Below are 57671 nucleotides of genomic sequence, written 5' to 3' on the forward strand. Positions count from 1 at the left end.
ACGGAGCTTGCCCCCCACCAGGGCCACCCGCACCACCCGGCGACGAAACCCGCACGGGTGCGGGTGGGAAACCGGAGTCGGTCGAAGGCCGGTCCCCGGACCCCCCGGCCAGGCCGACCCGGACGCACCCCTCCCCGTCCGGCACCCCCCGCACCCGCGCCCCCGGCCCCCCGGCCGGCGTCACCCGCAGCGCGGACTCACCGATCCGCAGCAGGCCCCCGGCAGGGACCCGCACCGGCCGCTCCCCGACCCGCACCCCGTCGAGCGTCGTACCGTTCGTGGAGCCCAGGTCGACGACCGAGACGCGGCCGTCGGTGCCGACCGTGACCGCGCAGTGCAGCCGGGAGACGTCGGGGTCGTCCAGCGGTACGTCCGCGTCGGCTGAGCGGCCCACGCTGATCCGGCCGCCGTGCAGCAGATGGACCCCGCCCGCGTCCGGCCCCGCGACGACGTGCAGCTGGGTCGGCGCGTCGTCCAGCTCGGGATGCGTCTCGGGGGCCGCGGGGGCGCCCAGGGAGAGCACGGCGCCGTCGATCAGCGGGGGCTCGCCGAGGGTGCAGCGGCGCGGGTCCAGACGGTCGGCGCCGGCGTAGAGGACGACGGCCGCGCCACCGGTGTCGCGGCCCTCTCCGGTGACCGCCCCGGCCAGCGCGGACGCGACCGCGGCCAGGTCCGTGCCCGTGGGCGCCGTGACCAGCACGTCGCGGCTCGCGGCGCGGCCCCGCTGCGGGGACGGGCCCAGCGGGTCTACGACGGTCAGCCGGATCTGCATCCCCACCCCAACACGAGCACGTCGGCCAGTACTGGAGGCATCCTCGCACCTGCCACTGACACAGCGCCCGGCACCCGGTAACAAGTGATCTTGATTGGTCGGCTCTGCCCCCAAAAGTGCCTGACCACTGGTCCCTCGACGATCAGTTGAGATCGGTCACGTCCGCTCTCCGGCAACCGACGAACCGACGCGAGCGTCTTTCTGTCGAACATGTGGTGCCCAGGAGGGCGGCACTACAGTGGGTCGGACAACCGGAACGACAACCGGAATGCAGGCAAGCAAGCATCAGCAAGCAGCAGGGAGCGCGTGACGTGCGGCCAGTCGGCAGCAAGTACCTGCTTGAGGAGCCGCTCGGACGCGGCGCCACAGGCACCGTCTGGCGTGCCCGCCAGCGTGAGACCGCGGGCGCCGAGGCGGCCGTGGCCGGCCAGCCCGGAGAGACGCTCGCGATCAAGGTCCTCAAGGAGGAACTGGCGAGCGACCCGGACATCGTGATGCGCTTCCTGCGCGAGCGCTCCGTACTGCTCCGGCTCACCCACCCCAACATCGTCCGGGTCCGCGACCTGGTCGTCGAGGGCGATCTGCTGGCGCTGGTCATGGACCTCGTCGACGGCCCCGACCTGCACCGCTATCTGCGCGAGTACGGGCCGCTCACCCCGGTCGCCGCCGCCCTGATGACGGCCCAGATCGCCGACGCGCTCGCCGCGAGCCACGCCGACGGGGTCGTCCACCGCGATCTGAAGCCCGCCAACGTGCTGCTCGCGCAGTACAACGGCCAGATGCACCCGATGCTGACCGACTTCGGCATCGCCCGCCTCGCCGACTCCCCGGGCCTGACCCGCACCAGCGAGTTCGTCGGCACGCCCGCGTACGTGGCGCCGGAGTCCGCCGAGGGTCGCCCGCAGACCTCCGCGGTCGACATCTACGGCGCCGGCATCCTGCTGTACGAGCTGGTGACCGGCCGCCCGCCGTTCTCCGGCAGCACCGCCCTGGAAGTCCTGCACCAGCACCTGAGCGCCGAGCCGCGCCGCCCCTCCACCGTGCCGGACCCGCTGTGGACGGTCATAGAGCGCTGCCTGCGCAAGAACCCCGACGAGCGGCCGAGCGCCGAGAGCCTCGCGCGCGGGCTGCGCGTCGTCGCCGAGGGTATCGGCGTGCACGCGAACGCCGCGCAGATCGCCGCCGCCGAGGGCGTGGGCGCGCTGCTCGCCCCCGACCCGGCCCCGACGGCCGTACCGGGCGTGCCCGGCGCCGCCGACCCCACCCAGGTGCTGCCGACGAACGCGCCGCAGCCGTCGTACGACCCGAGCGCGGCGACGAGTGTGCTGCCGCACACCGGCGGCCCGGCCGGCGCCGCCGACCCCACCGCCGTACTGCCGAACACGGGCGCCGCCGACCCGACGGCGCTCCTGCCCAACACCGGCCCGCAGGGGCAGCAGCCCGAGCAGCCGCACCCCTGGCAGACCCAGCTGCGCGCGGCCCGCGACCGCAACGAGCAGACCCAGGTCCAGTACCTGGCCCCGGAGGACGACCCGCTGCGCCATCGCCCGCAGCGCCAGGTCGCCCGCCCCCAGCAGCAGCCGCGCCCGGCCCCGCAGCCCCGCACCCAGCAGCCGCGCGGCCGGCAGCAGGGCTACCAGCAGGGGTACGGCTACGCGCCGCAGCAGCAGCCCCAGCAGTACGCCCCGCCGCAACAGCCCCAGCAGCCGCAGCGTCCCGCGCGGGAGCCGCGCGAGCCGCGTGCGCCCCGGCAGCGCAGTGCCAACCCGATGAAGATCCCGGGGCTCGGCTGCCTGAAGGGCTGTCTGTTCACGCTCGTCATCCTGGTCGTGGCGAGCTGGCTGATCTACGAGCTGACCCCGCTGCACACCTGGATCGGCCAGGGCCGCAGCTACTGGCACGAGGTGAGCCACTGGGTCGGCCAGGTCAGCAGCTGGGTCAAGGATCTGGGCGGCTCCTCGGGCAAGTGATCCCGGAACGCCCGTAACCAGACCGCGAGTTTGCGGATTTGTCGACATCTGACGGGTGATTTCCGTCTCCGCGGTGAAGGTTGGCTCGTCAGGCGCGTAGTTTTGTCGGCACCACGCGACAACGCGCGCCTGTAGGAGCAGTCTTGGCACGGAAGATCGGCAGCCGGTACACCGCGAACCAGATCCTGGGTCGGGGCAGCGCCGGCACGGTGTGGCTGGGCGAGGGGCCGGACGGGCCCGTCGCCATCAAGATGCTGCGCGAGGACCTCGCCTCCGACCAGGAGCTCGTCGGACGCTTCGTCCAGGAGCGCACCGCGCTGCTCGGCCTGGAGCATCCGCACATCGTCACCGTGCGCGACCTCGTGGTCGACGGCAACGACCTGGCCCTGGTCATGGACCTGGTGCGCGGCACCGATCTGCGCACCCGGCTGGACCGCGAGCGCCGGCTCGCCCCGGAGGCGGCCGTGGCGATCGTCGCCGACGTCGCCGACGCGCTCGCGGCGGCCCACGCGGCCGGTGTCGTCCACCGGGACGTCAAGCCCGAGAACGTGCTCCTCGACATGCAGGGCCCGCTCGGCCCCGGCGGCTCCCACCCGGCGCTGCTCACCGACTTCGGCGTCGCCAAGCTGATCGATTCGCCGAAACGGACGAAGGCCACGAAGATCATCGGCACCCCGGACTATCTGGCCCCGGAGATCGTCGAGGGCCTGCCTCCGCGCGCGTCCGTCGACATCTACGCCCTCGCGACGGTCCTGTACGAGCTGCTGGCGGGCTTCACCCCGTTCGGCGGAGGCCACCCCGGCGCGGTCCTGCGCCGCCACGTCACGGAGACGGTCGTTCCCCTCCCCGGCATTCCCGAGGAGCTGTGGCAGCTGCTGGTGCAGTGCCTGGCCAAGGCGCCCGCCTCCCGGCTGCGCGCCTCGGAGCTGGCGGCGCGGCTGCGCGAGCAGCTGCCGTCGCTCACCGGGATGCCGCCGCTGGACGTGGACGAGCCGGACCAGTCCGAGGAGCCTGCCCAGGAGTCGGCGGCCGAGCCCGCCGAGCCGGTACGGCGCCGGGGCGCGGTGTCGCTGGTGCCGGGCGCCAAGCCGGACTCCAACCGGGACACGCACACCTCGATGCGCGTGCCGGGGCCGGACGAGCTGGCGGGCGGCGCGCACGGCACCGCGCGCGCTCCCCGGGCCGCCGGTGCGCCCCGGCCGGGCTCGGCGAGGCACCGGGCGGTGGTCCGGCGGCGCAGGGTGACTCTGGGAGTGGCCGGGGTGGTGCTGGCGGCTGTCGTGGGCGTCGGCGCGTACGTGGCGTCTTCCGGCGGCGGCGACGACCAGCCGGCCCAGGACACCCACAGCACGTCGGCACCCTGACCGCAGTGCCGGGTGCTGCACGGGCCAGGTCGCTTGCAACAGCCGTTACGCTGGAACCGTGGCAGTCGTCGATGTATCCGAAGAGCTGAAGTCCCTCTCCTCGACCATGGAGTCGATCGAGGCCGTCCTGGACCTCGACAAGCTGAGGGCAGATATCGCCGTGCTTGAGGAGCAGGCGGCCGCGCCGTCCCTGTGGGACAACCCGGACGAGGCGCAGAAGATCACCAGCAGGCTCTCCCACCTCCAGGCCGAGGTCAGGAAGGCGGAGGCACTGCGCGGTCGGATCGATGATCTCGCCGTCCTCTTCGAGATGGCCGAGGAGGAGGACGACCCGGACACCCGCGCCGAGGCCGAGTCCGAGCTGGCCTCCGTCAAGAAGGCGCTGGACGAGATGGAGGTGCGCACCCTCCTGTCCGGCGAGTACGACTCCCGTGAGGCGCTCGTCAACATCCGCGCCGAGGCCGGCGGTGTCGACGCCGCCGACTTCGCCGAGAAGCTCCAGCGCATGTACCTGCGCTGGGCCGAGCAGCACGGCTACAAGACAGAGCTGATCGAGACGTCGTACGCCGAAGAGGCCGGGATCAAGTCGACCACCTTCGCCGTCCAGGCGCCGTACGCCTACGGCACCCTCTCCGTCGAGCAGGGCACGCACCGGCTCGTCCGCATTTCCCCCTACGACAACCAGGGCCGCCGCCAGACCTCCTTCGCGGGTGTCGAGGTGCTGCCGGTCGTCGAGCAGTCCGACCACGTCGAGATCGACGAGAGCGAGCTGCGGATCGACGTCTACCGGTCCTCCGGGCCCGGCGGCCAGGGCGTCAACACGACCGACTCCGCGGTCCGCATCACGCACCTCCCGACCGGCATCGTGGTCTCCTGCCAGAACGAGCGCTCGCAGATCCAGAACAAGGCCACGGCGATGAACGTCCTCCAGGCCAAGCTGCTGGAGCGGCGCCGCCAGGAGGAGCAGGCCAAGATGGACGCCCTCAAGGGCGACGGCGGCAACTCCTGGGGCAACCAGATGCGTTCGTACGTCCTGCACCCCTACCAGATGGTCAAGGACCTGCGCACCGAGTACGAGGTCGGCAACCCGGAGGCCGTGTTCAACGGTGAGATCGAAGGGTTCCTGGAGGCCGGAATTCGCTGGCGCAAGCAGCAGGAGAAGTAACTTTGTCGACATGACAACTGCCGCCCATGAGGCGGCAGTTGTCGTTATGTCTGGGTTTTACATCACAATTACAGCTGCCAAGCGCCCGCAAAAACACCCCCAAAGGACAATGCGCCCGCAACGGCCTTGACGTTGCTTTGAAAAATGGGAAGGGTTGCACGCGGCATGCGTACTTGCGGGGCGCATGTGAACCGGGGGAATGAGTTGACGCGGACTTCGTCACCGGCTGCCTCCCGTCGATCACGGCAACGCCCCACGCGCCGCCTCATTGACGAACAGCTACTGGGGGTAGCAACCATATGACGAAGAAGACGCGGATCCGGGTCGCGCGGATAGCCGCGGGCGCCGTGATCGCGGCCGGTGCGTCCCTGACCGCCGCCGGCGCGGCCTCCGCCCTGGACCTCAACGTCCAGGCGGGTCCGATCAGCCTGGGCGCGCACACGCACACCGACGGCGGCACCGACGGCGGCTGCCCGGTCGCCGTCTGCACCGACGGCGGCACCACGACCGGCGGGGACTCCTCCACCGGCGGTGACTCCAGCACGGGCGGTGACGCCTCGACCGGCGGCACCAGCACCACCGGCGGCGACTCCACCACGGGCGGTGACGCCTCGACCGGTGGTACCAGCACCACGGGCGGTACCAGCACCACCGGCGGCAGCTCCTCGACCAGCGGTGACGTCACCATCGGCGGTGTCGTCACGGGCGGCAGCAGCTCCACCGGCGGCGACAGCTCGACCGGCGGCACCGGCACCACCGGTGGCAGCAGCACCGGTGGCGACAGCAGCACCGGCGGTTCCTCCACGACCGGCGGTTCCTCCACGACCGGCGGTACCTCCACGACTGGCGGCTCCAGCACCTCCGGCGGTTCCACCTCCGGCGGTTCCACCACCGGCGGCTCCAGCACCTCCGGCGGTTCGAGCACCGGTGGCAGCTCCACCGGCGGCTCCGGCTCCACCGGCGGTTCGACCACCGGCGGCTCGGGCAGCACGGGTGGCAGCAGCACCGGTGGCTCCACCACCGGCGGCAACAACGACAACCCGCAGGGCGGCAGCGGCAAGACCACCCAGGATGCCGGCTCCTCGACCCTGACCGACACGGGCTCCTCCGACAACAACAAGGCCCAGGGCGGCGACAAGCAGCTCGCCGAGACCGGTGCCGGCCAGACCGCGTTCCTGGTCATCGGCGCCGCGACGATGATCGCCGGCGGCATCGGCTTCCGCGTGCTGCCGCGCCTGGTGAACGGCCGGGGCGGCGCCGCCGCCTGACCGTGATCCCACGGTCACGCAGCGCACGTACGCCGTAACACCGAGGGCCCGGAGCTTGGCGCTCCGGGCCCTCAGCCGTCCTCCACGGCGTTCTCGCGGCCTGTCCGCCGCCGCGCGCTATGCGGTCTGGTGCGCCAGCAGCGCCACCGCGGCGATCAGCACCGCCAGCAGCGCGATCAGCGCCATCGGGTTCACCCCGCCGAGGAAACCCTCCTGCTGCAGTCGCTCGCGGTTGGCCCGGCACACCGGGCACCGGCCCTCGCTCACGGGCGCCGCACAGTTCGCGCACACCAACCGGTCGTACGTCATGCGCTCGCCCTCCTTGCACCGGCCATCACTACGAGAACGCTCACGGGAACGAGAACGTTCCCCCCACCACTGTGCCAGGTTCACGCAAGCCGTGCGCGGGGCCCCGGAAGAGCGGGGACGGAGGCGGAACGGACGCGGGACGGACGCGGGACGTAAACAGGGGCCGGTACAAAAACGTACAAGTCTTGCCCAAGCTCTACCTGCGCCTGCACTTGCGCACCCGGTTCGCGTATGGTCACGCTCATCTACCCCCGGCGACCCGTGGTGCATCCGTGATCCGATTCGACAACGTCTCCAAGGTCTACCCCAAGCAGACCCGCCCCGCGCTCAGGGATGTCTCCCTGGAGGTGGAGAAGGGCGAGTTCGTCTTCCTCGTGGGGTCCTCCGGCTCCGGAAAGTCCACCTTCCTGCGGCTCATCCTCCGCGAGGAGCGATGCAGCCACGGACAGGTGCACGTGCTGGGCAAGGACCTCGCGCGCCTCTCCAACTGGAAGGTGCCGCAGATGCGCCGCCAGCTGGGGACCGTCTTCCAGGACTTCCGGCTGCTGCCGAACAAGACCGTCGCGGAGAACGTGGCCTTCGCCCAGGAGGTCATCGGCAAGTCCCGCGGCGAGACCCGCAAGTCCGTGCCGCAGGTGCTCGACCTCGTCGGGCTCGGCGGCAAGGAAGACCGTATGCCCGGCGAGCTGTCGGGTGGTGAGCAGCAGCGCGTGGCCATCGCACGGGCCTTCGTCAACCGGCCCAAGCTGCTCATCGCCGACGAGCCCACCGGCAACCTCGACCCGCAGACCTCCGTCGGCATCATGAAGCTGCTCGACCGCATCAACCGGACGGGCACCACGGTCATCATGGCGACGCACGACCAGAACATCGTGGACCAGATGCGCAAGCGCGTCATCGAGCTGGAGAAGGGCCGCCTCGTCCGCGACCAGGCCCGTGGCGTCTACGGCTACCAGCACTGACCACGTCCACGACCGAAAGGCTTGACCAGACGCCATGCGCGCCCAGTTCGTCCTGTCGGAGATCGGTGTCGGTCTCCGCCGCAATCTGACGATGACCTTCGCCGTCATCGTCTCCGTCGCCCTCTCCCTGGCCCTCTTCGGCGGCTCGCTGCTGATGAGCGATCAGGTGTCCACCATGAAGGGCTACTGGTACGACAAGGTCAACGTCTCGATCTTCCTGTGCAACAAGCACGACGCCGAGTCGGACGCCAACTGCGCCAAGGGCGCGGTCACCGATGACCAGAAGAAGCAGATCCTCGCCGACCTGCAGAAGATGCCGGTCGTCGAGAAGGTGTCGTACGAATCGCAGGACGAGGCCTACAAGCACTACAAGGAGCAGTTCGGCAACTCCCCGCTGGCCAGTTCGCTGACGCCGGACCAGATGCAGGAGTCGTACCGGATCAAGCTGAAGGACCCGCAGAAGTACCAGGTCATCGCGAGCGCCTTCAACGGGCGTGACGGCGTGCAGTCGGTGCAGGACCAGAAGGGCATCCTGGACAACCTGTTCCAGCTGCTGAACCTGATGAACCGCGGCGCGCTCGGTGTGATGGCGATGATGCTGATCGTCGCGCTGCTGCTGATCGTCAACACGGTGCGCGTCTCGGCGTTCAGCCGCCGGCGTGAGACCGGCATCATGCGCCTGGTCGGTGCATCGGGCTTCTACATCCAGGCGCCGTTCATCGCGGAGGCCGCGGTAGCCGGACTCATCGGCGGCGGTCTCGCCTGTGTGGCCCTGGTGGTCGGCCGGTACTTCACCATCGACCACGGCATGGACCTCGCCCACAAGCTGCAGCTCATCAACTTCGTCGGCTGGGACGCGGTGCTCACCAAGCTGCCGCTGATCCTCGCGACGAGCGTGCTGATGCCGGCGCTGGCGGCGTTTTTCGCCCTGCGCAAGTATCTGAAGGTGTGACGCATGCCAAGAGGGGCCGTACGGGCAACCGCCCGTGCGGCCCTTCGCGTTGTCCTAGACTCACCGCCATGTCAGGCCGAGAACTGTGCCGAGACCTGCTCTGTCCGCCCCGCCGCATCCGCCGCGGGGCCGCCCTGACATTGGTCTTCGCCGGCGTCCTGGTCGCCGGCGCCGCCACCGGCTCCTTCCCGGAGACCGGCCAGACCGGCCAGACCGGCCAGCCCACCCGGAAGGCCGCGTTCCGCCCGGCGGGCGAGGCCACCACCCCGCACGAGGACGTCCAGAAGGCCGCCGCCGACGCGATGGCCGACGGCACGTCCCCGATGGAGGCCGCCGAGCGGGCCGTCAGCCGCAGCGGCGACCGCTGGGGCGCGGTCTACTCCGAGGGCGCGTACCAGGAGTTCCAGGACGCCCTCGACGGCAGGTACACCGGTGTCGGCCTGTGGGCGAGACGCGAGCAGGACGGCCGGATCGAGGTGACCAGGGTCCAGCCCGACTCGCCCGCCGCCCAGGCCGGCATCCGCGAGGGCGACCGGCTGACCAGCGTCGACGGCAGCAAGGTCGACGGCCGCCCGGTCACCGACGTCGTCTCCTTACTGCGCGGCGACGCCGACGACGCGGCCGCCGGTACGACCGTCACGCTGGGCCTTCAGCGCGGCACGCGCGCGTGGACGCAGAAACTGCGCCGGGCCAGCCTGTCCACCGACTCGGTGACCGTGCGCAAGCTGCCCGGCGGGGTCACCGTCATCAAGATCGCCGCGTTCACCAAGGGCTCCGGCGACGCCGTCCGCGCGGCGGTGCGTGAGGTCCCGGCCGACGGCGGGATCATCCTCGACCTGCGGGGCAACTCCGGCGGCCTGGTCACCGAGGCCGTGGAGACCTCCTCCGCCTTCCTCGACGGCGGCCTGGTCGCCACGTACGACGTCGACGGCGCCCCGCGCTCCCTGCACGCCGACCCCGGCGGCGACACCGCCCGGCCCCTGGTCGCCCTGGTCGACGGCGGCACGATGAGCGCGGCCGAGATGCTCACCGGCGCCCTCCAGGACCGGGGCCGCGCGGTGGTGATCGGCTCCCGCACCTTCGGCAAGGGCTCCATCCAGATGCCGACCAGGCTGCCCGACGGCTCGGTGGCCGAGCTGACCGTCGGCCACTACCGCACCCCCTCCGGCCACGCGGTCGACGGCCAGGGCATCACCCCGGACCTGGAGGCAGGCCCGGGGGACGACGCCCTCCAGCGGGCCGGGACGGTCCTCACCGGCCTCGGTGCTTCCTCTTAGCCCCACTGGTGGCCTCACGTTAATCGGCTGTACGCACACCCCCTCCGTGGTGCGAAAATGGTCGGCACTATGGCTAAGGAAAAAGGGCGCAAGCTGATCGCGCAGAACAAGAAGGCGCGGCACGACTACCACATCCTCGACACCTACGAGGCCGGTCTGGTCCTCATGGGCACCGAGGTGAAGTCGCTGCGCCAGGGGCGGGCCTCGCTGGTCGACGGGTTCGTGCAGCTCGACGGCCACGAGGCGTGGCTGCACAACGTGCACGTCCCCGAGTACAGCCAGGGCACCTGGACCAACCACAGCGCCCGCCGCAAGCGCAAGCTGCTGCTGCACCGCGCGGAGATCGAGAAGCTGGAGTCCAAGTCCCAGGAGACGGGTCACACGATCGTGCCCCTCGCCCTGTACTTCAAGGACGGCCGCGCCAAGATCGAGATCGCGCTGGCGAAGGGCAAGAAGGAGTACGACAAGCGGCAGACCCTGCGGGAGAAGCAGGACCGGCGCGAGGCGGAGCGCGCGATGTCGGCGGTCCGGCGCAAGCAGCGCGCCTAGTCCCCCTGGGGCGGGAATACGCTGGCATCGACCTGCGTTGTTCACGTACGATGGCACCGCACCTCACAGAGGGTGCGCACCCTCTGCGGAGGGGTTTGAAAAATCAACATGGGGATGATCGGTTTCGACAGCGGCTGTCGAAGCAGGGGAAGCGTGTCGAGGAAGCGGCCATGATCTCGTAAACCACAGGCCGAAAAAAATAATCGCCAACACCAAGCGCGATTCCTTCGCCCTCGCTGCCTAAGTAGCGACTTGCGAAGTGTCAGCCCGGGGCTGTTCCCGACCCGGATCCTGGCATCAGCTAGGGAACTAAACCTTGATCCCGGTCACGGGGTGAAAAGGGAAACCAAACAGTGACTGAGCCTGTCGGCGACTTGTTCGCGTGATCGCCGGGGCTGAGAAAAGCGCAGCGAACTGCACACGGAGAAGCCCTGATTCCGCACCGTTGGACGCGGGTTCGATTCCCGCCATCTCCACCAGCCCCCCTCCGGGGGGGTACCCCATGTGGGCACAGGCCCCGCCGCTTCGCGCGGCGGGGCCTGTGTCATGCGGCCTCTTGTGCGGCGGGCAGGGGCTGACCCCAGATCGCGCTGCTCGCCGTACAAGCCAGGACGCTACTTCACCGCCCCCGCCGCGATCCCCCGGGTGAGCGTCCGCTGGAAGAGCAGGAAGAACGTGACCGCGGGGAGCACGCCCAGCAGGGCGGCCGCGTTGGTCATGGTGGCGTCCATCAGGCGCTGGCCCTGGAGGACGCCGAGGGCGACGGAGACGGTCTGGTTGTCGTTGGAGACGAGCATGACCAGCGGCAGCAGGAACTCGTTCCAGGTCCAGATGAAGAAGAAGACCAGCAGCACCCCGAGGGTCGGGCGGCTGACCGGCACGACGATCCGCCACAGCACCTGCCATGGGCCGGCCCCGTCGATCCGGGCCGCCTCGATGATCTCCCGGGGGAACTGGCCGAGGACCGAGGAGAGCAGATACGTGCCGAACGCGGAGTGGAGCACCGTGAACACGATGATCACGCTGAGCCGGGTGTCGTACAGGCCGGCCTGCTTGCTGAGGTAGTACAGCGGGTAGACCAGCGCCTCCTGCGGCAGCATGTTCGCGAGGACGAAGAAGGCCAGCACCCAGGTGCGGCCCCGGACCCGGCCGATGCCGATCGCGTAGGCGTTCAGTACCGACAGGACAGTGGCCAGGACCGCCACAGAGCCGCTGATCAGCACGGAGTTGAGCAGCTTCTGCCCGTAGTCGACGCGCTGCCAGAAGTCCGTCAGCCCCTTGGTGTACAGGCCGTGGGGCAGGCTGAGCGGGCCGTTCTGGGAGTACTCGGCCGGGGACTTGACCGCGTTGACCACGACGATGGCGAACGGCACGATCATGAACAGGGCGGCGAGGCAGAGGGCGATCAGCACCGGGTAGCGGCGCAGGGCGGTCATGTCTCCTCCGCACGGCTCTGCAGCTTCAGGCCGATGAGGGCCAGGGCCAGGATGATCACGGTCAGCACGGTGGAGATCGCGGCGCCGTAGCCGACCTGGGTCTTCTCGAAGAACGTGGTGAAGGAGAAGTACGACGGAACGTCCGTCGCGCCGCCCGGACCGCCCTTGGTGAGCACGTACACCGCGCCGAACACCTTCAGCGCGGCGATCGTGCACCAGGTCAGCACGACGTAGATCTCCGGCCGGATCCCCGGCAGCGTGATGTGCGCGAAGCGCCGCCACCAGCCGGCGCCGTCCAGCTCGGCCGCCTCGTACAGCTGCGGGTCGATCCGGCCGAGGCCCGCCATGAACACCACCAGCGGAAAGCCGAGCTGCACCCAGACCAGCACGCCCATGACGGTGTACAGCGCGAGGTCCGGGTCGCCCAGCCAGTCCTGCTGCCAGGAACCCAGCCCGACGGCCTTCAGCAGTGCGTTCAGGGTGCCGTCGTCGGGGGCCAGGATCCAGCTCCAGACGATGCCGGCGACCGCGACCGGCAGCACCTGCGGAAGGTAGAAGCAGGCGCGAAGGATCGACGCCGTGCGGGTACCGAAGTGCTTGCCGACGTAGTCGGTCAGGGCGGCGGCCAGCACGAGTCCGAGGGCGGTCGGTACGACGGCCATGGCGACGACCATGAACAGGCTGTGCCGGAACGACGCCCAGAACTCGGAATCGTGCGCGAGCTGACGGTAGTTGGCGAGCCCGGACCAGTGCGGGCTGCCCACGCCCTGCCAGTCGGTGAAGCCGAGCCCGGTGTTCATCAGGAACGGCACCAGGACGACGGCCAGGAAGGCGAGGGCGCCGGGGAGGAGGAACAGGGTGTAGGAGTCGCGGGGGGCCTTCATCGCTTGGGTACGCCCTGGTCGTACGCCTTCTGGAGATGGTCCAGGTAGGCGTCCGGTTTCTCGCTGCCGGTCAGCAGCCTCTGGGTCTCGGAGACGAGGGTGTCGTAGAAGCCGGGCACCGGCCAGTCGGGGTAGAAGGCGAGGCCGTCGCGGGTGGTGAGGGTGTTGAAGTTCGCGATCAGGGCCTTGGACTTGGGGTCGGTGATGGTGTTCGGGGCGGCGGCCACGGGGATGCCGCCCTTGTTGCCGAGCAGGGTCTGGATCTCCTTCGACAGGGTGATGTCGATGAAGTCGTAGGCCAGTTGCTTGTTTTTGGCTCCCTTGGGGACGACCCACAGATTGCCGCCGGAGCCGAGGGTGAGGTTCGAGCCGGGCCACAGGGTGGTGTCCCAGTCGAACTTCGCCTCGGTCTGGAAGCGGCCGTACCACCAGCTGCCGGAGAACAGGATCGGTGCCTTGCCCTGGATCCAGGACACGCCCGCGTCCTCAGCCTTGGCGCTGGTGGCGGTCCTGGCGAGGTAGCCCTTCTTCACCCAGTCGGCGAAGGTGGTCGCGGCGTAGGTCCAGGCGGCGTCGTGGAAGTCGGTCCTGCCCTTGTAGAGCTCGTAGGAGTCGACCCATGCGCGGTCGGCCTTGGACAGGGCGAGCTGGTAGAGGTACTGCTGGGCCATGTACTCGGCGCCCGAGTCGGCGAGCGGGGTCACGCCCTTGGCCACGAACTGGTCCATGGCGGCGGTGAGTTGGTCGAAGGTCTTCGGTTCGGCGATGCCGTACTTCTTGAAGAGGTCCTTGTTGTAGAAGACCATCGTGTACTCGCCGTAGTCGGGCACGCCGTACCACGTGCCGGAGCCCATCACGCCGTTCGTGTCGTACATGCTGGTCGTACGGACGCCCGCCGGGATCTTCTTGTCCCAGCCGCGCTTGGCGGCCTCCGCCGTCAGGTCGGTCAGCAGGCCCTGCTTGGAGAGCAGGCCGGCGGTCGCGTTGCCCTTGTTGTACTCCATGACGTCGGGGGCGTCGGAGGAGTTGAGGACCATCGGCGCGGTCTTCTGGATCTGCTCGAAGCCCTTCTCCTCGAACTTCACCTTCACGCCCGGGTGCTGGGCCTCGAACACCCTGATGGCCTCGTTCCAGGCCACGCCCATCGCGCTGTCGGGGCCCTCGTAGTGCCAGAGCCGGAGGGTCTTGCCGTCGCCGGAACCGCTGCCCGAGCCGCCGCAGGAGGCCAGCAGCAGGGACCCGGCCACCACCACCGCGGCCGCCGTCGCCGCCCGTCGCCTTCGTGCCGTCAACATCCAGTGCCTCCAGAGGAGTCGAATCCGAGTGATTCGCGATGTCGAAGCGCTTCGACGAAGGACCGTATGCGGGCGCTGTGCGGTGGTCAACAGATCTGTCAGGAATCGGTGCAAGCGGTTCGACTGAGCCGTGTCGACGAGGCGTGGATGAGCAGCGCGAGCGTGGCCGCGGCGGCCGGGACGGCGAGGGCGGTGGCGGGGGAGAGGTGCTGGGCGGCCCAGCCGCCCGTGGCCGAGCCGCAGGCGATGCCGGTGAGCAGCCCGGTCACCACCAGGCTCATGCCCTCGTTGAGCCGGTCGGCCGGGGTGCGCCGCTGCACCAGGGTCATCGCCGTCACCATCGTCGGCGCGGTCGCCATGCCCGCGACCAGCAGCGCGCCGGCGAGCGCCGGCAGCGAACCGGCCACCCCGGCGGCCGCCCACGGCAGCGTCATCAGGACAGCCATGACGGCCAGACAGTGACCCAGCCGCACCCCGGCCGGTTTCCGTGCGCCGAACACCAGGCCCGCCGCGCAGGAGCCCGCAGCCTGGAGTGCGAGCACGGCGCCGGCCACCGCGCGATGCCCGTGCGCGTCGGCGTAGGCGATCGTGCCGACCTCCATCGAGCCGAACACCGCGCCGGTGGCGACGAAGCAGGCCAGCAGCGGCGGGATCCCCGGGCTGCGCAGCGGTGCCCTGGTGGAGCGGACGGCCCGCACCGGCGGCTCGGTGGCGCGCTGCGCGGTGAACAGCAGCATCCCGGCGAGCAGCAGCGCCGCCCCGGTGAGGGTGCCCGCCTCCGGGAAGAACGTGCCGGTCAGGAAGGACGCGAGCACCGGGCCGAGCATGAAGCACAGCTCGTCGGCGGCCTGTTCGAAGGAGTTGGCGGTGTGCAGCGCGCCCGGGTCGTCGCGCAGCAGATGGGCCCAGCGGGCGCGGGACAGCCCGCCGATGTTGGGGGTGGTCGCGGTCGCGGCGTAGGCGGTGAACAGGGTCCAGTCGGGGGCGTCGTAGCGCACGCACAGCAGCAGCGCGAGGCTGCCGAGCACGGCGACGAGCGTGGCGGGCACGGCGATCCGGGCCTGCCCGTACCGGTCGATCAGGCGGGCGATCCACGGCCCGGCGAGTCCGGTCACCGCGAGCCCGGTCGCGGTGACGGCGCCGGCGAGGGCGTACGAGCCCCGGGACCCGGCGATCATCACGACGGCGCTCACGCTGAACATGCCCATGGGCAGCCGGGCGAGCAGATTGCCGCTGGTGAAGGCACGGGTGCCGGGGAGGGAGAAGAGCCGGCGGTAGGCGCTCTGCCGCGCCGGTGCGGATATGAGAGGGGGCATGGATCCACCCTCGCCCGGAGGGGATCAAGGGGTCCAACACCTGCTCGGCGCCGATTCACGCACCCGTGTTGTAAATTCCCCGTCATGCCCGCCCTGCCCGCCGACATAGAGCCGAGACTCCTGCGCGCCTTCGTCGCCGTCGCCGAGGAACTGCACTTCACCCGGGCCGCCGCCCGGCTGTACGTCGCCCAGCAGGCGCTCAGCCGTCATGTACGGCGGCTGGAGCGGGAGTTGGGCGCCGAGCTGTTCCTGCGCAGCACCCGGCGGGTGACGCTGACGGCCGACGGCGAGCGCCTGCTGCCGTACGCCCGCCGGGTCCTCGCGGCGCAGGACGAGCTGCTGGCCGTTTTCGGGCAGGCCCGCCCGCTGCTGGTGGACCTCAACTCGCCGGGCCTGGTCACCGGCCGCCGGGTGCTGCACCGGGCCCGGGAACTCGCCCCCGACTGCGAGCTGATGGCCCGCTACGAGAGCGGTCTGACCGGGGCGGCCGAGCTCATCCTCGCCGGCCGGCTGGACGTCTCCTTCGGCCGGTTCGCCGGCCTGGACCCGGCGCTGCGGTCGGGGCTCTCCCCACAGCCGCTGCGCTATGAGCCGATGGCCGTGATCCTCCCCGAGGACCACCTCCTGGCCGCGCTGCCCGAGGCGCCGCTGCCGGTGTCCGCGCTGGCCGGGGAGACGGTGTACGCCGGCGCCGGCAACCCGCGCACCCCGGAGTGGACCGACCTGGCGTCCCGCCTCTTCGCGGAGCACGGCATCCGGCTCGCCCCGCCCCTGCCGCTGGCCGTCGGGGACGAGGAGTTCGAGCGGATCATGGGCAAGAACGGCCATCCGATCCTGGCCGTGGTCGACTTCCCGCCCCTGCCCCGCACGGTGCTACGGCCCCTGATCGACCCCGTTCCGCTGTCGCCGGTGTCGCTGGTGTGGCGCAGGGGGCTGGTGCATCCGGGGCTGGACGCGCTGCGGCGGGCGGCGGCGGAGATCGCGGCGGCGGAAGGGTGGCTGCGGCGGCCGCGCGGGAGCTGGTTGCCGGCGGTGGACGAGATGACGGGGCCGCCCGGGTCGTAGTCGACCGGGCGGCCCCGTCAGGGTGTTGAAGGTCAGCCGTTCGCGCCCGCCGGGGTCGTGGTGGTCTTGAAGCCCTCCAGCTTGTTGGCCTGCACCACGAAGTCGTTGGTGAACGTCTTGCTCAGGTCGATCGAGGAGGTGGCGTTGCCGACCATCTCCTCGGTCGCCAGGACCGTCTTCGGACCGCCGGCCGGCATGAGGCCGTCCGGGAGGAACTGCCCCTTGTCCTGGGTCAGGGCCGCGATGTAGTCGGCCTTGGTCACCAGCTGGTTCTGCACGAACGACTGCGGCAGCTTGTCGGCGATGTCGGCCGCGGTGTGCGTGTTGATCCAGTGCATGGTGGCCACAAGGGCGTCGACGACCTTCTGCGTCGCATCCTTGTGCGAGTTCACCCAGTCGGTCCGGGCGATGACGCTGGCGGCCGGCCAGGCGCTGCCCAGCGCGGCGGTGGCGCCCTGGGTGGTGGCCAGGTCGATCGCGGAGGTGCCGATGCCCTTCTTCTCGATCGCGGCGACCGTCGGCTGCGTCGTCATGACGCAGGCGGTCTTGCCGTTCTGGAGCGCGGCGACGGCGGTGGAGCCCGCGCCCACGCCGATCCGGCTGAAGTCGCTGGTCTTGAGGCCCTTCTTGGCGGCCAGGAACTTGGTGAGGGTGTCGGTGCCCGAACCCAGGTCGGTGACGCCGACCGTCTTGCCCTTGAAGTCGGCGGCCGACTGGACGCCGCTCTTCGGGGTGCACATCTCCCGCTCGCCCGGCGCGCCGGACAGCTGGATGACGTCCTCGACCGCCTTGCCCTTGGCCTGGAAGTCGATCGTGTGGTTGTACCAGGCGCCGGCCATGTCGACCTGTCCCGAGGCCATGGCGTCCTCGGCGCCGGTGCCGCCGTCCTGCTCGGTGCTCAGCTCGACGTTGACGCCGTACTTCTTGTAGAAGCCGAGCTGCTGGGCGAGCTGGTAGGGCAGGTAGATCTGCTTGTCGATGCCGCCGACCATGATCTTGACGGTCGGGGTGCCACCGGAGCCGGACGAGCCGGAGCTGCCGGAGCTGCTGGAACACGCGGTGGCCGCGCCGAAGGTGAGGGCGGTGACGATCGATGCGGTGAGGACTCTTTTCAGCATGGCGGCTCTTCCCTTTCGGACATGCATGGGGACGCGGGGAGGGGGGAGGGGGGAGTTGCGGGTGGGGGGCTCAGAGGGAGTTGGCCTCGGAGGGGGCCGGCGGGCGCCAGGACAGCAGCCGGTGTTCGAGCTTGGCGATCAGCCACTCCGCGCCCAGCACGATGACCGAGATGACGAGCATCGTGGCGAACACGCCGTTGGGGTCGAACTGGTTCTGCGCGGTCTTGATGACCAGGCCGAGGCCGCTCTGCGCGCCGAGCACCTCACCGACCAGCGCGCCGACGATGGCGAAGCCGAAGGCGCTGTGGAGGCTGGCGATGATCCAGGTCAGCGCGGAGGGCACGATGACGTGCTGGGTGATCTGCAGCCGGGAGGCGCCGAGCACCTTGGCGTTGGCGAGGACGTTCCGGTCGACCTCGCGGACGCCCTGGAAGGCGTTGAAGAAGACGATGAAGAAGACCAGCACGGCGGCGAGCAGGATCTTCGGGGTCACGCCGACACCGAAGGCGACGATGAAGATCGAGCCGAGGACGATACGCGGGATCGCGTTGACCATCTTGATGTAGGGCCCGAGCACGTCGGAGAGGAACCGGCTCTGGCCGAGCGCGACGCCGAAGATGACACCGGCGACGGAACCGGCGGCGAAGCCGATGAGCGCTTCCTGGATGGTGGTCCAGATGTTGGAGTAGAAGGAGCCGAACTCGGTGCCGTGCTGGAAGAGGTCGATCAGGCGCTTCCAGATGCCCGACGGCTGTCCGAAGAAGAACGGGTCGACGATGCCCCAGGTGGTGAACGCCTGCCAGCCGCCGATGATGAAGACCGCGAGGCCCAGACGGCCCGCCCATACCGAGGCGACGCGTCGCCGGACGGCCCGCTTGGCGGCGGCGGCCGCCGAGGTCTGCCCGCCGTCTTTGGCCTGCGCGGCGGAAGCGGTGGTCGTGCTCATGCCTTCTCTCCTGCCGTGCGTGCGTACGCGCGCTCGACCTCTTCGCGCAGCGTGTCCCAGATCTGGTGCTGGAGTTCGATGAAGCGGGGCTGGAAGCGGATCTCCTGGACGGAGCCGCGGGGGCGGGGCAGGTCGATGTCGAAGACCGCCTTGACCGAACCGGGGCTGGAGGTCATCACCACGACCCGGTCGGCGAGCGCCACGGCCTCGTCGAGGTCGTGGGTGATGAAGATGACGGACGGCCGGATCTGCTCCCACAGGCCCAGCAGCTCGGTCGACATGATCGCCTTGGTCTGCACGTCCAGGGCGCCGAACGGCTCGTCCATGATCAGGATCTTGGGCTCGTTGATCAGCGCCGCGGCCATCGCCACGCGCTTGCGCATACCGCCGGAGAGCTGGTGCGGATAGCGGTCCTCGAATCCGGAGAGGCCGACCCGGCGCAGCCAGTCCCGGGCCGAGGCCTGCGCCTGCTGCTTGGGCACGCCACGGAAGATCGGGCCCATCAGCACATTGCCGAGGACGGTCTTCCAGGGCAGCAGCGCATCGGCCTGGAACATGAAGCTGACGCCGTCGGTGATGCCGTCCACCTCGCGGCCGCCGACCTTCACCGAGCCCTCGCTGGGCCGGTCGAGCCCGGAGACCATGCTCAGCGTGGTCGACTTGCCGCAGCCGGTGGGTCCGACCACCGCGCAGAACTGGCCGGGCTCCACGGTGAACGACACGTCTTGCAGCGCCGTGAACACCTCACCGGCAGGGGTCATGAATCGCTTGGTGAGCCCGGAGATCTCGACGCGCGCATCCTCACGCGCTGCTGCGCCTGCGGTTGCCGTACCGGTGATCGGGCTCTTCGCGACATCGTTGCGCGAAGCCATGGGGGGCCGTCTCCTTCCACACCTTGAGGGGCGGGTTCCACACCTCGTCGGGTCGAGTTCCGCACCTCGTCGGGAGCGGGTGAAGGCAGACGCTAGAGGCCATCCGGTGTTACGTCGCTGTTTCCGAGGTATCCCGCGAAAGCCGCGTAAACCGGGGTTCTGCTCGTTCTGCTCAGTGAAACGGGGGTGGGCAGAATTCCGGCCATCAGGCACAATCACGCCACCAGGGGTCCGGCGTCAGGGCCGGCCCGGCACCGATCGGAACAGGGGCGAAGAGGCACCTGTGACTCCCATTCGCATACGGATCGGGCGCGGCGGAAAGGGGAGACTGTCCGCGCGGATCCTCGTCAGCCAGCTCGCCATCCTGGCGCTCACGGGCCTCATCGGCTTCGTCCTGTTCGCCTTCGCACAGCGCTCGGCGCTCGACCGCACCTACGAGGAGCGGGCCGTCGCCATCGCCAAGACGACGGCCGCCGACCCGCAGATCCGGCGGGCCATGCAGGACGGCGGGGGTGGCGCCGTGGTACAGGCCGTCGCCGAGCGCATCCGGCAGTCGTCGGGGGCGTCGTACGTCGTGGTCATCGACCTGAACGGAATCCGCCACTCGCACCCCATTCCGCGGCTGATCGGCTCGCCGGTGACCGAGCCGGTCGTGGCCCGGGACGGCCGGCCGCACGTCGGCACCGACCAGGGCGCCACCGGACGGTCCGCCAACGGCAGAGTCCCGCTGTACGGGCCGACGGGCGAGCTGGTCGGCGAGGTGTCGGTGGGCATCCCGGAGAACGACGTCCTCGGCGAGCTCTGGCGCGAGCTGCCCACCTTCGCCCTGTACACCGCGATCGCCACCGCAATCGGTTCGGTGGCCGCCTTCCTGCTGGCCGGGCGGCTGAAGCGGACCACGTTCGGGCTGGAGCTGGAGGAGATCGCCGGGCTGCTGCAGGACCGTGAGGCGATGCTGCACGGCATCCGCGAGGGCGTCATCGCCTTCAACCCGGACGGCAGGATCAGCGTGGTGAACGACGAGGCACGCCGACTGCTCGGCCTGCGCACCGCGCTCGGCAGCACCCTCGACCAGGTCCTGCCCGACGGACGGCTGCGCCGGGCCCTGGACGGCACCGTGACCGGCACCGACATCAGCGTGCTGACCGACGAGCACTGCCTGGTCGTCAACCGGATGCCGGTGACCCTGCACGGGCGGGAGCTGGGTGCGGTGGTGACCGTCCGGGACCGCACCGAGCTGGTCGGGCTTCTGCGGGAGCTGGACTCCGTACGCGGTCTGACGGACGCCCTTCGAGCACAGCAGCACGAGTTCACCAACCGGATGCACACGCTCGCCGGGCTGCTGGACATCGGGGCGTACGACGACGCGTACGAGGTGGCCGTGGAGTCGGCCGGTGCCGGGCAGGCGCTCACCGAGTCCGTGCGCAAGCGGATCGGCAACCCGCTGATGGTCGGTCTGGTCGTGGCCAAGACGACGGTGGCCGCCGAGCGCGGGGTGTGGGTCGAGCTGGACACCGGCTCGGCGCTGGGCGAGGACCCGCCGCATCTGCCCCGGCTGCTGACGATCGTCGGCAATCTGCTGGACAACGCGATCGACGCGGCGGCCGACGGACCGCCCCCGGCGGGCGGACGCGCGGTGCGGCTCACGCTCACCGAGGACGAGCAGGCGACGACCGTACTGGTGGCCGACACCGGCCCCGGCGTCCCGCCCGGCGCCCGGGACTCGATCTTCGAGGACGGCTGGTCGACCCGCCCCGACCGGGGCACCGCCCGGCGCGGCCTGGGCCTGGCCCTGGTCCACCGCCTGGTGTCGCGGCACGGCGGCACGATCACCGTCAGCGAGGGGCCGGGCGCGGTCTTCACCGTACGACTGCCCCTGCCGGATCCTGTGACGACCGGGGGAAGGAAGACGCTGTCCGTGGGAGGAGGTGACCGCTGATGATCCGCACCCTGGTCGTGGACGACGACTTCCGGGTCAGCCACATTCATTGTGACTACGTGTCCCGGGTCCGGGGGTACGAGGTGGTGGGCGAGGCGGCGAGCGTGGCCGACGCTCTCCAGGCGGTGCACGATCTGCGCCCCGACCTGCTGCTGCTCGACATCTTCCTGCCCGACGGCAGCGGACTGGACGTGCTGCGCCGGCTCACCGGGGACGCGGGCGGCGCCCGCCCCGACGCCTTCGTGATCACGGCGGACCGGGACATCGCCTCGGTCCGCACCGCCATGAAGCTCGGGGCGGTCGGCTACCTGGTCAAGCCCTTCGGCGCCGCCGACCTGGCGGAACGGCTCACCGCGTACCGCGAGCTCCAGCACCGCGTCGACACCCTCGGGGAGACCACGGAGACCGAACAGGCCGATGTGGACGCCCTGTTCAGCGCGGTACGGCCGCCCGCCGTGCCCCGGGTCCCGGCCAAGGGGCACTCGGCGCCCACGCTCGCCCTGGTCCAGCAGACGCTGCGCACCGCCCACCGCGATCTGTCCGCCGCCGAGGCCGCCGAGCTGACCGGGGTCTCCCGGGCCACGGCCCAGCGCTACCTCTCCTACCTCGTCAAGGAAGGAACGGTCCGCCTGATCCTGCGCTACGGGGCGACGGGCCGGCCGGAGCACCGGTACCGCATCGCGTCCTGACGCGGTCCCGGCTCCCCTCACGGGTCCCCCTCCCCGTGAGTGAGAGCAAAGTTCCTTCCCGGTCACCCAGAGCCACAGCGCGGAAACGCGCCCTCCCTACCTTCGGCCTCAGTCAGTCGTATAGCGGACCGCCGTATGACCTAGGCAGACCGAGCAGCCGGAGCCCCGTGGAGGCGTGATGACAGCCCCAGCCGTACCCCGTCGCAGTGGCCGCTGGATCGAGCAGTGGGATCCGGAGGACGAGGGATTCTGGAAGGCGACCGGTGAGAGGATCGCCCGCCGCAACCTGTGGTTCTCGGTGCTGTCGGAGCACATCGGCTTCTCGGTCTGGACCCTGTGGTCCGTCCTGGTCCTCTTCATGGGCCCGAAGTACGGCCTGACCCCCGCCGACAAGTTCCTGCTGACCTCGATGGTCACGCTGGTCGGCGCCGTGGTCCGCGTCCCGTACACCTTCGCGGTGGCGGTGTTCGGCGGCCGTAACTGGACGATCATCTCGGCGAGCCTGCTGCTGGTGCCGACGGTGGCCGCGTACGCGGTGATGAAGCCGGGCACGTCCTTCAACACGTTCCTGCTGGTCGGCCTCCTCGCGGGCATCGGCGGCGGCAACTTCGCCTCCTCCATGACCAACATCAACGCCTTCTTCCCGCTGAAGAAGAAGGGCTGGGCGCTGGGCCTCAACGCGGGCGGCGGCAACATCGGCGTGCCGGTCATCCAGCTGGTGGCGCTGGCGATCATCGGCGCGAACGGCGGCCCGAGGCTGCTGCTGGGCATCTACATCCCGCTGATCGTCGTGGCCGCCGTACTGGCCTCGGTGTTCATGGACAACCTGTCGTCGGTGAAGAACGACACCGGCGCGGCGAAGGACGCGGCGAAGGACGCCCACACCTGGATCATGTCCTTCCTCTACATCGGCACGTTCGGCTCGTTCATCGGCTACAGCTTCGCCTTCGGCCAGGTCCTGACGAACCAGTTCGGCCGCACCCCGCTCCAGGCGGCGTACCTCACCTTCATCGGCCCGCTGCTCGGTTCGCTCATCCGCCCGGTCGGCGGCTGGCTGGCCGACCGCTACGGCGGCGCCCGCATCACGCTGTGGAACTACGTGGGCATGGCGGCGGCGACGGCGATCCTGGTCGTCGCGAGCATGCAGAAGTCCCTGCCACTGTTCGTGAGCGTCTTCGTGGTGCTGTTCGTGCTGAGCGGCCTGGGCAACGGCTCGACGTACAAGATGATCCCCGGCATCTTCCAGACGAAGGCGCTGGCCAAGGGGCTCGAAGGGGAGGAGGCGGTGTCCTACGGCCGCCGCCTGTCCGGTGCCTCGATGGGCCTGATCGGCGCGGTGGGCGCGCTGGGCGGCGTCGGCATCAACATGGCCTTCCGCCAGTCCTTCCTCTCCTACGGCTCGGGGACGGGCGCGTTCGTCGCCTTCCTCGCCTTCTACGGCGTCTGCTTCGCGCTGACGTGGGCCGTATACCTTCGCCGCCCGGCGGGGCAGGCTGTAACGGAGGCGACTGCGGAGACAAAGCCGCAGCTCAGCTACGCGGAAGTGTGACGTAACACCGGTGCAATGCAGTCGAACCGAGCCTGTCACGCGCTGTTGACAGGCTCGATCGGCAAACCGGTCAGACGGGGCGTGCCGGTCAGCAAGGAGAGCCGAGCCATGTACGACGAAGAGCAGCACCCGGAGCACGGTCCGCTCGCGGGCTTCACCGTGGGCGTCACCGCCGCGCGCCGGGCCGAGGAGCTGGGCGCCCTGCTCCAGCGGCGCGGGGCCGCCGTCCTGCACGCGCCCGCCCTGCGGATCGTGCCGCTCGCCGACGACGGGGAGCTCCTCGCCTCGACGAAGGAGATCATCGACCAGGTCCCGGACGTGGTCGTGGCCACGACGGCCATCGGCTTCCGGGGCTGGGTGGAGGCGGCGGAGGGCTGGGGCCTGGGCGACCCGCTGCTCGACCGGCTCCGCGAGGCGGAACTGCTGGCGCGGGGCCCGAAGGTCAAGGGCGCGATTCGCGCCGCGGGCCTGACGGAGGAGTGGTCCCCGTCCTCGGAGTCCATGGCGGAGGTCCTGGACCGCCTGCTGGAGGAGGGCGTGGAGGGCCGCCGTATCGCGGTGCAACTGCACGGTGAGCCGTTGCCGGGCTTCGTGGAGTCTTTGCGTGCCGGTGGCGCGGAGGTGCTCCCGGTCCCGGTGTACCGCTGGATGCCCCCGGAGGACACGGCCCCGCTGGACCGCCTGCTGGACGCGACGGTGGCACGCTCGGTGGACGCCCTGACCTTCACGAGCGCCCCGGCGGCGGCGTCCCTGCTGTCTCGGGCGGAGGACAAGGGCCTGCTGCCGGAACTGCTGTCAGCCCTCTCCCACGACGTCCTGCCGGCCTGCGTGGGCCCGGTGACGGCACTGCCCTTGCAGGCGCACGGCGTGGACACGGTCCAACCGGAACGCTTCCGCCTGGGCCCGCTGGTTCAGTTGCTCTGCCAGGAACTCCCGGGCAGGGCGAGGGCGCTGCCGATTGCGGGGCACCGGGTGGAGATCCGGGGCCACGCGGTCCTGGTCGACGGCGACCTCAAGCCGGTCCCGCCGGCGGGGATGTCCCTGCTGCGCGCTCTGGCCCGCCGCCCTGGGTGGGTGGTGCCGAGGTCGGACCTGCTGCGCGCTTTGCCGGGCGCGGGCCGGGACGAGCATGCGGTGGAAACGGCGATGGCCCGTCTCCGCACGGCTCTGGGGGCGCCGAAGCTGATCCAGACGGTGGTCAAGCGGGGGTATCGGCTGGCGTTGGATCCGGCGGCGGATGCGAAGTACGCGGACGTGTGAGGGGGGCTTGGCTGCTCCTCACAGGTACGTCGCTTGGTGGATGTACAGGCACTCGTGCCTCGGGACGATCAAGTACAGGAAGAATCCGCCGGGGACATGCGCGACGTTGCCCTTCGGGCCCGCTTCCTGGTACGAGGCGCCGTCGAGGTAGAACGCGGCCGCAGCCCGCACCGGCTCGTCGGCCTGCTTCTCGACCTCGGCGACGAAGGCAGGCGGAGCGCCACCGATGACGTACTCCTCGTCCGGGTCGTACTCCCATCGCCAGGTCATGAGGACACCGCCTGCCGGGCCTCCGTCTCGACGGCGCGGAGTTCTGCCATGGCCGCCCGGAAGCCAGGGGCGTCCTTACTGTCTGTGTTGTGCACGGCGATGAGGGCGGTCTGGTAACGGGAACGCAGGTCAGGGCGCCGTTCGATCTCCACCTGTGCCTGCCAGTAGGTCAGCCAGTACTGGAGATGGCCGATCTTTCCGTCCTGGAGAGCGGCCCCGAGAGCCTGCTCCTTGTACTGCTCCATTTCACCCAGTCGGTGCGGGGCGATGCGTGCCAGCGCGATGCGAACCGCCGCCGGGGTTCGCTCGGGGCGGGGAATCAGCTCATGGCCGTGGTCCGGTTGTGTCATCACGAGGCGGCTCCCTGTGCTCACACGCTCAGCTTCCTGCGCCCCACGGTACTGGGCGCCACGGGGATCGGCTGGCCTCCCACCTCGAACCACAGCAGCTTCCCGGCGCCCCGCTCCAACGGCCCGTCACCGACACGGAGGCCGCCCCAGCAGTCGGCGTAGTGCGGCACGAGCCGCAGCCCACGCCCGCATTCGGCGTCCGCAGGGAGGGGCGGCAGCTGGTCTTTCGGCGGCTCGCCAAAGGGCGCGGGGATACGCGGATGACTGTCCCAGACCGCCACCCGGATCCGCCCGCCGGCGAGGGCCGTGAGCCGTAGGGAGGCGGGCCCGCACGGTGTGCCGGTAGGCGTTGCTGACCAGCTCGGATGCCAACAGCTCGACGGCGTCCAGCACTTCGGGTCTCCCATGCCCGCTGAGTACTGCCCGTACGGTCATACGTGCGACACGTGCCGCGCGGGGATCATGGGGTAGGCGAAGCGCGTACACCCAGGTGTCGGGCAGGGATACGGTGCCCATGAAAACCTCCGACGAGAGAAGGGACTTCGGGCTCGCTCAACCATCTCCACCTGCGGTGGCTTTGCCTGGGGAGGTGCGCTTCCGGCTTGGGGGTGGGGGGAGTTGGGCGGTGCACAATCACCGTAGAGCAGATGGTTAGATGCATCTAACGGAATGCGATGAAAGCATCCATGCTTCACTCGTGTGAGGGAGCGCAGCGCCGCGTCGCGGCCAGGAAGGAGGGGGCGTGCCGCCCACCAACAGCCCTACGCTCCGACAGCGACGGCTGGGTGCAGAGCTGCGCAAATTGCGTGAGCGGGCTGGACTCACTGCCACGGGTGCCGCCGAAGTCCTCGGCGTCAACCAGGCGCGCGTCAGCATGATCGAAACCGGCCGCACTCCCATCAGCGCCGATCGGCTGCGCTCCATGGCACGCGCTTACGCCTGCTCCGACGAAGAACTCGTAGACGCACTCGCCTCGATGACAGGTCGACGTACTCGCGGCTGGTGGGACAGCTACCGCGACCACCTGCCCGTCGGCTTCATCGATCTTGCCGAGTTGGAATACCACGCGGTGGCAGTGCGTGTTGCCCTGGTGGTCCACATCCCTGCGCTGCTTCAGACAACCGACCACGCCCGGGCCCTCTTCAACGAGGCCGTGCCAGCGCTGCGGCAGTACGAAATCGAGCACCGGGTCAGCCACCGGATCAAGCGGCAGGAGATCCTTCACCGGGACAACCCGCCCTCGTACACGGCGGTGATCCACGAGTGCGCACTGCACATGGAATACGGCGGTGCCGCCACAGTGCGCGCTCAGCTCAAGCATCTACTCGACATGAGCGAGTTGGAGCACGTGACCGTGAAGGTCATGCCGTTCGGCTATGGCTCCTTCCCCGGCAATGGGCAGTCCGTCGACTACCTGGCGGGGCCGGTGCCGCAGCTCGATACGGTTCAGTTGGATACCCACCATGGCTGTGAGTTCCTCGATGCCGAGGCACAGTTGGAAAAGTACCGGCTCGTCATCAACCGCATGGAGGAGAACGCGCTCGAACCTGCAGAGTCTCGTGACCTGATCCACCGCATCGCAAAGACCGTCTGAGGTAACCGTGTCCGAACTCCATTGGCAGAAGTCCACCTACAGCCCCGATGGCTCGAACTGCGTCGAAATCGCCCCCACCCCCACCACCATCCACATCCGCGACTCCAAAACCCCCACCACCCCCCACCTCACCGTCACCCCCACCACCTGGGCGGACTTCCTCCGCTACGCGGTCGGCGGTGGCGAAGCCGACGCTTGAGGAGCGGCTTCGAGCAAACTCGACCTGACCGATGCGCAATCCCAACGTTGATTGCCTGCGCATATCTTTTCCATGACCTTCCCTTGGCCCGCCTCCCCTAGGGTCGGAAGCCGCGGTTGCGAACCGGGGGGAGACGGCAGCGATGGGTGACGGCAAAGTCCCGGGCAAGGTGCTGGACATCAAGACCGCCGACATCAAGGCGGCGGCACCGGCCTTCCACCAGGGGGCGATCGATCTGAGCAAGGCTCTGACCACTCTCATCAAGACCTTGGACGGCCTCGGTGAGCCCTGGGGCCATGACGATCAAGGCAACCAGTTCGGCGGCGTCTACAAGCCGCACCAGAAGAAGATCGAGAGCGCGGCGGGCATCCTGGTGCTCGGCCTGACGAGCATTCACGAGGCCATGGTCGACATGGCCGACGGGCACGTGGACCACGACCAGCTCGTCGCCGGCATGTTCACTGAAGTGAAGACCCCCAAGCAGAGCGACGGTGCCGGTGAGCGTTGAGTCCAAAGCCCGCCACATCCTTCTCGACATGGGCCTGTGGTGGCCGGAGGCCGACCCCGGCAAACTGCGGGACGCGGCGAAAGCCTGGCGCGCGTTCGCGCATTCGGTGGATGACGTCCGTTCCCCTGTGCACCGCAGCGCGTCAGCGATCATCCACAACAACACGGGTGAGTCGATCGAGGCGTTCCGCAAGTTCTGGGGCCGCTACGCCACCGACCAGCACAGCGGCTGGCTGAGCGACCTCGCGGAATCCTCGCGGGACATGGCCAACTTCTTGGACAAGTTCGCCGACGCCATCGATGACGCGATCAACAAGCTCTGGGCGCGGATCGCCATCGACGCTGCCGTGATCGCGGGCGGGATCGCGCTGGCAGTGCTCACCGCGGGGATCGCCTCGGGTGCGGCGGCCGCGGCGGCGGACGCGGTCATCGAGTTCGGCGCCACGATCGGCGTCGGGGTCTCCGCCGTGGTGGCCGACATCATCGGAGGCGCTTTCGTCGGTGTCGGGTTCGGCGGGGTCGAGTCGGTCACCATCGACGCTGCCGTGGCCCAGCCGCTGCAGATGGCGGCGGGTCTGCAGCACGGCTTCAGCCTGGACGAGGTCAACAAGGCCGCCGAGGACGGCATGATCTTCGGCGGCGCGTTCGGAGCGGGCGACGGCCTGCTGAAGGCGAGCATGGAAGGCGGCCTTGCCGACACCACCCCGCTGCTGCTGCGCCCGCCGTCGCTCCGCCCGGACCTGGTAGACCTGGGCACGGCGGCCCGCAACGCCGACGACATGCCGTGCGTGGGCGAGCCGATCGACGTGGCGACCGGCGCCATGCTGATGACGCAGACAGACCTCACGCTGCCAGGCAGTCTGCCGCTGGAGTTCACCCGCACCCACCTCTCCTCCTACCGGGGCGGCGTCTGCTTCGGCCCGACCTGGATCTCCACCCTGGACGAGTGCCTCCAGATCGACGGCGAGGGCGTCGTCTTCGCCGCTGCCGACGGCATGCGCCTGGTGTACCCGGTGCCGGAGCCGGGCGTGCCGACGATGCCGGTGAAGGGCGCACGCTGGCCCCTGGAGTGGGACGGCAAGCCGGACGGCGCGATGACGGTCACCGACCCGTCGACGGGCGTGACCCGCACCTTCGCCGCCCCCGTCCCCTCACCCACCTTCGGCGTGTTCCACCTGGCCCTGGACTCCTGGAGCGACCGCAACGGCAACCGCATCGACGTCGAACGCGACGACGAAGGCATCCCGTTCGGCATCCGTCACTCCGGCGGCTACTACGTCGCCGTCGACACCCAGGGCCCCCGCATCACCGCCCTGCGCCTGCTGGACGAGCCGCCCTCCCGCTACCGCCCGGGCACCGCGACCGACGAGGGCACGGTCGTCATGCGTTACGGCTACGACGCCTCCGGCAACCTCACCGAGGTCATCAACTCCAGCGGCGAGCCTCTGCGCTTCACCTACGACACGGAGGGACGCGTCACCCGCTGGACCGACCGCAACGGCACCTGGTTCGGATACGTCTACGACGAACGCGGCCGGGTGGTCCGCACCGAGGGCGTCGACGGCATCCTGTCCGGCACCGTGGACTACGACGACGCGAACCGCACCACGAGGTACACGGACTCCCAAGGCCGTGTCTCCGTCCACCAGTACAACGCCGAGGGCATGGTCGTGGCGGAGACCGACCCGCTCGGCCACGTCACTCGCACCGAATGGGACGAGCACGGAACCCGACCACTCGCGGTGACCGACCCGCTGGGGCACACGACCCGGTACACCTATGACGACGCCGGCAACCTCACCGAACTCACCCTGCCGGACGGCTCGGTGGCCCGGGCGACGTACAGCGCGCTGCGCCTGCCGACGCAGGTCATCGAGCCGGGCGGCGCGACCTGGCATCACACCTACGACGAGCGGGGCAACCTGCTGACGACGGTGGACCCGACCGGTGCCGAGACCAGATACACGTGCGACACGGCCGGACGCCCGACGGCGATCACCGACGCCTTGGACCATACCCGCACAGTGGCGTACGACCAGGCGGGTCTCCCTGTCGCCCTGACCGACGAACTGGGTCACACGACCAAGGTCCTCCGGGATTCCTTCGGCAGGGTCATCGCGGTGACCGACCCGTTGGGCCACACCACCCGCATGGGCTGGACGACCGAGGGCAAGCCGGAGTGGCGGGAGTACGCGGACGGCACGCGCGAGTCCTGGACATGGGACGGCGAGGGGAACCTGCGCAGCCACACGGATCCGGCAGGCAACACCACCCACCAGACCGCCGCACACTTCGACGTTCCTGGGACGCGGACAGACCCGGACGGCGCGCAGTACGCATTCACCCATGACACCGAGCTGCGGCTGACCGGCGTCACCAACCCCCAGGGGCAGACCTGGACGTACCGCTACGACGAGAGCGGGCTCCTCGTCGAAGAGAGGGACTTCAACGGGCGGACACTGACGTACGCACACGACGCGGCGGGCCGTCTGGTCTCCCGCACCAACAACGCGGGCGAGACCCTGCGCTTCGTGCGGGACGCGCTGGGGCGTGTAGTGGAGCAACATGCCCCCATGGGCAGGGCCACGACGTACACGTACGGCCCGGACGGCATGCTGTCCCGCGCAGTGAACGCCGACGCCGAGATCGCGCTGAAGCGGGACGCTCTCGGACGGGTCCTGTCGGAAACAGTCGATGACCGCACGACGACGTTCGCATACGACCCCATCGGACGCTGCACCCGCCGTGTCACACCCTCGGGACTCACATCCGACTGGACGTACGGACCGACCGGTCTTCCCGCCGGCCTGCATTCCCAAGCGGGCTCGCTCGACTTCTCGTATGACGCTGCGGGCCGCGAGACGGAGCGTCGTATCTGCGAAGCCGTGACACTTGCCCAGGGCTGGAACGCCACTGGACGGCTGACCTCCCAGTCCTTGACATCGGTTGCGTCGACTGCTGGAGCGGACAGCCTCCTGCAGCATCGCTCCTACGCATACCGAGCAGACGGCTATGTGACGGAAATACGGGAACTGACGTCAGGTACCCGGCACTTCGACCTTGACGGAATGGGCCGGGTCACGGGGATACGCGCCCTTGGGTGGTCGGAAACCTACGCATACGACACACTGGGTAACCTCGTTCAGGCGGAAGCCCCTGGCCACAATGCCTCCGGCGATCGCGAGTTCGAGGGCACGCTCGTCCGGCGTGCGGGACGCACAGCATACGAGTACGACGTTCAGGGCCGTCTGATCCGCAGAACCCGCAAGCTCCTGAACGGTCAGACACGCAGCTGGACGTACACCTGGAACGCCGAGGACCGCCTGACCGAGGCTGTTGCTCCGGACGGTGAGCGGTGGCGGTATGTGTACGATCCGCTGGGCCGCCGCGTCTCGAAGTACCGCGTGACGGAAGGCGGATCAGCGGCCGACCGCGTGGACTTCTCCTGGGACGACACCCGTCTGGCCGAACAGCTCGGCCCGAACTCTCAGGTCATAACCTGGGACTACGAGCCGGGCACGCATCGTCCGGTGGCTCAGACCGAGCACAGAGCCTCCTCTGTCAGCGTCGACGCGTCCTTCCTCGCCCGGCTGGCCGAGGAGTCGGACCCCGATCGCGCGACACGCTTTTATGCCGTGGTGACGGACTCCGTGGGCTCCCCCACGGAACTGGTCTCCGCGTCCGGCGTTCTGGCCTGGCAGCAACGCACCACTTTGTGGGGAACCAGGATGCCGTCCCCGGCGGACGACAGCACCACGCCAACGTGTCCGCTGCGGTATCCGGGCCACTACGCCGATCGCGAGAGCGGTCTGCACTACAACTACTTCCGGTACTACGATCCGGAAACAGGCACGTACCTGACCTCGGACCCGCTGGGTCTCGAACCAGCGCCCAATCCCTACAGCTACGTCGACAACCCTCTCGGATGGACCGACGCTCTGGGGCTCGCGCCCTGTGCCAAGGCTCAATGGGAGCAGCGGGCCGACTTCAGCAGTCAGAAGGTGATGAGTAAGAAGTTCGACAGCCACGCGCAGGACTTCGGCGTCACTGGAAGTCGGAACAAACAGACTCTGTCTCAGTTCCAGCAGGCCATGCGAGACCACATGCTCGCCCCGGACACCAAGATCTACCGGTACGACTACCGAGGACAGGGACAGGCCGTGGGCTTCATCGACCCGACCACACGGAAGATGGTCATGCTGCACAGCGACGGTAAGTTCTGGTCAGCCTGGAAACTGAGCGACAAACAGTTCCAGAGCATTGTCCAAAAGGGCTTCCTTACGTAAGGACCTGCAGTGCCGCAGATCAAGAACCGTGACGTGATCGAGACCGTCCTATCCGATACAGGGAATTTCCGTGAGGACTGGCTCGCACGTGTGCAGGCCGTCTCGGTTGCTCCGCTGACCGCGCACCTCCCACTGGGGCGAGAGACTGTTGAGCGAGTGGCGGCGGGAGCGCGGGAGACTGGTGCCGCAGCCGTCTTCGGGGTGCCCCTCGACGAGAAGTTCGCCGAGCAGCCAGCGGTCACCGCTCCTGCCGAACCGGACGCGCTCCTCGTTGTCAGCGCACAGTGGCCGGACACGCCAGGCTTGTTGCTGGTCGCGGACAACTTCCTGGGGGCTGTGCTGTGCCGAGGCAGCTACGCCCTGGCGGCAGGAAGCCTGGAGTTCATGAGAGGCGCTGTGGCCGAGGGCACTGACAGAGCCCGGGCGGAATTCCAGCGCTACGCTCGCAGAAGCCCCACGGGCGCAGCGGAACTCTCTGTCGTCTCCGGCCACTACCCTCCACAGACCAGGGCCTTCAAATCGGCTGAGGAAGCCTCCGCTACCAGCCATACCGGACAACAGATCGATCTGATGCGCTCTCTCGCGTCCCGTTCGATCGACGGCCCCTCCTTCGCCAGACGGTGGCTCGACGAGCGGCGCCGGGCCATGGACGCGGGCGAGCGTCTGGGTGAGGCCATGGAGAACGCGCTGGACGAGGTCTTCTACACGTTGGAGGACTACAGCATCGATCCTGACCTCAGAGATCCGGACGACCTGACCGACGAAGAACTGCGAGACCGAGTGGCAGCCGTACTGGACCGGTTGACGTGAGCGACTCCAGGTGGACACCGTCAGCGACTGTGGGGCCATGCCTCCGCTGATCCCTCGGAGAGGATGAGATCACCCTCTCCTCACGCCCGTGCCTGATCGACGTGGACGCCCTATGGAATCCGGGACCGACCGAGGCGGGGAACAACGAAAGGAACACCAAGAAATTGCAGCACCTCGCCGCTGGGGCACACGGACCGTCCCCGCTGATCGACATCGTCTTCGCCGTGGGCGGCATGGTTTTCCTGTGGTGCGGATTGAGTTGGGCGTTCGATGTGCGGGGGATCACCACGCGCAGAGCCGAACGGATTCGGCGCAGGATCGAGGAGACGTGGGCGATGGGCCGTCTCGGCGGCGCTCCGAACCTTTTCGCGTCTGCCGGGTATCTGCGCTTCCTGGGTGCTGTCATGGCAGGCGCGGGACTTCTCCTGCTCGTCGCGGTGTATGCGCTGTGGCACCTGGGCTGAAGGCAGGCGGTACGCGACCGCTCTAGCGGTGAAGTCGGAACGCGAAGGTCAGCGCTCTTCGGCCTGCCTCACCGCTCAGGAGTAGGTCCAGCGCCATCTGCTCCCACTGAGGGCACATGTGATGCTCGTGCCGGAGGCGTCCGTCGTCGTCGCTCCGTGGTCGCTGTTGCGGCAGAACTCGCCGGCGGAGTAGCAGTTCCCCGCGTTGGAGACGATGGAGCAGGTGCCCGCTGCGCTCTGGCTGCCAGTACCGCCTGAGCTGCCGTCACCGGAACCGGAACCGGAGCTGTTGTCGGTCGACGCCTGGGCGGTGACCGTCACCGTCGCTTTGACCGTCTTCGTCACGGTCGGTCCAGGTGCGGGCTTCGCGGTGGCTGTCGCCGTGGCGGTGGTGGTGGCGGTGACGGTCGCGGTCGGCCGGGGTTGGCTGGCCGCCGTCTTCACGCTGTTGCCGTCGCTGTGCTGACCGCCGCCGCCCGCGCCGATTCCCAGGAAGAAGGCGAAGCCGATCACGGGCAGTACGTAGCGCTTCCGGGCCCACTTGGGAGCCGGGCGGACCGGTGGGGTGGGTGGCGGCGGTATGTATGGGCTGGTCATTCGTCCCCCCCCTGGGATGTTTCTGGAGCGACGACGGTAGCCCGGCGGGGCTAGATCTGTGAGGAATGTGTAGAAGAGGTGATGGATTCGTGATGATCACGGGCTGACGTGATCGGTGACTTCTCGGAACTCGTCCTCGGTCAGCTGCCGGTCCGCTGCCTGGACACTGATGGTGTATCCGGCGGCGTACCAGGTCAGAGACCACCCACCCGGCGGGGTTCCCGGTCTGCCGGTGATCCGCCCGGTGGTCTGGGAGATGCTCAGGGAGCCCCTGCCCCCTCCCTGGCCGGGGTTCCGGAGGTAGGTGACCGTCCAGGAGGGTGTTCGAGCGCGCCGGTACGGGGGCGTCGTGACGTCGCCCGGCCCGAGAGGTCTGTCGGACGGTGTGTAGCCCTTGGGGAGGTAGCGGGGGCGGGCGAGGCGGGTGGCCTCGAAGGGGCTGATGGTCTCGTGGGAGACGGCGTCGGAGAGCGTCCTCGCGCCGAGGGGGTGGTCCAGGATCGTGGTGAGCAGCTGCTGGCCGTCTTCTCCTCCGCTGCCGACGCATGCGGTGTTCTCGGGCAGCCCGGCGTGCCGCTTGCGCTCCAGTTCCAGCGAGACCGTCCGGGCGGATTCGTGGACCACCAGGCGAGGCTTGTCCTCGCAGCCGGTCCAGATCACCGGGGTGGTCAGAGTGCGTCCGTCGGCGCTGATCAGCACATCGCCGGGTACGGACGTGTCGTAGACGTGCGAGCGATCCCAGAGTGTCCAGCCGGCCACTGCCGCGATCAGGCAGACCAGTGCCGCGGCCGCGCACAGGCGCCGTCGGCGTTTCTCGGTCACGGTCACGTTCCTCCGTACGTGTGGTGGGCCGCCGGTCCGGACCGGCGCCCCACCGGTCGCTCAGCCGGCGGTCACTGGGTCACCAGGGTCCAGTGCATGTCCTGCAGGGTCTGGAAGATCGGTACGAAGTACACACCCTGGACGCACCACGGCGTGCGCACGCCGCTGTCGAGGACGTACTCGGACGACGGGCAGGTGACCGTGCGGTCGAGGGCTGTGATCATGCCGCGTGCCTCGTCGGAGGTGAAGTTGTTCACGCCGGCGAAGACCGGTCCGCCGCTGTCGCCGTTCGCCGCCGCGATGTGGTCCTTCGTACGTGACGTGGCATAGGCGAGGTCCGTGTCCGGCCGGTAGACGCCGTTCGCTCCGGTGACCCCGATGTCCGTCGCGGAGATCTGCACGCCGCAGTGCACACCCGAGTTGGCGCCGTCGGTGCAGACGTAGTCGCCCACGTTGTTGTGGCCCCAGCCGGAGACGGGCTTGGAGTACCCGTCGGTCTCGTTCGCCGGACCGTCGTACAGACGCCCGGCGGACTGTCCGGACGGCAGGCTGATGCCCAGGGCGTCATCCGACGCGAGTCGCTGGGCGTTGTCGGTGGTGCCGATGAGCCTTCCGCCCCAGTAGGTGTGCCACACACCGCCGCTGCCGTCGCAGTGGTAGGCCGCGCTGAGCTCGTACCGTCCGTCGGAGGTCTTGACGCTGAACGCACTGGAGCAGACGCCCCCGCCGGGGTTGCGCAGGGCCGCCCCGCCGTGCCACGGGGTGTCGTCCTCCTGTCGGGAGGAGAGGTCCACGCTCAGCGGCTGGTAGACCACGGTGGTGCGGACTCCGGTCAGGCGGTCGGTGGCGGTCTTGACCTCACGCGACCTGTCCTGGCGAGCGGCCGACGCCAGCGGGTCCATCCGGTCGCTCTTGCCCACGCCCCGGTCTTCGTCGTAGCCGATCCGCAGTCCGCTGCCGTCGACCGCGGGGCCGATGCTGGTGATGCGGAGGGGGGCCGACGTGCCGGCGATGTGCAGATCCGCGGGCTTTCTGCCGCGAAGAAGCCTGTTCCGGGCCGCGTGCAGATCGGCCTTGGAGTAGCGGGCCGGAATCACCGAGGCGTGCACGCCCTCGGGCAGGTGGGCGAGGATGCGCCGTACCCGCTGCGGCGGGTTGCCCTTCCAGTGCAGACGCAGGCTGTTGTGGAGGGGATCGACTTCGATGTCGGTGAAGCCGGGAATCCTGGCGCGGTCCGATTCGGAGAGTCCCTCGGTGATCCGGCCGGCGATCTTGTCGAGGGTTTCCTGCCTCTGGTCGAGAGTTCCCTGCTTCTGGTCGAGAGTTTCCTGCTTCTTCTCGATCGCGACGAGGCGTGGACGCGTCGACGCACCCGCGGAAGGGGACGCGATGAAAGGGAGGGACAGGGTCAGTGCCGCGACGGGGAAGGCTATGACCGCCCGTCTGCGGCCTCTGCCGGATTTCTTCACAGGGCCTCATTTCCTCAGTTGTCTCCCCCGAAGCGGGGGTCCGTCGTAAATGACGTGCGCGCGGGCACTGCCGTTGGCACGCTGCCCCGGTGAATCGTGAACAGATCTCCCGCATCGCTCATGCCGAACACCCCATCAAGTCCCCGCTCGACGACGACTCCGTGCGCCGGCTGCTGGAGCGAGGCCTGCCGAAGGGGGACGAGCGGGTGCTCGACCTCGGCTGCGGCCAAGGGGAATGGCTCCTGCGTGCCCTGGCCGCGCGACCGGATGCGCACGCCGAGGGGGTGGACCTCTCCGAGGACGCCCTGGACCAGGCGGCCGCCGCGGCGCGCGAACTCGGCGTCCAGGACCGTCTCGTCCTGCACCACCAGAAGGCCGAGGAGTTCGCGTCCGCGGAGCCGTTCGACGTGGTCCTCAGCTTCGGGGCCGCGCATGCCTTCGGCGGACTGCTGCCCACCCTCGCCGCGGCCCGCAAGCACCTCGCTCCCGGTGGCCGTGTCCTCGTCGGGGACGGGTTCTGGGAGCGTCCGCCGTCGCAGGAGGCCGTCGAGATGCTCGGGGACTTCACCGACCTGGCGGACACCGTGGACCGGGTCGTCACCGACGGATGGATCCCGGTCGACGGGCACGTCAGTACGCGCCGGGAGCTGGACGACTACGAATGGGCCTGCTGGGGGTCGCTCGCCGCGTGGGCCCTGGACCATCCCGACGATCCGGACAGCGCGGAGGTGCTGGAGACGGCCCACACCCGCCGGACCGAATGGCTGCGCGGCTACCGGGACACCTGGGGCTTCGTCTCCCTGGTCCTGCGCCGGACACCTGGTGCCGACTGAGGGCTTCCGGCCCGGCGTCCGGGCGGGCACTGTGAGGAGGAGAGCCCACGGTTCCTGCCTAGGCGGTGACAGGCACATGGCATTCGACGCCGGACGGATCTGTCTCGATCTCCTCGCTACCTCGCATCCGGGCGAACGGCTGGACGGCGTCGGGGCGTTGGGTGCGTGGATCGGGGGCGTGGGCCTTGTGCCGAGCGGTACGTCGCTCGCTCACGCCGAGGGCCCCTGGGTGGTCCGGTTCCAGGAACTCCGGGGGCTCGTACGGCAGTTGGTGCTGCCCAGCGGTACAACCCCGGACACCGGCTCGTACGACCGGGCACTCGCCCGCGTCAACGACCTCGCCCGTTCCGCAACCCCGGCTCCCCGTGCCGTACGCGGTGCCGACGGCCGGCTCGCCAGGGAGCTGGCCGACCCGCCCTCCTGCTCCGCGCTGCTCGCCCTCGTCGCCCGGGACGCCGTCGAGCTGCTCACCGATCCCGTCGCGCGGGCTGCCGTACGGGAGTGTGAAGGGGACAACTGTCCGCTGGTGTACCTGGATACGTCCCGGGGGCGGCGCAGGCGCTGGTGCTCCAGTGAGGTCTGTGGGAATCGGGAGCGGGTGGCCCGGCACCGGCGGCGGGCCGCCCTGGCGCGGGCGTGATTTGTGTAACACCGGGTTTCCCGGACGCCCTGCGCGGGCAGCTCGGGCGTCCCGGAGTCGCCCCCTCCGATGTGTCGGAAATGTAAAGATCGCGCGGGGGGAATGTGTGCTCATGTCCCGCTCGGCTCGTCGCCCTCAAGAAAAACGCCAACTCCGTTTGAACACGTCGGCCCCCACTTCCGTACGGGTGGGCGAGCGACCGACTGGGGGAACCCCCGGACACCGGAGGTGGGCGTGCGCAAGGATGCGGCCGTGGCCAATGAACGTGGATCGAGGGCCCGACATCGCATGTCCTCATCACAGCCCTCGGAACCAGATGAGGAGCTGATGCGTGCGCTGTATCGAGAGCACGCCGGACCTCTGCTCGCGTATGTCCTGCGGCTGGTCGCCGGTGACCGGCAGCGCGCCGAGGACGTCGTACAGGAAACGCTCATCCGTGCCTGGAAGAACGCCGGTCAGCTCAATCGGGCGACCGGTTCGGTACGCCCCTGGCTGGTGACGGTCGCGCGCCGCATCGTCATCGACGGCCACCGCAGCCGGCAGGCCCGGCCGCAGGAGGTCGATCCGTCGCCGCTGGAGGTCATCCCCGCGGAGGACGAGATCGACAAGGCGCTGTGGCTGATGACGCTGTCGGACGCGCTCGACGACCTGACCCCGGCCCACCGGGAGGTCCTCGTCGAGACGTACTTCAAGGGGCGTACGGTCAATGAGGCGGCCGAGACGCTGGGCATTCCCAGCGGCACGGTGCGCTCTCGGGTGTTCTACGCCCTGCGATCGATGAAGCTGGCACTGGAGGAGCGGGGGGTGACGGCGTGATGAGCAACGGTTACGGGGGAATGCAGGGATATGGCCCTGGTGGTCCGGGTATGTCTGGGCCCATGAGTCCCGGTTCAGGTTCTTCGGTGCCCAGCGAACACGAGACCGTCGGCGCCTATGCCCTCGGGATTCTCGACGACGCCGAGGCAACCGCTTTCGAGGCGCATCTCGCCGGCTGCGAGTGGTGCGCCCAGCAGCTGGACGAGCTGGCCGGGATGGAGCCGATGCTCGCCGCGCTCGCGGATCTGCCGGGCTCCGGCAGTACGCCCGCGATCGGCGACTCGCTGTCCGCCAGGCCCAGCCCGCGGATCGTGGAGAAGCTGGTCGACGAGGTGGCGGAGAAGCGCGCCCAGAAGCGGCGCCGCTCCTTCTACATGATCGCCGCGGCCGCCGCGCTGATCATCGCCGGGCCGCTGGCCGCCATCGCCGCCAACAGCGGCAACAGCTCCGGCGGCGGGCAGGTCACCGCCTCGTCCGCCCAGACGACGTTCTCCGCCATGCCCGACAAGAAGTCGGCCACCGACCCGGCGTCCCAGGCCAGCGCGACCGTCGCCATGGAGCCGAAGGAATGGGGCACCCAGGCCGTCCTGGAGCTGAAGAACGTCAAGGGGCCGCTCAAGTGCTCCCTGGTGGCCGTCGCCAAGAACGGGCAGCGCGTGACCATGTCGTCGTGGTCCGTCCCGGACTGGGGCTACGGCGTCCCGGACGCGCAGACCGAGGAGTCCAAGAAACCGCTCTACATCGGCGGCGCCACGGCCTTCAAGCCGAACGAGATCGACCACTTCGAGGTCGTCACCTTCGAGGGCAAGAAGCTGGTGCAAGTGAACGCGTAGCGCCTGCGGCGGGCTTGGCCGGAATTGGTGCTGTTGGCAGGGGGTGCCGCCTTATGGGGGCTGCGCCCCCAGGCCCCCCGTGTCGGATCGGGGTGCGTCCTGCCGTGCCTCGCCTGCGGGTCCGTCGTGGTTGTTCGCGCAGTTCCCCGCGCCCCTGGGGAGTTGTCCTGCCGTAGCTTTCATGGCGCCCCTTCGCGTACGGTTGACGGCTGCCCAGCACGTCAGAAGGGGGCCCGGTGGCCGCTCAGGTTCAGCAGTCCGCGGTCGGCTCGGTACACGGCGCACACGATTCCGTCCGTGACCGGGAGATCAGCGTCGAACAGGAACACCTGGACCGGGTGTACCGGCGGCTGGAGGAGAAGATCCACGAGGCCGAGTTCCTGATGAACGACGCGGCCAAGCGCGGCCAGGTCGGCACCCCGGGTGCGCTGGCCGAGCGCGACGCGCAGGTCTTCCGGGCGGGGATCCATCTCAACCGGCTCAACAACGAGTTCGAGGACTTCCTCTTCGGGCGGATCGATCTTCTTCTCGGCAAGGACGGGAAGAAGGGGCCCGACGGGGCCTACACGGCGGTGGAGCCGGCCGAGGGTGCCGTGCGGGACGACAACACCGCCGACATCGCCGAGACCCTGCACATCGGCCGCATCGGCGTCCTCGACGAGGACTACGCGCCGCTGGTCATCGACTGGCGCGCGCCCGCCGCCGCGCCGTTCTACCGGTCCACCCCGGTCGACCCCGGGCGGGTCGTACGGCGCCGGGTCATCCGGTCCAAGGGGCGGCGCGTGCTCGGCGTCGAGGACGATCTGATGCGGCCCGAGCTGACCGCCCGCCTCGACGGCCGTGAGCTGCCCGTCATCGGCGACGGCGCCCTCATGGCCGCCCTCGGCCAGGCCCGCACCCACACCATGCGGGACATCGTCTCCTCCATCCAGGCCGAGCAGGACCTGGTGATCCGGGCTCCCGCCGCCTCGATCACCTACGTCGAGGGCGGACCCGGGACGGGGAAGACCGCCGTCGCGCTGCACCGGGCCGCCTATCTCCTGTACCAGGACCGCCGGCGGTACGCCGGTGGCATCCTCATCGTCTCGCCGACCCCGCTCCTCGTGGCGTACACCGAGGGCGTACTGCCCTCGCTCGGTGAGGAGGGCCAGGTCGCCATCCGTGCCATCGGCTCGCTGGTCGACGGCGTGGAAGCGACTCTGTACGACTCCCCGTCCGTGGCCCGCGCCAAGGGCTCGTACCGGATGCTGAAGGTCCTGCGGAAGGCGGCCCGGGGCGCCCTGGAGCTGGGTCCCACCGGCCGTGACGAGGACGCCGAGCCGCAGCAGACGGTCACCGGTCCGCCCACCCGCCTCCGCGTCGTCGCCTTCGGGCGCCGCCTGGAGCTGGAGGCGGCCGAGCTGGAACACGTCCGCCGCACCGCCCTCGGCGGCACCGCGCCCGTGAATCTGCTCCGCCCGCGCGCCCGCAAGCTGCTGCTGGACGCGCTGTGGGCGCGGTCCGGCGCCGCCGGCCGGCACACCGACCCGGAGCTGGCCGCCGAGCTGCGCTCCTCCTTCGACGAGGATGTCGCCTCCGAGGACTCCTTCCTCGCGTTCCTCGACGCCTGGTGGCCCGAGCTGACCCCGCAGCGGGTCCTCGCCGCCATGGCCGACGAGAAGCGGCTCGGCCGCTGGGCCCGGCGGATCCTCAACCCCGGCGAGGTCCGCAGGGTCGCCCGCTCGCTGAAGCGGGACGGGCACACCGTGCACGACATCGCCCTGCTGGACGAGCTCCAGGCGATCCTCGGCGTCCCGGCCCGCCCGAAGAAGAAGCGGGAGCTCGACCCGCTGGACCACCTCACCGGGCTGGAGGAGCTGATGCCAGTGCGCGAGGAGTCGCAGCGCGAGCGGGCCGAGCGGCTCGCGCAGGAGCGCACCGAGTACGCGCACGTCATCGTGGACGAGGCGCAGGACCTCACGCCGATGCAGTGGCGGATGGTCGGCCGCCGTGGCCGGCACGCCACCTGGACGGTCGTCGGGGACCCCGCCCAGTCCTCCTGGTCCGACCCGGACGAGGCGGCCGAGGCCCGCGACGAGGCCCTCGGTACCCGGCCCCGGCGCCGCTTCCAGCTCACCGTGAACTACCGCAACCCGGCCGAGATCGCCGAGCTGGCCGCCAAGGTGCTCGCCCTGGCCATGCCCGGCGCCGAGGCGCCGTCCGCCGTACGGTCCACCGGGGTGGAGCCGCGCTTCACCGTCGTAGGGGAGTCGCTGGAGAAGGCCGTGCGGGCCGAGGCCGAGCGGCTGCTGGACCTCGTCGACGGCACGGTCGGCGTGGTCGTCGCGATGAACCGGCGCGAGGAGGCCCGGCGCTGGCTGGCCGGGCTCGGCGACCGGGTGGTGGCGCTCGGCAGCCTGGAGGCCAAGGGCCTGGAGTACGACGCGACCGTGGTCGTCTCTCCCGCGGAGATCGCCGACGAGTCACCGGCGGGGCTGCGCGTGCTGTACGTGGCGCTGACCCGGGCCACCCAGCAGCTGACCGTGGTCTCCGGGGAGCGGGACGAGCCGGACGCGGCCGGAGTGCCGGACCTTCTGCGGGACTGACGGAACTGACGGGACCGCGGGACCGACGGGACCGACGGGACCGACGGACTGAGTTTTCTGTGAACTGTCCGCAGGGGGAATGGCCCTGGGCATCCGTTTGTTAGCCTGGGTACGGCACCGGCCCGATCCAAGCCCCCGGGCCCAACCTTTGTCCCTGCGAGGGACCACTTGCCGCGAGGCGAGCATGGCGGGTCGGTGTCATAAAGCATGAGAGAGGCCCACGTCCGATGTGACGTGGGCCTCTTTCTTTGTCTGATCGTTTCTCGTATGGTGGAAGTGGTTTTCCGAAACCGACCACTGCTCATGAACAAAACGTCCGCAATCTCAGCCGACTACCGCGTACTCCGCGGTAGGTGCGACGATCGGACAGCACAACTCGCGACACGGTGAAAGCAGAGGAAGTCGGCCATGGCAACGGCGCCCAGCGTCTCCTACTCGATGACCATCCGGCTGGAGGTGCCCGCGAGCGGAACGGCCGTCTCGCAGCTCACCACCGCCGTGGAGTCCTCCGGAGGCTCGGTGACGGGCCTCGACGTCACCGCGTCCGGGCACGAGAAGCTCCGTATCGACGTCACCATCGCGGCGACCTCCACGGCCCACGCCGAGGAGATCGTCGAGAAGCTGCGCGGTATCGAGGGCGTCACTCTCGGCAAGGTCTCCGACCGTACGTTCCTGATGCACCTCGGCGGCAAGATCGAGATGCAGTCCAAGCACCCCATCCGCAACCGTGACGACCTGTCCATGGTCTACACGCCGGGTGTGGCCCGCGTCTGCATGGCGATCGCCCAGAACCCCGAGGACGCCCGCCGCCTCACCATCAAGCGCAACTCCGTTGCGGTCGTGACGGACGGCTCCGCCGTGCTGGGCCTCGGCAACATCGGCCCCAAGGCGGCCCTGCCCGTCATGGAGGGCAAGGCGGCCCTCTTCAAGCGCTTCGCCGGCATCGACGCCTGGCCGATCTGCCTGGACACCCAGGACACCGACGCGATCGTGGAGATCGTCAAGGCGATCGCCCCGGGCTTCGCCGGCATCAACCTGGAGGACATCTCCGCGCCGCGCTGCTTCGAGATCGAGGCCCGCCTGCGCGAGGCCCTCGACATCCCGGTCTTCCACGACGACCAGCACGGCACCGCCATCGTCGTCCTCGCCTCCCTCACCAACGCCCTGCGCGTCACGGGCAAGGCCATCGAGAACATCCGGGTCGTCATGTCCGGCGCCGGCGCTGCCGGTACGGCCATCCTCAAGCTGCTGCTCGCCGCGGGCGTGAAGAACGCCGTCGTCGCCGACATCCACGGTGTCGTGCACGCCGGCCGCGCCGACCTGGTGGACGCCCCGGCCGACTCGGCGCTGCGCTGGATCGCCGACAACACCAACCCCGAGGGCCTGACCGGCACCCTGAAGGAGGCCGTGCGCGGCGCCGACGTCTTCATCGGCGTCTCGGCCCCGAACGTCCTCGACGGCGACGACGTGGCCGCCATGGCCGACGGCGCCATCGTGTTCGCGCTCGCGAACCCCGACCCCGAGGTGGACCCGGCGATCGCCCGCCAGACGGCGGCCGTCGTGGCCACCGGCCGCTCGGACTTCCCGAACCAGATCAACAACGTGCTGGTCTTCCCGGGTGTCTTCCGCGGCCTGCTGGACGCCCAGTCCCGCACCGTCAACACGGAGATGATGCTCGCCGCCGCCAAGGCCCTCGCCGACGTGGTGACCGAGGACGAGCTGAACCCGAACTACATCATCCCGAGCGTCTTCAACGACAAGGTCGCGGGCGCGGTGGCGGGCGCGGTGCGCGAGGCCGCGAAGGCGGCGGGCGCGACGGCCTAGCCACCTCGTGACGTACTGTGCAGGGGCTGTGAGGATCACCACGGCGGCCCCTGCACCGGCGCGTCGTGGAACCAGCCGATGCCGGGCGCCCTCTAGGGTGACGCCGAGCGGGCGCTTTTCGTGTGACTCCCCAGGGTGTTCTCACGACTCCTACGGGTGCCGGATTGGCTTTCCCGCCGCAGGTAGGGGCAGGATGCGTCCCTGGGCGCGAGCGCATCGGCATCGCAGTGCCTGGGCGGCTCCGCCGCGTGGCACACCCCAACGGCAAGAAAAACACGGGAGTAACAACATGAACCGCAGTGAGCTGGTGGCCGCGCTGGCCGACCGCGCCGAGGTGACCCGCAAGGACGCCGACGCCGTGCTGGCCGCGTTCGCCGAGACCGTCGGCGAGATCGTCTCCAAGGGCGACGAGAAGGTCACCATCCCCGGCTTCCTGACCTTCGAGCGCACCCACCGTGCCGCTCGCACCGCGCGCAACCCGCAGACCGGCGAGCCCATCAACATCCCCGCCGGCTACAGCGTGAAGGTCACCGCGGGCAGCAAGCTCAAGGAAGCGGCCAAGGGCAAGTAAGCGCTCCGCTTCGGGCGCCGGTCCACTGGAGCGCCGTTCGATGTGAGCGCCGTGGGCAGTGTGTTGTCTGTGGCTGGTCGCGCCCACGCGACGCAGCCGCAGATGGACACAGCCCCGCGCCCCTCGGGGCGCGTCCACAGCGGGCGTGGACAACGACAATGGGGCGGCCCCTTTCGCCAAGGGGCCGCCCCATTGTCGTAGTGGACCCCGGCCGGGGGCGGTGCTGCCCTGGGCCGGGGTGGCGTGCTGTGCCTGCCCGGGGGCAACCCCCGGACCCCCGGCCGGGGGCGGTGCTGGCCCGGGCCGGGGTGGCGTGAAGATGCCGACAGTCAGCCGAGCGCCTTGCCGGGAAGCTCCACCTTGGCCCCCAGCTCCACGAGCTTCTCCATGAAGTTCTCGTAGCCGCGGTTGATGAGGTCGATGCCGTGGACGCGGGACGTGCCCTCGGCCGCCAGGGCGGCGATGAGGTACGAGAAGCCGCCGCGCAGGTCGGGGATGACCAGGTCGGCGCCCTGGAGCTTGGTCGGGCCCGACACCACCGCGGAGTGCAGGAAGTTGCGCTGGCCGAAGCGGCAGTCGGAGCCGCCCAGGCACTCGCGGTAGAGCTGGATGTGGGCGCCCATCTGGTTCAGGGCCGAGGTGAAGCCCAGCCGGGACTCGTAGACCGTCTCGTGGATGATGGACAGCCCCGTGGCCTGCGTCAGGGCCACCACCAGCGGCTGCTGCCAGTCGGTCTGGAAACCGGGGTGCACGTCCGTCTCCAGCGCGATGGACTTCAGCTGGCCGCCCGGGTGCCAGAAGCGGATGCCCTCGTCGTCGATCTCGAAGGCACCGCCCACCTTCCGGTAGGTGTTCAGGAACGTCATCATCGAGCGCTGCTGGGCGCCGCGGACGTAGATGTTGCCGTTGGTCGCGAGGGCCGCGGAAGCCCAGGACGCGGCCTCCAGGCGGTCCGGGAGGGCACGGTGGGTGTAGCCGCCGAGCTTGTCCACACCGGTGATGCGGATCGTGCGGTCGGTGTCCATCGCGATGATCGCGCCCATCTTCTGCAGCACGCAGATGAGGTCCTCGATCTCCGGCTCGACGGCCGCGTTGGACAACTCCGTGACGCCCTCGGCGAGTACGGCCGTCAGCAGCACCTGCTCGGTCGCGCCCACGGACGGGTACGGCAGCCGGATCTTCGTACCCCGCAGCCGCTGCGGCGCCTCCAGGTACTGCCCGTCGGCCCGCTTCTCGATCGTCGCGCCGAACTGCCGCAGCACGTCGAAGTGGAAGTCGATCGGCCGGCCGCCGATGTCGCAGCCGCCGAGGCCCGGGATGAACGCGTGGCCGAGACGGTGCAGCAGGGGGCCGCAGAAGAGGATCGGGATACGGCTGGAACCGGCGTGGGCATCGATGTCAGCCACGTTGGCGCTCTCGACGTACGTCGGGTCCATGATCAGCTCGCCGGGTTCGTCGCCGGGACGGACCGTCACCCCGTGCAGCTGAAGCAGGCCGCGCACGACGCGCACATCACGGATGTCCGGAACGTTGCGCAGTCGGCTCGGGCCGCTGCCCAGCAGGGCTGCGACCATGGCCTTCGGTACGAGGTTCTTCGCACCGCGGACACGGATCTCGCCCTCAAGCGGGGTTCCGCCGTGGACAAGCAGGACATCGTCGTTGACGGTCATGAATCTCGCGTTCCGATGAGTTGGGCAGGGGGCGGCCGATCACTGTTGCGCGCGGGCCGGGAGAGACAGCGTAGTCGCCGATCACCCCCCGCTCGTAAGCCCGAGGACTGCCAAGGATCGTCATAGATGTGTCACAACACGAAACGTGCTCTATCGGGCACATGGGGTCACCGGAGGCGGGCGTGCGCCGGGCCTCGCCCACCTGGGCGCTGAGCTGCGCACCCCTGTTTGCCCCCGCATTGGCTCCCCACGCCCGGCGAATATGCGGGATCATGTCTGGCATGACCGAGGTGTCCTCGCTCACAGGGCGGCTGCTCGTGGCCACACCCGCTCTGGCGGACCCGAACTTCGACCGTGCGGTGGTGCTCCTTCTCGACCACGACGAGGAGGGCTCCCTCGGTGTCGTCCTCAACCGCCCCACCCCGGTGGACGTGGGGGACATCCTGGAGGGCTGGGCCGACCTCGCCGGGGAGCCCGGGGTGGTCTTCCAGGGCGGCCCCGTCTCGCTGGACTCGGCGCTCGGCGTCGCGGTCATCCCGGGCGGCGCGAACGGCGACCGCGCCCCGCTCGGCTGGCGCCGGGTGCACGGCGCGATCGGCCTGGTCGACCTGGAGGCCCCGCCGGAGCTGCTCGCCTCGGCCCTCGGCTCCCTGCGTATCTTCGCCGGGTACGCCGGCTGGGGCCCCGGACAGCTGGAGGACGAGCTGGTCGAGGGGGCCTGGTACGTGGTCGAGTCCGAGCCCGGCGACGTCTCCTCGCCGGCTCCGGAACGGCTGTGGCGCGAGGTGCTGCGCCGTCAGCGCAACGAGCTGGCGATGGTGGCCACATACCCGGACGACCCTTCGCTCAACTGATGCCTGTGCGCTTCAGTACCCTGGGCGGTATGAGCACTCTTGAGCCCGAGCGCGGGACTGGTACGGGGACCCTCGTAGAGCCGACGCCGCAGGTGTCCCACGGCGACGGCGACCACGAGCGCTTCGCCCACTACGTCCAGAAGGACAAGATCATGGCGAGCGCCCTCGACGGGACCCCCGTCGTGGCGCTGTGCGGCAAGGTGTGGGTGCCGGGCCGCGACCCGAAGAAGTACCCCGTGTGCCCCATGTGCAAGGAGATCTACGAGTCCATGGGCAGCGGCGGCGACGACAAGGGCGGCGACAAGAAGTAGTCCCCCTGCCGTCCGACGTTCCTGAAGCCCTCGGGGCGCGCTCCGGCGCATCCCGAGGGCTTTTGCGTGTCGGGAAGTGGTGCAGACCTCTTGTGGGCATGCTCGTGTAGTCCTAGCCTCCGAGGTGTTGTGCGGAGCGAAACGGTCATTGCGTATGCTGCAACGAGCGCGTGAAGGACTGACATGGCTGATGTGATTCCCGCGCCGGCGAGCGTCCTGCGGCACTCGTCCGGCATCGCGCGCGTGGACAGCGGTACGGCACTGGAGACGCGGCCCGGCACGGAGGGCACCGCGCGCTGGCTGCGGGCCACCGTGGGCGCCGCGACCGGCCTGCCGTTCCCCGAGGCCGCCGACCGACCGAACCGGATCGTGCTGGGCATCGATCCCGGCCTGCCCCCGGAGGGCTACCGCCTGGTCACCGACGAGCAGCCCCTCCGCATCGAGGGCGGCGGCCCGGCCGGTGTCTTCTGGGGCGCCCAGACCCTCCGTCAACTGCTCGGCGCCGACGCCTTCCGCCGGGCACCGCTGCGGCCGGACGGGCCGTGGGAGCTCCCGGCCCTCGCCGTCGAGGACGCCCCCCGATTCCGCTGGCGCGGTCTGCTTCTCGACGTCGCCCGGCACTTCATGCCCAAGGAAGGCGTGCTGCGCTACCTCGACCTGATGGCCGTGCACAAACTCAACGTCTTCCACTTCCATCTGACCGATGACCAGGGCTGGCGGATCGAGATCAGGCGGTACCCGAAACTGACCGAGACCGCCTCCTGGCGGACGCGGTCGAAATTCGGCCACCGGGCATCGCCGCTGTGGGACGAGAGGCCGCACGGGGGTTACTACACCCAGGACGACATCCGGGAGATCGTCGCCTACGCCGCCGAGCGGCATATCACCGTCGTCCCGGAGATCGACGTACCCGGCCACTCGCAGGCCGCCATCGCCGCGTACCCGGAACTCGGCAACACCGACGTCATCGACACCACCGCCCTCACCGTCTGGGACAACTGGGGAATCTCCGCCAACGTACTCGCCCCCACCGACACCGTCCTGCGCTTCTACGAGGGGGTGTTCGAGGAGATTCTGGAGCTGTTCCCCTCACAGTTCGTCCATGTCGGCGGCGACGAGTGCCGCAAGGAGCAGTGGACCGAGTCGGTGGCCGCCAAGACCCGGATCGCGGACCTCGGGCTCGACGGCGAGGACGGCTTGCAGTCCTGGTTCATCGGGCACTTCGACGCGTGGCTCTCCGCGCGCGGGCGGCGCCTGATCGGCTGGGACGAGATCCTGGAGGGCGGGCTCGCCAAGGGCGCCGCGGTGTCCTCCTGGCGCGGCTACGGCGGCGGGATCGCCGCCGCGCGGGCCGGGCACGACGTCGTCATGTGCCCGGAGCAGTACGTGTACCTGGACCACCGTCAGGCCCCGGGCGAGGACGAGCCGGTGCCGATCGGCTTCGTGCGCACCCTGGAGGACGTCTACCGGTTCGAGCCCGTCCCGGACGGGCTCACCGAGGCCGAGGCCCGGCATGTGCTGGGCACCCAGGCCAACGTGTGGACCGAGGTGCTGGAGGATACCGCGCGCGTGGATTACCAGACCTTCCCCCGGCTCGCGGCCTTCGCCGAGGTGGCCTGGAGCCCGCTGCCTCCGCCCGGGGAACGGGACTTCGCCGGCTTCGAGGCCCGTATGGCCGCCCACTACGCGCGACTTGACGCCCTCGGCGTCGCTTACCGGCCACCCGCCGGGCCCAGGCCGTGGCAGAGGCGCCCCGGTGTCCTCGGTCGCCCGATCGAGGGGCCGCCCCCGCACAGGTGACGGCGCCCGCACAGATGACCGCCGTCGCACAAGTGACCGCCCCGGACGCGCGATCGCCCCGAACGCGTGGTGATAAACGCGCCAAGAGTCACCGAAGAGTGTCAATCACCGCGCACCGGTGATGCCGTGCGAAAACGGTCCATCTCCATGATGAGGTGGGCGAATGCTTCCTACTGCCTCTTACCGCCTGCTAGCGGACCCCCGCGTTCGGCCCTTGCGAAGATGTGCCAGAGTTGCCACGTCCGCCCTGTGAGCACGTACCGTACGGCCACACAGGTGGGACCAGGTGGGGCAGCGGGAAGGGGCAGCCGGTTTGACCACGCACGCACCGCAGGCGGCGCAGGCCGTCACGCTGCCCACGACGCTGGACGAGGCGGTGGCGGCCCTCGGCGCCCAGCCCGCCGCCGTGCCCGTCGCGGGCGGCACCGACCTGATGGCCGCCGTCAACTCCGGCCAGCTCAGGCCTGCCGCCCTGGTGGGCCTCGGGCGGATCAGCGAGATCCGCGGCTGGCAGTACCAGGACGGCCACGCGCTGCTCGGCGCGGGGCTCACGCACGCGCGTATGGGCCGCCCCGACTTCGCGGCCCTCATCCCGGCGCTCGCCGCCGCCGCGCGCGCCGCGGGCCCGCCGCACATCCGCAACGCGGGCACCTTGGGCGGCAACATCGCCTCGGCCGCTCCGACGGGCGACGCGCTGCCGGTACTGGCCGCCCTGGAGGCGACGCTGATCATCGCGGGGCCGGCCGGCGCCCGCCGGGAGATCCCGGTGTCGCACCTGCTGGCCGGCATGGAGATGCTGCGCGGCGGCGAACTCATCGGCTACGTGCGCGTGCCCCTGCTGCACGCCCCACAGGTCTTCCTCAAGGCCACCGGCCGCACCGGACCGGGCCGCGCGCTGGCCTCCGTGGCCCTCGTCCTCGACCCCGCCCGGCGCGGAGTGCGGTGCGCCGTCGGTGCCATAGCGCCGATGCCGCTGCGCCCGCTGGAGGCCGAGCAGTGGGTCGCGCAGCTCATCGACTGGGACAACGACCGCGCGATCGTGCCCGAGGCCCTGACCGCCTTCGGTGAGTACGTCGCCGCGGCCTGCATCCCGGACCCGGCACCGGAGCCCGACGGCTCGGTGCCCGCGCTTCCGCCGGCCGTACTGCACCTGCGGCGCACCGTCGCCGCGCTGGCCCGACGAGCACTGGGGAGGGCGCTGTCGTGACCGACGACCAGCACGGAGAGGGCACGCCCCGAAGCGGCGGCCGCTGGGACCCGCTGCCCCAGGGCGACTACGACGACGGCGCCACCGCCTTCGTCCAGCTCCCCGAGGGCGGTATCGACGCCCTGCTGTCCGGCGACAGCCCGCTGGCCGCTCCGGGTCACGGCTACGTACCGCCGCGGATAACGGCCCACCCCGGCACCGGCGAGCCCGCCGCGGCCGGTACCTGGGGCGCGCCCGCGGGCGGCACCGAGTGGCCCGATCCGAATGCCGTGCCGCAGCCGCAGAGCGCGGACGACCGGTTCACCTACCAGCCCGGCGCGACTCAGCAGTGGACCTTCGAGGAGCCCGCCGCCCCGGCCGCCCCCGGACACGACGTCACCGGACAGTGGTCCATTCCCGTCGCCGGCGGTGATCTGCCGGACGAATCGGGCGAGTTCACCACATCGTCCCTCGTCGAGCAGTGGGGCGGCACTCCGCCGGCCACCCTGCCCGGCGGCGCGCCCGCACCCTGGGCGACGGACGGCGCGGGCACCGCCTGGGGCCGGACCCCGGCCGACGTGGACTCCGCTCCGCTCCCGGACCACACCGGCGCACACCCCGCGCACCCCGCAGGCGACGCACCGGCGCCGGACGCCTACACGGCCGAGGAGCGGTACGGGCACGCGCGCGAGGAGCGGTACGGGCATGCGCCCGGGGGGTACCCGGAGCCGGCTCACGCGGAGACGATTCACGAGGCGGCGGGGCACGGGGAGTTCGGTCACGCGGAGTTCGAGCATGACGGGGCCGGTCACGCGGAGTTCGAGCACGACGGGGCCGGTCACGACGGAGCCGGTCACGCGGAGGCCGACCGTCGGGGTCAGCCTGCGGACGCGCACGCCTCCGCCGACCCGCACGCCCCCACCCAGGCCCCTGAGGACCCCGCTGACGTCCCGGCGGGTCACGAGGGCCCCGCACCCCATGTCGCCGCACCGCAGGCCGCCACAGCGGCGGACACGGCCGGCGCGGCGGCCCCCGCCGACCCGGCGGACACGGCCGTACACCCGGACCCGGCGGCCACAGCACACCCCGCCGGAACCGACGCGGGCGCGCCGCACGACACACCGGAACCCACCGGGGAATCCGCCGAGGCATCCGCCGACAGCGCCCCTGGGGACCCCGGACACTCCCCGGCGCCTCAGCCGCCCATGGCGGACCCGGCGTCGGACACCGGCCCGGACACCGCCCCCGCGCAGGCGGCCGACGGCGAGGACGCCGAGGAAGGCGCCGTACCCCTCCCGCCGCACGACGACCACCCCCTCGCCTCCTACGTGCTGCGCGTCAACGGCGCCGACCGGCCCGTCACCGACGCCTGGATCGGCGAGTCGCTGCTGTACGTGCTGCGCGAACGGCTCGGTCTCGCGGGCGCCAAGGACGGCTGCTCGCAGGGCGAGTGCGGGGCCTGCAACGTCCAGGTCGACGGCCGGCTGGTCGCCTCCTGCCTGGTCCCGGCGGTCACCGCGGCCGGCAGCGAGGTGCGCACCGTCGAGGGCCTCGCCGTCGACGGGCAGCCCTCCGACGTGCAGCGCGCGCTCGCCCGGTGCGGTGCCGTGCAGTGCGGCTTCTGCGTGCCGGGCATGGCGATGACCGTGCACGACCTGCTGGAGGGCAACCCCGCGCCGACCGAGCTGGAGACCCGGCAGGCGCTGTGCGGCAACCTGTGCCGCTGCTCGGGCTACCGGGGCGTCCTGCGGGCCGTCCAGGAGGTCGTCGCCGAGCGCGCGGACGCGCACGCCGCCGGCGCTGAGACGAACGCGGACGAGGCACGTATCCCGCACCAGGCGGGCCCCGGCTCCGGCGGCGTCAACCCGTCGGCGTTCGACGCACCCGGCGTGTTCGACACACCGGAGCCTTACAGCTCGTCCGACCCGTACGGCACGCCGGGACCGCACGGCACGCACGACCCGCACGGCACGTCGTACGACCAGCACTACGGCCAGGACGGAGGCCAGGTGTGAGCAACGAAGCCGCCACGGCGACCACCGCCGCGGAGATCACCCCCGAGGCCGAGGCGCTGCCGCACGGCCTCGGCGCGTCCCTGCCGCACGCCGACGCCCGTGCCAAGACCGAGGGCACCTTCCCGTACGCCGCCGATCTGTGGGCCGAGGGCCTGCTGTGGGCGGCCGTCCTGCGCTCCCCGCACGCGCACGCGCGCATCGTGAACATCGACACCACGCACGCGCGTGAGATGCCCGGCGTACGGGCCGTCATCACGCACGAGGACGTCCCCGGCACCCCGCGCCACGGCCGGGGCACCCCGGACCGCCCGGTGTTCGCCTCCGAAGTCGTACGCCACCACGGCGAGCCCATCGCCGCCGTCGCCGCCGACCACCCGGACACCGCGCGGATGGCCGCCGCCGCCGTCATCGTCGAGTACGAAGTACTCGATCCGGTCACCGACCCGGAGCGCGCCTTCGAGGCCGAACCCCTGCACCCCGACGGCAACTTGATCCGGCACATCCCCCTGCACCACGGCGACCCGTCGGCGGTCGGCGAGGTCGTCGTCGAGGGCCAGTACCGCATCGGCCGCCAGGACCCCGCCCCCATCGGCGCCGAGGCCGGCCTCGCCGTGCCCCGCCCCGACGGCGGCGTGGAGCTGTACCTGGGCTCCACCGACCCGCACACCGACCGCAACACCGCCGCGGCCTGCTACGGGCTGTCCCCCGATCGGGTGAAGATCGTCGTCACCGGGGTGCCCGGCGCCACCGCCGACCGCGAGGACCAGGGCTTCCAGCTCCCGCTCGGCCTGCTCGCCCTCAAGACCGGCTGCCCGGTGAAACTCACGGCCACGCGCGAGGAGTCCTTCCTCGGCCACACCCACCGCCACCCCACCCTGCTGCGCTACCGCCACCACGCCGACGCCGAGGGCAGGCTGGTGAAGGTGGAGGCGCAGATCCTGCTGGACGGGGGCGCGTACGCCGACACCTCCGCCGACGCGCTCGCCGCCGCCGTCTCCTTCGCGTGCGGCCCGTACGTCGTCCCGAACGCCTTCATCGAGGGCTGGGCGGTGCGCACCAACAACCCGCCTTCCGGCCATGTGCGCGGCGAGGGCGCGATGCAGGTGTGCGCGGCCTACGAGGCGCAGATGGACAAGCTGGCGAAGAAGCTCGGCCTGGACCCGGCCGAGCTGCGGCTGCGCAACGCGCTCGCCACGGGCGACGTCCTGCCGATCGGCCAGACGGTGACCTGCCCGGCCCCGGTGGCCGAACTCCTCCAGGCCGTACGGGACTTCCCGCTCCCGGCGCTGCCCAAGGACACGCCCGAGGAGGACTGGCTGCTGCCCGGGGGCCCCGAGGGCGCGGGCGAACCGGGCGCGGTGCGCCGGGGCGTCGGCTACGGCCTCGGCATGGTCCACATGCTCGGCGCGGAGGGCGCCGACGAGGTGTCCACGGCCACGGTGAAGGTCCACGACGGCGTGGCGACAGTGCTCTGCGCGGCTGTGGAGACGGGCCAGGGCTTCACGACCCTCGCCCGCCAGATCGTCCAGGAGACCCTCGGCATCGAGGAAGTCCACGTGGCCCCGGTCGACACCGACCAGCCACCGGCCGGCGCGGGCTGCCGGGGTCGGCACACCTGGGTGTCGGGCGGCGCGGTCGAGCGGGCGGCCAAGATGGTCCGCACCCAGCTTCTCCAGCCCCTCGCCCACAAGTTCGGCATGTCCACGGAGCTGCTCCAGATCACCGACGGCAAGATCACGTCGTACGACGGCGTCCTGTCGACCACCGTCACGGAGGCGATGGAGGGCAAGGAGCTGTGGGCCACGGCGCAGTGCCGCCCGCATCCCACCGAGCCGCTGAGCGCCTCCGGCCAGGGCGACGCGTTCGTCGGGCTGGCCTTCTGCGCGATCCGCGCGGTGGTGGACGTCGACATCGAGCTGGGCTCGGTGCGGGTGGTGGAACTGGCGCTCGCCCAGGACGTCGGCCGGATCCTGAACCCGGCCCAGCTGGAGGCCCGGATCGAGGCGGGCGTGACACAGGGCATCGGCATCGCCCTGACCGAGAACCTCCGCACCCCGCGCGGCCTGGTCCGCCACCCCGACCTGACCGGTTACGCCCTCCCGACCGCCCTGGACGCGCCGGACCTCCAGATCGTGAAGCTGGTGGAGGAACGGGACGTGGTGGCCCCCTTCGGCGCCAAGTCCGTCAGCGCGGTCCCGGTGGTGACGGCACCGGCGGCGATCGCCTCGGCCGTGCGCGCGGCGACGGGCCGCCCGGTCAACCGTCTTCCGATCCGCCCGCAGGCGGCGGTGGTGACGGACCGCTGAGCCGCTGTCTCTCGTGATCGACGGAGTGGTGGTCATCACCGGGGTGATGGCCGCCGGCAAGTCGACGGTGGCCCAGCTCCTGGCGGAGCGGCTGCCGCGGGCGGCACACGTCCGGGGCGATGTGTTCCGCCGGATGATCGTGACGGGCCGCGCAGACTACACGCCGGCGGCCGGCGCCGAAGCCGCCGCCCAACTGCGTCTGCGGCAGCGCCTGTCGGCGGCCACGGCGGACGCGTACGCAGAGGCCGGCTTCACGGCGGTGGTGCAGGACGTGCTGCTCGGCGAGGACCTGCGCACGTACACCGGACTGATCCGCACCCGCCCGCTGTACGTCGTCGTCCTGGCCCCGGACGCGGAGACGGTCGCGGCCCGGGAGGCGGGGCGGGCGAAGACGGGGTACGGCGGGGCGTGGACGGTGAGCGGCGGGGCGTGGACGGTGTCCGGCCTGGACGAGGTACTGCGCCGGCGCACCCCGCGCATCGGCCTGTGGCTGGACACGACCCGGTGGACCCCGGAGGAGACGGTGGCGGCGATCCTCGCCGGCGCGCAACGTGCCCGGGTCGCCTGACGTCCTTCCTGGCGAGGGCCGTTGTCAGTGGGGCGGCGTAGTCTGCGAAGCAGTGGGGGCAGGCGCGCCCACCGGAGGCACATGGGGCACGGGGAAGACCGCGGGGGAGCGATGAGCACGACCGACACCGGGGCAGCGGCGATCACACTGACCGAGGCGGAGCTGGACCGCTACGTCACGCACGCGCCGACGCGCGGCCTGCTCAGCGGCTCCGGACTGCCCGCCGAGACCGACCTGCTGACCTTCTCCCCGCTGCGCACCCACGGCCTGCGCACGCTCGCCGACGCCGCGGAAGCCCCCTTCCGGCTGGCGGAGGAGCTGCGGACCCGCCTGGTGATAGGCGAACTGCTGACCCCGGCCGGCATGGAGCGCGAGTCGATCCTGCTCGACGGCGTCACGGGCGAGATCACCACGGCGTATCTCTTCGACCCCTCCGACCCCCGCCCCTTCGCGCCGTCCCTCACCACGCTGCTGCGCTTCGCGGCGGTCACCGAGGAACTGACGGGCCTGCGCGGCCGTTTCGCCTCCCTCGCGGGCCGGTACGGCCCCCAGACGGCCGCCGAGGCGACCCGCCGTCTGCTCTCCCTCTTCGAGGAGGGCGCGAACGGCGAGGTCCCGCCGTACTGGAAGGTGGCGGCCCTGATCCGCCCGCTCGCCCTCGCCGCCGGCCCCGGCACGGCCCGCGGCCTCACCCTGGACGTCCCCGCGCGCGTCCTGGACCAGGAGTTCGGGCACGGCCGGGTGACTCGCTTCGAGGAGGTCGACTTCCCGCCGACGCTCACGCACGAGCCGACGCGGCGCTTCCTGCGCGAGACGGGGCTGCCGGAGCAGGCGGTCCTGTTCCACACCGACACGGACGTCCCGTTGCCGACGCTGAGGGAATTCTTCACGGAGGAGCGCCCGGGCGCCCTCCCGCTGGACGAACTCCCGGCCCACGCCGACCACTTGATCCGCCTGGGCTACCTGCCGGAGGACACGAGCCTGCTGATCGACGGCAGAACGGGCGCGGTGCTGACCTTCAGCGAACCGGACGCGACGCTCCACCCCCTGAACACCGACGTCTCCACCCTCGCCTTCACCCTCTGGCTCCTCCACCACGAGCGGACCATCACCGGCCACCTGCACCACGAGCTGACGACCTCGTCCTACGAGGACCTGGCGGCCGCCATGATCCGCACCCTGTCGACCGTCGACCCCACGGGCACACTGCCCGGCACCGACTGGCACTACTGGACGGAGGCCTTTCAGGACGAGGCGGGCGGGGTGCTCTGAAGCGATTCCTGGGCGTCTACCGCACCACCACACCGGGCGTGAACTCGAATCGCACGCTGTTGCTTTCCCGGAGGACGTAGACGGAGTCGGTCCGGGCCCGCCACCCGCTCGGCACGGCGTAATAGCGGCCGTCCCGCTCCGTGATGAGCCGCAAACCCATGTAGCGGTACCGCAGATGGGTGGTGGGGCCGAGGTCGTGGAATTGGAGCCCGAGTGCGGGGCCGAGGCTGATTTTCCCGGCGCTGAAGACGATCAGGCCGGTGCGCCTGTTGATATGCCGGGCAGCGTCCATGGCGTGCTGGTGGCCGAGCTGACCGGCGACAACAGTGACGGTCCAGAACAGGAACACTCCGGCGGCGAGGATCGGTACGGCTGTGTCCCGCAAGTCGGTCGGGCGGCTCAGGCCGTCGTGCGGGGCCACGCCGAGCAGCAGGCCCAGGGCGATGAGCAGGGGACCGGCCCAGCGGTACGACAGCAGCAACCCCCACTGCCACCACAGGACGAGCAGGAGCAGACCTGCGGCCACGACGAGCACGTGACAGCGGACCAGTGCCTCAGGCAGAGCCCGATGCGACCGGCGTGCGGCGAGGGCGGCGCCCACGAGCAGGACGACGGCACCTGCGAGAACCGGGAAGGTGACCAGGTTCAGGCTTTGCAGGGCGAACTCGGCGAAGCCGAAGCCCAGCGCGAAGGGGGAGAGGTGGTAGTAGTCGTAGTACGCGCTCGTGTAGATCACGCCCAGGTAGAACATCAGCGCGGCGATGAACGAGGCCTGGGCGATCACGACCTTGACCAGTCGGGTCGGCGACGCCAGGTCCGCCGAGCCGGTTCGACGATCCTGCTGCGCGAGGCCGGGCTTCGACTCGCTCACGTTCTGTCCGGAACAGGCATCTGTGGGGTCTCGCCGTGCCCGGGAGGCGATGGGCAGTCGGGATTGCCGGGACAGAGACGCGTGGAGGGGTTGAAGGAAGGCGACGGCGCGATGTCGGGGTTGCCTTTCGCCGACGGACCGGTGTCCGACGGCGGAGGCGGTTCCGAGGCGAGCGACTCGCCGCCGTAGCTGGGTGAGCCGTTGGGCTGTGCCGGTGACGACGCGCCGGACGCCGACCCACCGGGTGACGATGCGCCCGACGCCGACCCACCGGGTGACGACGTGGCGGACGCCGACGCGGAGGACGGTGACGGCGCGGGGGACGACGTCCCGCCCCCGCCATGCCCCCCTTTCGACCCGCAGCCGACGACCATGCCGAGGCAGGCGGCCG

The 57671-nt window shown here is 70.4% G+C and carries 50 protein-coding genes, 1 other RNA gene and 1 pseudogene; 35 read left to right on the forward strand and 17 right to left on the reverse strand.

Annotated elements, in window-relative coordinates; genetic code table 11:
* Positions 1-772: FHA domain-containing protein (locus LE548_RS09070; RefSeq protein WP_225096441.1), on the reverse strand; the 772-nt coding region annotated here is incomplete at its 3' end.
* Between the two features lie 311 nt (positions 773-1083).
* On the opposite strand from LE548_RS09070, the gene LE548_RS09075 reads away from it, so the two are divergent.
* From LE548_RS09075 to LE548_RS09090, 4 genes are all read left to right on the forward strand, one after another.
* Entirely contained in the window at positions 1084-2742 is a 1659-nt protein-coding gene (locus tag LE548_RS09075; protein ID WP_225096159.1) for a serine/threonine-protein kinase, read from the forward strand.
* Between the two features lie 143 nt (positions 2743-2885).
* A complete protein-coding gene (locus tag LE548_RS09080; RefSeq protein ID WP_225096160.1) occupies positions 2886-4106 on the forward strand; it encodes a serine/threonine-protein kinase in 1221 nt (406 codons plus the stop codon).
* A gap of 58 nt (positions 4107-4164) precedes the next feature.
* Entirely contained in the window at positions 4165-5271 is a 1107-nt protein-coding gene (gene prfB, locus LE548_RS09085; protein ID WP_225096161.1) for a peptide chain release factor 2, read from the forward strand.
* 299 nt (positions 5272-5570) lie between these two features.
* The gene (locus tag LE548_RS09090; protein WP_225096162.1) at positions 5571-6539 is read left to right on the forward strand and encodes a hypothetical protein; all 969 of its coding nucleotides are present in this window, start codon (positions 5571-5573) and stop codon (positions 6537-6539) included.
* Between the two features lie 117 nt (positions 6540-6656).
* Here the strand turns inward: LE548_RS09090 and LE548_RS09095 are convergent, their stop codons facing one another.
* Positions 6657-6848, reverse strand: a complete 192-nt coding sequence (locus tag LE548_RS09095; RefSeq protein ID WP_023550109.1) for a hypothetical protein — start codon at positions 6846-6848, stop codon at positions 6657-6659.
* A gap of 272 nt (positions 6849-7120) precedes the next feature.
* On the opposite strand from LE548_RS09095, the gene ftsE reads away from it, so the two are divergent.
* The 5 genes from ftsE (at position 7121) to ssrA (ending at position 11067) form a co-directional block, all read left to right on the forward strand.
* The gene (ftsE, locus tag LE548_RS09100; protein WP_225096163.1) at positions 7121-7810 is read left to right on the forward strand and encodes a cell division ATP-binding protein FtsE; all 690 of its coding nucleotides are present in this window, start codon (positions 7121-7123) and stop codon (positions 7808-7810) included.
* A gap of 34 nt (positions 7811-7844) precedes the next feature.
* On the forward strand, positions 7845-8762 hold the full coding sequence (ftsX, locus tag LE548_RS09105) for a permease-like cell division protein FtsX (protein ID WP_225096164.1): 918 nt from the start codon (positions 7845-7847) through the stop codon (positions 8760-8762).
* Positions 8763-8830: 68 nt separating this feature from the next.
* A complete protein-coding gene (locus LE548_RS09110; RefSeq protein WP_225096165.1) occupies positions 8831-10039 on the forward strand; it encodes a S41 family peptidase in 1209 nt (402 codons plus the stop codon).
* Positions 10040-10108: 69 nt separating this feature from the next.
* Entirely contained in the window at positions 10109-10588 is a 480-nt protein-coding gene (gene smpB, locus LE548_RS09115) for an SsrA-binding protein SmpB (protein ID WP_225096166.1), read from the forward strand.
* 110 nt (positions 10589-10698) lie between these two features.
* Positions 10699-11067, forward strand: a transfer-messenger RNA (tmRNA) gene (gene ssrA / locus LE548_RS09120).
* Positions 11068-11202: 135 nt separating this feature from the next.
* Here ssrA and LE548_RS09125 read toward each other — a convergent pair.
* From LE548_RS09125 to LE548_RS09140, 4 genes are all read right to left on the reverse strand, one after another.
* Positions 11203-12024 carry a carbohydrate ABC transporter permease gene (locus tag LE548_RS09125; protein WP_225096167.1) on the reverse strand — a complete coding sequence of 274 codons (822 nt, stop codon included), beginning with the start codon at positions 12022-12024 and terminating at the stop codon, positions 11203-11205.
* Positions 12021-12908, reverse strand: a complete 888-nt coding sequence (locus LE548_RS09130) for a carbohydrate ABC transporter permease (RefSeq protein ID WP_225096168.1) — start codon at positions 12906-12908, stop codon at positions 12021-12023. The genes LE548_RS09125 and LE548_RS09130 overlap by 4 nt, the downstream gene beginning before the upstream one ends.
* On the reverse strand, positions 12905-14203 hold the full coding sequence (locus LE548_RS09135) for an extracellular solute-binding protein (protein ID WP_225096169.1): 1299 nt from the start codon (positions 14201-14203) through the stop codon (positions 12905-12907). Before LE548_RS09135 ends, LE548_RS09130 begins: the two co-directional genes overlap by 4 nt.
* Positions 14204-14301: 98 nt before the next feature.
* Positions 14302-15519 carry an MFS transporter gene (locus LE548_RS09140; protein WP_225096170.1) on the reverse strand — a complete coding sequence of 406 codons (1218 nt, stop codon included), beginning with the start codon at positions 15517-15519 and terminating at the stop codon, positions 14302-14304.
* Positions 15520-15603: 84 nt separating this feature from the next.
* On the opposite strand from LE548_RS09140, the gene LE548_RS09145 reads away from it, so the two are divergent.
* Positions 15604-16584 (forward strand): LysR family transcriptional regulator, encoded by a 981-nt coding sequence (locus tag LE548_RS09145; RefSeq protein WP_225096171.1) that lies wholly within the window; start codon positions 15604-15606, stop codon positions 16582-16584.
* A gap of 32 nt (positions 16585-16616) precedes the next feature.
* Here LE548_RS09145 and LE548_RS09150 read toward each other — a convergent pair whose 3' ends face one another.
* From LE548_RS09150 to LE548_RS09160, 3 genes are all read right to left on the reverse strand, one after another.
* A complete protein-coding gene (locus LE548_RS09150) occupies positions 16617-17702 on the reverse strand; it encodes an ABC transporter substrate-binding protein (RefSeq protein WP_225096172.1) in 1086 nt (361 codons plus the stop codon).
* A 70-nt stretch (positions 17703-17772) separates the two neighbouring features.
* Positions 17773-18648, reverse strand: coding sequence for an ABC transporter permease (locus LE548_RS09155; protein WP_225096173.1), 876 nt, complete (start codon positions 18646-18648; stop codon positions 17773-17775).
* On the reverse strand, positions 18645-19409 hold the full coding sequence (locus tag LE548_RS09160) for an ABC transporter ATP-binding protein (RefSeq protein WP_225096442.1): 765 nt from the start codon (positions 19407-19409) through the stop codon (positions 18645-18647). Before LE548_RS09160 ends, LE548_RS09155 begins: the two co-directional genes overlap by 4 nt.
* Positions 19410-19803: 394 nt before the next feature.
* Between LE548_RS09160 and LE548_RS09165 the strand changes: the two genes are divergently transcribed.
* From LE548_RS09165 to LE548_RS09180, 4 genes are all read left to right on the forward strand, one after another.
* A complete protein-coding gene (locus tag LE548_RS09165) occupies positions 19804-21459 on the forward strand; it encodes a sensor histidine kinase (protein ID WP_308030084.1) in 1656 nt (551 codons plus the stop codon).
* The gene (locus LE548_RS09170) at positions 21459-22148 is read left to right on the forward strand and encodes a response regulator (RefSeq protein WP_225096174.1); all 690 of its coding nucleotides are present in this window, start codon (positions 21459-21461) and stop codon (positions 22146-22148) included. The genes LE548_RS09165 and LE548_RS09170 overlap by 1 nt, the downstream gene beginning before the upstream one ends.
* Before the next feature lie 178 nt (positions 22149-22326).
* Positions 22327-23697, forward strand: coding sequence for a NarK/NasA family nitrate transporter (locus LE548_RS09175; protein ID WP_225096175.1), 1371 nt, complete (start codon positions 22327-22329; stop codon positions 23695-23697).
* A gap of 108 nt (positions 23698-23805) precedes the next feature.
* Positions 23806-24957, forward strand: a complete 1152-nt coding sequence (locus tag LE548_RS09180) for a uroporphyrinogen-III synthase (RefSeq protein WP_225096176.1) — start codon at positions 23806-23808, stop codon at positions 24955-24957.
* Between the two features lie 18 nt (positions 24958-24975).
* Here the strand turns inward: LE548_RS09180 and LE548_RS09185 are convergent, their stop codons facing one another.
* The 3 genes and pseudogenes from LE548_RS09185 to LE548_RS09195 form a co-directional block, all read right to left on the reverse strand.
* The gene (locus tag LE548_RS09185; protein WP_225096177.1) at positions 24976-25227 is read right to left on the reverse strand and encodes a hypothetical protein; all 252 of its coding nucleotides are present in this window, start codon (positions 25225-25227) and stop codon (positions 24976-24978) included.
* Positions 25224-25577, reverse strand: coding sequence for a hypothetical protein (locus LE548_RS09190; RefSeq protein WP_225096178.1), 354 nt, complete (start codon positions 25575-25577; stop codon positions 25224-25226). The genes LE548_RS09185 and LE548_RS09190 overlap by 4 nt, the downstream gene beginning before the upstream one ends.
* 20 nt (positions 25578-25597) lie before the next feature.
* Positions 25598-26093, reverse strand: a pseudogene (locus LE548_RS09195) (ATP-binding protein).
* Between the two features lie 226 nt (positions 26094-26319).
* Here LE548_RS09195 and LE548_RS09200 point away from each other — a divergent pair.
* The 6 genes from LE548_RS09200 to LE548_RS09225 all read left to right on the forward strand — a co-directional run bounded on the left by LE548_RS09200 (position 26320) and on the right by LE548_RS09225 (position 33437).
* Complete coding sequence (locus LE548_RS09200) at positions 26320-27171, forward strand: helix-turn-helix transcriptional regulator (protein ID WP_225096179.1); 852 nt, start codon at positions 26320-26322, stop codon at positions 27169-27171.
* Between the two features lie 7 nt (positions 27172-27178).
* Positions 27179-27370, forward strand: a complete 192-nt coding sequence (locus LE548_RS09205; RefSeq protein ID WP_225096180.1) for a DUF397 domain-containing protein — start codon at positions 27179-27181, stop codon at positions 27368-27370.
* A gap of 142 nt (positions 27371-27512) precedes the next feature.
* Complete coding sequence (locus LE548_RS09210) at positions 27513-27878, forward strand: WXG100 family type VII secretion target (protein ID WP_225096181.1); 366 nt, start codon at positions 27513-27515, stop codon at positions 27876-27878.
* A complete protein-coding gene (locus LE548_RS09215; RefSeq protein ID WP_308030086.1) occupies positions 27868-32163 on the forward strand; it encodes a DUF6531 domain-containing protein in 4296 nt (1431 codons plus the stop codon). Before LE548_RS09210 ends, LE548_RS09215 begins: the two co-directional genes overlap by 11 nt.
* Positions 32164-32172: 9 nt before the next feature.
* Complete coding sequence (locus tag LE548_RS45975) at positions 32173-32973, forward strand: colicin immunity domain-containing protein (protein WP_225096182.1); 801 nt, start codon at positions 32173-32175, stop codon at positions 32971-32973.
* A 101-nt stretch (positions 32974-33074) separates the two neighbouring features.
* Entirely contained in the window at positions 33075-33437 is a 363-nt protein-coding gene (locus LE548_RS09225; protein WP_225096183.1) for a hypothetical protein, read from the forward strand.
* Between the two features lie 75 nt (positions 33438-33512).
* On the opposite strand, the gene LE548_RS09230 is transcribed toward LE548_RS09225, so the two are convergent.
* From LE548_RS09230 to LE548_RS09240, 3 genes are all read right to left on the reverse strand, one after another.
* On the reverse strand, positions 33513-34034 hold the full coding sequence (locus LE548_RS09230) for a hypothetical protein (protein ID WP_225096184.1): 522 nt from the start codon (positions 34032-34034) through the stop codon (positions 33513-33515).
* 96 nt (positions 34035-34130) lie between these two features.
* On the reverse strand, positions 34131-34856 hold the full coding sequence (locus LE548_RS09235; RefSeq protein WP_225096185.1) for a hypothetical protein: 726 nt from the start codon (positions 34854-34856) through the stop codon (positions 34131-34133).
* 71 nt (positions 34857-34927) lie between these two features.
* Positions 34928-36325, reverse strand: coding sequence for a S1 family peptidase (locus LE548_RS09240; RefSeq protein ID WP_225096186.1), 1398 nt, complete (start codon positions 36323-36325; stop codon positions 34928-34930).
* Between the two features lie 89 nt (positions 36326-36414).
* On the opposite strand from LE548_RS09240, the gene LE548_RS09245 reads away from it, so the two are divergent.
* From LE548_RS09245 to LE548_RS09275, 7 genes are all read left to right on the forward strand, one after another.
* The gene (locus tag LE548_RS09245; protein ID WP_225096187.1) at positions 36415-37158 is read left to right on the forward strand and encodes a cyclopropane-fatty-acyl-phospholipid synthase family protein; all 744 of its coding nucleotides are present in this window, start codon (positions 36415-36417) and stop codon (positions 37156-37158) included.
* A 76-nt stretch (positions 37159-37234) separates the two neighbouring features.
* Positions 37235-37798: an ABATE domain-containing protein gene (locus LE548_RS09250; RefSeq protein ID WP_225096188.1), complete on the forward strand. Its 564-nt coding sequence runs from the start codon at positions 37235-37237 to the stop codon at positions 37796-37798.
* A 228-nt stretch (positions 37799-38026) separates the two neighbouring features.
* On the forward strand, positions 38027-38614 hold the full coding sequence (locus tag LE548_RS09255; RefSeq protein ID WP_079173430.1) for a sigma-70 family RNA polymerase sigma factor: 588 nt from the start codon (positions 38027-38029) through the stop codon (positions 38612-38614).
* Between the two features lie 50 nt (positions 38615-38664).
* Positions 38665-39447, forward strand: a complete 783-nt coding sequence (locus LE548_RS09260; protein WP_225096189.1) for a zf-HC2 domain-containing protein — start codon at positions 38665-38667, stop codon at positions 39445-39447.
* A gap of 236 nt (positions 39448-39683) precedes the next feature.
* The gene (locus tag LE548_RS09265) at positions 39684-42032 is read left to right on the forward strand and encodes a UvrD-helicase domain-containing protein (protein ID WP_225096190.1); all 2349 of its coding nucleotides are present in this window, start codon (positions 39684-39686) and stop codon (positions 42030-42032) included.
* A gap of 408 nt (positions 42033-42440) precedes the next feature.
* Positions 42441-43856, forward strand: coding sequence for an NAD-dependent malic enzyme (locus tag LE548_RS09270; protein WP_225096191.1), 1416 nt, complete (start codon positions 42441-42443; stop codon positions 43854-43856).
* 289 nt (positions 43857-44145) lie between these two features.
* Complete coding sequence (locus tag LE548_RS09275; protein WP_225096192.1) at positions 44146-44427, forward strand: HU family DNA-binding protein; 282 nt, start codon at positions 44146-44148, stop codon at positions 44425-44427.
* A 329-nt stretch (positions 44428-44756) separates the two neighbouring features.
* On the opposite strand, the gene murA is transcribed toward LE548_RS09275, so the two are convergent.
* Entirely contained in the window at positions 44757-46097 is a 1341-nt protein-coding gene (murA, locus tag LE548_RS09280; RefSeq protein ID WP_225096193.1) for a UDP-N-acetylglucosamine 1-carboxyvinyltransferase, read from the reverse strand.
* A 281-nt stretch (positions 46098-46378) separates the two neighbouring features.
* Here murA and LE548_RS09285 point away from each other — a divergent pair, with 281 nt between their 5' ends.
* The 8 genes from LE548_RS09285 to LE548_RS09320 all read left to right on the forward strand — a co-directional run bounded on the left by LE548_RS09285 (position 46379) and on the right by LE548_RS09320 (position 56409).
* Positions 46379-46951 (forward strand): YqgE/AlgH family protein, encoded by a 573-nt coding sequence (locus tag LE548_RS09285; RefSeq protein ID WP_186581645.1) that lies wholly within the window; start codon positions 46379-46381, stop codon positions 46949-46951.
* A gap of 29 nt (positions 46952-46980) precedes the next feature.
* Complete coding sequence (locus LE548_RS09290; RefSeq protein WP_031159440.1) at positions 46981-47262, forward strand: DUF3039 domain-containing protein; 282 nt, start codon at positions 46981-46983, stop codon at positions 47260-47262.
* A 183-nt stretch (positions 47263-47445) separates the two neighbouring features.
* On the forward strand, positions 47446-49062 hold the full coding sequence (locus LE548_RS09295) for a beta-N-acetylhexosaminidase (RefSeq protein WP_225096194.1): 1617 nt from the start codon (positions 47446-47448) through the stop codon (positions 49060-49062).
* Between the two features lie 313 nt (positions 49063-49375).
* Complete coding sequence (locus tag LE548_RS09300) at positions 49376-50269, forward strand: xanthine dehydrogenase family protein subunit M (RefSeq protein WP_225096195.1); 894 nt, start codon at positions 49376-49378, stop codon at positions 50267-50269.
* Complete coding sequence (locus tag LE548_RS09305) at positions 50266-52263, forward strand: 2Fe-2S iron-sulfur cluster-binding protein (protein ID WP_225096196.1); 1998 nt, start codon at positions 50266-50268, stop codon at positions 52261-52263. Before LE548_RS09300 ends, LE548_RS09305 begins: the two co-directional genes overlap by 4 nt.
* The gene (locus tag LE548_RS09310) at positions 52260-54569 is read left to right on the forward strand and encodes a molybdopterin cofactor-binding domain-containing protein (protein WP_225096197.1); all 2310 of its coding nucleotides are present in this window, start codon (positions 52260-52262) and stop codon (positions 54567-54569) included. Before LE548_RS09305 ends, LE548_RS09310 begins: the two co-directional genes overlap by 4 nt.
* 16 nt (positions 54570-54585) lie before the next feature.
* Positions 54586-55137, forward strand: a complete 552-nt coding sequence (locus LE548_RS09315) for an AAA family ATPase (protein ID WP_225096444.1) — start codon at positions 54586-54588, stop codon at positions 55135-55137.
* A 111-nt stretch (positions 55138-55248) separates the two neighbouring features.
* A complete protein-coding gene (locus LE548_RS09320) occupies positions 55249-56409 on the forward strand; it encodes an SUKH-4 family immunity protein (protein ID WP_225096198.1) in 1161 nt (386 codons plus the stop codon).
* A gap of 16 nt (positions 56410-56425) precedes the next feature.
* Here LE548_RS09320 and LE548_RS09325 read toward each other — a convergent pair whose 3' ends face one another.
* Complete coding sequence (locus LE548_RS09325) at positions 56426-57280, reverse strand: hypothetical protein (protein WP_225096199.1); 855 nt, start codon at positions 57278-57280, stop codon at positions 56426-56428.
* Positions 57281-57671: the final 391 nt, after the last annotated feature.

The organism is Streptomyces sp. CoH27, assembly GCF_020181035.1.
GTDB classification, from domain to species: Bacteria; Actinomycetota; Actinomycetes; order Streptomycetales; family Streptomycetaceae; genus Streptomyces; species Streptomyces camelliae.

Coding starts and splice junctions, on each gene's coding strand:
- murA (WP_225096193.1), bottom strand. CDS start 46,097: ATGACCGTCAACGACGATGTCCTGCTTGTCCACGGCGGAACCCCGCTT.
- LE548_RS09285 (WP_186581645.1), top strand. CDS start 46,379: ATGACCGAGGTGTCCTCGCTCACAGGGCGGCTGCTCGTGGCCACACCC.
- LE548_RS09260 (WP_225096189.1), top strand. CDS start 38,665: ATGTCTGGGCCCATGAGTCCCGGTTCAGGTTCTTCGGTGCCCAGCGAA.
- LE548_RS09145 (WP_225096171.1), top strand. CDS start 15,604: ATGCCCGCCCTGCCCGCCGACATAGAGCCGAGACTCCTGCGCGCCTTC.
- LE548_RS09110 (WP_225096165.1), top strand. CDS start 8,831: ATGTCAGGCCGAGAACTGTGCCGAGACCTGCTCTGTCCGCCCCGCCGC.
- LE548_RS09320 (WP_225096198.1), top strand. CDS start 55,249: ATGAGCACGACCGACACCGGGGCAGCGGCGATCACACTGACCGAGGCG.
- LE548_RS09250 (WP_225096188.1), top strand. CDS start 37,235: ATGGCATTCGACGCCGGACGGATCTGTCTCGATCTCCTCGCTACCTCG.
- LE548_RS09130 (WP_225096168.1), bottom strand. CDS start 12,908: ATGAAGGCCCCCCGCGACTCCTACACCCTGTTCCTCCTCCCCGGCGCC.
- LE548_RS09150 (WP_225096172.1), bottom strand. CDS start 17,702: ATGCTGAAAAGAGTCCTCACCGCATCGATCGTCACCGCCCTCACCTTC.
- LE548_RS09275 (WP_225096192.1), top strand. CDS start 44,146: ATGAACCGCAGTGAGCTGGTGGCCGCGCTGGCCGACCGCGCCGAGGTG.
- LE548_RS09155 (WP_225096173.1), bottom strand. CDS start 18,648: ATGAGCACGACCACCGCTTCCGCCGCGCAGGCCAAAGACGGCGGGCAG.
- LE548_RS09140 (WP_225096170.1), bottom strand. CDS start 15,519: ATGCCCCCTCTCATATCCGCACCGGCGCGGCAGAGCGCCTACCGCCGG.
- LE548_RS09190 (WP_225096178.1), bottom strand. CDS start 25,577: ATGACACAACCGGACCACGGCCATGAGCTGATTCCCCGCCCCGAGCGA.
- LE548_RS09295 (WP_225096194.1), top strand. CDS start 47,446: ATGGCTGATGTGATTCCCGCGCCGGCGAGCGTCCTGCGGCACTCGTCC.
- smpB (WP_225096166.1), top strand. CDS start 10,109: ATGGCTAAGGAAAAAGGGCGCAAGCTGATCGCGCAGAACAAGAAGGCG.
- LE548_RS09160 (WP_225096442.1), bottom strand. CDS start 19,409: ATGACCCCTGCCGGTGAGGTGTTCACGGCGCTGCAAGACGTGTCGTTC.
- LE548_RS09095 (WP_023550109.1), bottom strand. CDS start 6,848: ATGACGTACGACCGGTTGGTGTGCGCGAACTGTGCGGCGCCCGTGAGC.
- LE548_RS09135 (WP_225096169.1), bottom strand. CDS start 14,203: ATGTTGACGGCACGAAGGCGACGGGCGGCGACGGCGGCCGCGGTGGTG.
- LE548_RS09210 (WP_225096181.1), top strand. CDS start 27,513: ATGGGTGACGGCAAAGTCCCGGGCAAGGTGCTGGACATCAAGACCGCC.
- LE548_RS09180 (WP_225096176.1), top strand. CDS start 23,806: ATGTACGACGAAGAGCAGCACCCGGAGCACGGTCCGCTCGCGGGCTTC.
- LE548_RS09090 (WP_225096162.1), top strand. CDS start 5,571: ATGACGAAGAAGACGCGGATCCGGGTCGCGCGGATAGCCGCGGGCGCC.
- LE548_RS09170 (WP_225096174.1), top strand. CDS start 21,459: ATGATCCGCACCCTGGTCGTGGACGACGACTTCCGGGTCAGCCACATT.
- LE548_RS09185 (WP_225096177.1), bottom strand. CDS start 25,227: ATGACCTGGCGATGGGAGTACGACCCGGACGAGGAGTACGTCATCGGT.
- LE548_RS09230 (WP_225096184.1), bottom strand. CDS start 34,034: ATGACCAGCCCATACATACCGCCGCCACCCACCCCACCGGTCCGCCCG.
- ftsX (WP_225096164.1), top strand. CDS start 7,845: ATGCGCGCCCAGTTCGTCCTGTCGGAGATCGGTGTCGGTCTCCGCCGC.
- LE548_RS09290 (WP_031159440.1), top strand. CDS start 46,981: ATGAGCACTCTTGAGCCCGAGCGCGGGACTGGTACGGGGACCCTCGTA.
- LE548_RS09270 (WP_225096191.1), top strand. CDS start 42,441: ATGGCAACGGCGCCCAGCGTCTCCTACTCGATGACCATCCGGCTGGAG.
- LE548_RS09125 (WP_225096167.1), bottom strand. CDS start 12,024: ATGACCGCCCTGCGCCGCTACCCGGTGCTGATCGCCCTCTGCCTCGCC.
- LE548_RS09175 (WP_225096175.1), top strand. CDS start 22,327: ATGACAGCCCCAGCCGTACCCCGTCGCAGTGGCCGCTGGATCGAGCAG.